Here is a 57,410-nt window from a genome sequence, read left to right as displayed (position 1 = left end):
GGGCGGCGGCAGCGGCGGCAGATCGGTCGCCACCGCCGCGGCGACGGCGTGAGCGATCGATCACGAGCGATGCGCCCTCCCGCGGCTCCGGCGGCGGTGGCGAGGGCCCCTCAGAGCTCGGCGGGGCCCGCCTTGAGGACGCCGACGCGCAGCGATTCGCCCTGAAGGCAGGCGAGCGGGATGCCCGGGGCGTCGAGGTTCCCCCCGAGGCTGGGCATCAGCGCGACGGCGCGGCACGACAGCGGCTCGGGGTCGACGAGCGGAAAGACGTAGGTGCGCATGCCGTCGCCGAACACCAGGTGCACGGGCGCGGCGTCGCCGTAGGGCAGGAGGAACACGGAGTAGCCGAGGAGGACGCCGGCGGCGGGCTGGGCGGTGATGCGGGCGTCGGGCAGCTTCTCGCGGGGGACGGTGACGGCGGTGTTGTCGGGCTTGCCGGTGGTGCCGAGGAACGCGATGCCGACGCCTCGATCGGGGGTGACGGCGGCGACGGTGCGGGCGCCGAGGTTGCTGGAGATCGTGCTGAGGACCGCGGGCACGCCGGGCAGCAGGTCGATGTCCTCGCCCGGCTCGGAGACGAGGGCGGCGCCGGCGTCCGAGAGGGAGAGAATGCCGGTGAGGCGCTGACCGAGGCGCACGGAGATGCCGGCGCCGAGGCTGAGGTGTGGCAGGGAGAGCGCGGGGCCGAGTGCGTCGAGATCGAGCGGTTTCGCGGTCGGGACCCGCTCCGGCGGCGACCAGTTGCTGCGATCGCTGCTTCGTCGCACGTAGGCGATGCCGCGATCGCCGGGGTGAGGGATCTCGGCGTCGTCGGCGGCGATGAACTCCGCGAACAGGACGTCGCCGAGGAGGAAGGGCCGACCGAGCATGGTGAACTCGGCGTGGCCGAAGATGTCGGCCGACAGGTCGACGGCCGTCTGCAGGGGGCCGATGCCCGCCTCGGGGGCGATCGTGAAGTCGTGGGTGACGATGGCGTCGCCCGGCATGCCGCGGCGATAGGCGATGCGCACGACGCTGATGTCACTGCCGGGCGTCGGCGGCAGCGCGAGCGCGGCGATACCTGGCGCGAAGGCCATGGCCTCCGGGACATGTCCCTTGAGTGTAGTCTCGAGCAAGGGCGTCTCGGCCCAGGTGTCGGCATCCGCGCGGTAGAGGCGGAGCGTCGGGACGGGGCCGCGAGCGAGGACGCCGAGGAGGCTGTCAGAGCCGGCGCCGCTGACGAGCAGGGCGTCGCCGACATCGCGCGGGTCGGGCTCGAGCTCGGTCCAGACCCGCGGCAACTGGATCTCCGGCGCCGTGACGTTCATGGTCAGCTCGGCCGAAAACAGCGGGCCTTCGGGGGTGTGCGAGGCCATCTGCAGGGTGTGGGTGCCGAGCGCGAGGGCGCCGTGGAGGAAGATCCGCAGACGATCGCCGGTCAGTTCGCCGAGCGCGCTACCCGGGCCGAGCGTGCCGGCGGTCTGGCCGTCGATGATCAGCTGGGTGTTGCCCACGGTGATCTTCTGGACGACGATGTCCTTTGGGACATATTGCGTGCTGGAGACGATGAAGTCGCCGAGCGCCGGGTTGAGGAAGCCGGGGCTCGGGACGTCGCTGGCCTCGGTGTCGCTGCCGGTGCCGGTGTCGCTGCCGGTGTCGTCGTCGATCGGCGCGCCATCGGCCCGGCAGCCGAGCGCGAGGAGGCCGGCCGAGAGGGTCAGCACGACGGGACGCAGAGGCCCACGAGGGAGCACGCATCAGGCGTATCGCGTGCGCACGGGCTCGCCAAGGGGTGTCAGCCGGTCGTCGTGATGGTCCAGACCAGCACCGCGAGCGCGGCGTGGCCGGCTCCGAGAGCAAAGCCGGCCCAGCGCAGGCGCGCAGCACCCGCGAAGAAGAGCGGCAAGCACAGGGCCAGGCCGACGAGGAACAGGGGGAGGGCGTCCTGGGCGAGCGGGACCTGCAGGTCGAGGAGGGCCCGGCCGCCGAACCACAACAGGGCCAGGGCACCCCACCAGGCGCCGCGGAGCGCCAGCGCGCGCAGGATCGTGCGTCGCGCCCACAGGAAGGCTCCGACATGGCGAGCCAGGACAGCGCTGGCGACGCCAAATCGGCGAGCGCCGCGGCCCAGGGCGAGACCGGCGATCCGCGACAGGCGAGCGAGCTGGGCGAAGCCGCGCAGGCTCAGGTGCGAGAAGCGACGCAAGCAGCCCGCGCTCAGCTGGGACAGGCTGTTGAGGCCGCGTCCACTGGCGACGGCGGAGCGGCCGAGCTCGCTGGCGCCGCGGTCGAGGCCCTTGCCGACGCCGGCAAAGGCGCGCTGGGCCGCGGGTACGAGCGCCCGGCCCTGTTCGGCCACGAGCTGCCCGGCCCTGCGCCAGGCGATCCGGGTCTGCAGGCGAGCGGGCAGGCCGCGCACGACGAGCGCGCCGCGGCGGAGTTGGTTCACGAGCCAGCGCGTGTGTCGGCGAGCTGCCGCCTGGGCGGGAGGCCGGCGCCGCCGGTTGCCCTGGCCGGCGCGAACGGAAGGCCGGGGAGTCACGCGGCGAGTGTGCGACGTGGGCGGGCGAGGACCAAAAATTCGGCGCGAAGTGCTGATGCCGGGGCGCCCGCAGCGGGCGATGCGAGGTGCTAGGCTCGCGTTCGATGTCGTTCGTGGCGGCGATCTGGCTGACGCTCGCGCCCGCGGGGTGGCAACCCCGGCCGCCCGATCCGCCCACGGTCTGGGCTCAGGCGGGCAGCCGTCCGTGGAGTCAGTGCCGCGAGCTCGAGCGGACCGCGGAGATCGCCGTCGCCAAGCAGTTGGTCGGCGCGGATGGAACGAACTTGTGGGCGGAGCGGGCCCGGTTGTGTCCGGGGGCGCCGGCGGTGTTGGTGGCGGCGGCGATGCTGGAGCTGACGCAGGTGCCGGGTTTGCCGCCGCTGTCGAACCTGGCCAGCGAAGTCGAGGCGCTGGCGGAGGCGCAGCGACAGAGCCGCAAGCGGGCGGCGCAGTGGCTGGCGACGGCGCGGAGCGAGGCGAGCCGGCGCGGGCAAGCGCCGCCGCCGATGACGTGGGTGATGACGGCGATCGCGGCGATCGGCCTCGGCGAGCCGGCGCTGGCCCGGTCGGCGTTGGCGCAGGCGGAGGCACGGGCGGAGGTCGAGGGCTATCGCCTCGATCGGCTGGCGGCGGTCGCGGCGCTGCTGGCCGGAGATCTGGCCCAGGCGCTGGAGCTGTCGCATCGGGCCCGCGAGCGGGCGGCCTCGCGCGATCAGGTGCGCACGTCGCTGCTCCTGGCCCTGGTGTACGACCGCAGCGGCGCGGCCGATGCGGCGCAGCGCGAGCTGGGGTTGCTGAAGTCGTTGGCCTCGAGCGGCGAACGGATGGCGGTCGACGCGCTGCTGCCGCTGCACGAGCGGCTCTACCTCGCTGCGATCGAGCAGATCGCGTTCAAGAACCCCGCCAACGCGAGCTTGTTGTTCAAGAGCTATCTGGCGTGTCCGGAGCCCGAAGCGGCGGAGCGAAAGCTGGTCGAGCGGCGGATGGCCGAGCTGCGCCCGATGTGACGCCGGCGCCGTGGGGTCGGGTCGCGGGCGGAAGAGGCGGAGCGAAAGCTGGTCGAGCGGCGGATGGCCGAGCTGCGAATGGCCGAGCGGCGAATGGCCGAGCTGCGCTCGATGTGACGCCGGCGCCGTGGGGGGCATCGGGGTCAGGAAGAGGAACTTCGCTCCCGGCTCCTCGGGACGAGTTTTACGGGACATGTCGTAAGAGACATGTCTCAAGGGGCATGCATCGGTGCGCGTCCGTGGCCGCTTGCCATGGAGTTATTGAGCATGGCGAGAGAGACATGTCTCGAGGGGCGCGCATCCATGCCGGTCCGCGGCCGCTCGCGACGAGGCCCCTGAACATGGCGAAAGCGCCATGTCGCAGGGGCCATGTTTGGCGGCGGGACCGCTCAGCGCAGCTTGAGCCCGTCGGCGCTGCAGCTCCACGAGAACTGGCCGCCCAGGAGCAGCGGGGCGTGGACGTTGCAAAGCGACTCGATGTCGGTGCCGGGGACGGCGAAGGCGGGGATCGCCGCCGGGTCCTGATCGCGGCTGGGCACGCCCGAGAGCATGAACTGCGGGGTGCTGAGCAGCATGCCGGCGAACCGGCGCGCGCCGGCCTCGAGCTGACCGGTGTCGGCCTGGCTCATCGGCGTGTCGAGCGGGAGGCCGATGACGCCCTCGATGGCGGCGGCCTCGGCCGGGCCGGCGATGGTCGGCTCGGTGATCAGGCGGTCCTTGATCGCGGCCGCGATGTCACCCACGGTGGCGCCCGGGACCATGCTGGCCTCGACCAGCATGAGCTCGATCCATTCGTACGGCGCGCACGGCTGGCCGAGCGGGCCGGTGCAGCTGCCCTGCATCGACTGCTTGGTGCCGGCGGCGAGCTGGTTCTCCCACGACAGCAGGCCGTTGAAGTCGACGCCGTTGAAGCCGTTGATCGCGTCCTTGAGGAACACGCCCTGGTCGCGCAGGAAGTTGACGCTGGGGTAGTTCCACTCGTTGTCCTGGACCTGCTGCACCGGCAGCTCCCACCACATCGCCCGCATGGCCGACTCGACCAGCACCCACGCGCTGTAGCGCTGGATGCGGTCGCCGACGCCGTTGCCGCGCATGTTGGGGTCGGCGGCGGTGACCGAGAACGGGTCGAACACCGGCTTCATGTGGTACGAGTTCGAGGCGTCGCACAGGTCCGGCGCCTCCTGGTTGAAGTACGGGTGCGTGACGATCTCGACCAGGAGCGTCCGCAGCGAGTACTCGTCGGAGATGAAGGCGTCGGCGAGCTCGCCGAGGATGTCGCGCTGCTTCTCGTTGCGCGGGAAGCTGTGCGCGAGCGTCAGCGGGTAGCCGAGCATCTCCTTCCACACGCCGTTGGCGATGTTGACGGCGGTGAGGTACGCGAGCGCCTGGTCGGGGGCGACGGACAGGTTGCCGTCGACCATGAGGCCCTCGCTGGCGAGGGTGGCGAAGCCGGTCTTGAACAGCGGATCGATGTCGAACAGCTGGCCGCCCTCGGGCAGCGCGCCGCCGAGGTAGCCGGGGATGCCGAGGATGTCGCCCTGGTTGCCGGGGTTGAAGCGGCCGCAGCTGTTGCTCCACCCCCACGGCTCGACCGCGCCGTCGTTGTCGACGAAGCCGGTCCAGCGGAAGGCGGCGTACACTTCTTCCTCCGGCCGGCCCTTCGGGTCGCCGTAGATGGCGCCCTCGAAGTCTCCGGGGAGGGCCCAGAAGTGGTTGTACTTGGGGTCGGGGTTGTAGGTGACCGACTCGGTGCTGGTATGGCACTCGAGGCAGCCGCTGCGCCGGCCGAGGTAGCTCGACTCGAAGATCTCGCCGTAGTTGGAGCGGGCGTTGATCTCGAACTCTTCCTGCGTGATGTTGGCGCCGGACAGCGGCCGGGCCATGCGCGCGAACATGTCGGCGCGGTACATCGGGCTCAGGTCGTCGAGCCGCAGGGCGCTCATCATGACGTCGCCCATGGTGAACGGCGGGCCGAAGCTCGAGCCCTGGGCGTCGTTGTCGCGGATGTAGGCCGCGAGGTCGTCGTCGTCGGCGGCGCCGGTCATCTGCGAGTAGCAGCCGTAGTTCGACTTCATCTCGAACCGGTTGATCTTCAGCTGCTCCCAGAAGAAGGTGCGCCAGCGGTTGAGGTAGAGGTCGCCGGACGCGAGCCCGCGGGCGACGATCGCTCGCCCGTCCTGGCCCTTGGCGTCGAGCTGCTCGATCGCGCTGACGAGCAGCTGGACCTCGCGCATGCCCTCGGGCTTGCGCCCCTGCAGCAGCGGGATGACGCGCTTGACGAACGCCTCGTCGCCGGCGTCGCACGACTCTTCGCCGTCGCCCGCGGGCGGCGGCTCCTCGCCGGGGTCACCGGTGCCGTCGCTGGTGCCGTCGGTGGCCGCGGTGGTCGGGGTGTCGGTGGTGGTCGGGGCGGCGCTGTCGGTCGCGTCAGTCTCGGTCGAGTCGCCGCTGGTCTTGGTGTCGCCGCTGGTGGCGGTGTCGGAGTCGGTCTGGTCGTTGGGACATGCCGTGAGGGACATGCACGCAAAGACAGACGCGAGGAGAGGAGCGTTGGAGTGGTGAAGTCGAGTCATGGTCGCGCCTCCTCTCGTTCAGAGCTTGAGCCCCATGTAGACGTCGCGCAGCCGCTGGGCTGCCTCGGCCTGGTTCTTGACGCCGCCGGCCACGTCGCCGACGGCGAAGGTCTGCGAGCTGAACGGGTAGATGCCGAGGGCCATCATCACGAGCATGCGGTTCTCGGCCGGGCTGATGTAAGTGTCGGCGAAGCCGTCGGCCTCGGTGATGGCGCCGTAGATGCCGCGTTCGGCCTCGGTGATGGGGCCGCCGATGACGACGTTGACCATGCCCTGCGGCCAGTGGTTGAGGCCCGACTGGCCCTGCCGGTGCGGCGTGCGGCCGAACTCGGTGTTGATGACGATCATCGTCTCGTCGAGGTTGATCTTGCCGGGGTCGTTCTCGTTCGGCGCGTTGATGATGTCGGCCAGGCACTGCAGGGTGTGCGAGACGTTGCGCGAGGAGTCCTCGACGTGGCTGTCGTGGGTGTCGTGGCCGGCCGAGGGGTTGGGCTTGAGGCCGCCGTCGATCCAGTGGACGTAGCGGGCCTGATCCTGGGCGCGGGTCAGCAGGCTGGCGGCCATGCGGGCCTGCATGCGCGGCTTGTCGTTGCCGGACATGTCGTTGCACTGGGTGCCGGCGACGTCCTCGAACAGGTCGGCCGAGAGCACGCTCGACAGCTCGCCGGCGCCGCGGCGGGCGAAGTGGGCGAACTCGAAGTTGCTGCGCTCGGCCGAGCGGGTCAGCTGGCCCTTGCCACCGGGCCGGAAGCGCTGCTGGTAGGCGGCGAGGTAGTGGTCGACGGCGGCGTCGTAGTCGTCACGACCCTCACCGACGCTGGGGCGGGCGAGCAGCTGCGACAGCGACGAGTTGGGATCGACGGTGACGCTGAGCGGGCGCGCGGAGCCGGGGTGGAGGCCGATGGCGGAGGCGGCGAGCACGTTGTCGGTCGGGAACTCGACGCCGGGGTAGAGGACGTAGGCGTACGGGGTCGGGCGCAGGCCGCCGGGCTGCTCGAGGAAGTGGCGCTGGATCGACGCACCGACGCCGGCGAGGCGCGGCGAGCCGAGGCGGCTGCCGGTCAGCGCGTAGGGGTTGGCGCCCTCGTGCGGCAGGAGGTCGTGGCGCTGCACGAGCACCCGCATGCGCGCGACGATGTCGGGCCGGGCCCGCAGCGGCGAGACCCACGGGCCGAGGTGGACCAGAGTGCCCTTGGCGTCCTCGGCGAACGCCTCGGTCAGCTCGTTGCCGAAGCCGCACTGGCCGAAGCGCGTCTGGGTCTGGTTGTAGAACGCGTGGAGGAACCGCTCGTCGTTCTTCCCCCAGTCAGGCACCGCGTAGAAGGTGTCGAACGCGCTCATACCCCCGTAGAGGTAGAGCTCGAGCACGTTCTTGGCCTGACGCTCGACGGGGATCATGGCGTCGAGCTTGTCGGCCGGCCACTCGCCCCAGTACGCCTCCGCGCGCCGTGGATGACGAAGAATGCCGAAGGAGGCGCCGGCCGCCGTGGCGACGCCGAGGGACTTCATGAAGGTTCTGCGCTGCATGGTCCGTCTCGTGGGGGTCCTTTAAATCAGATCGGGGTCGGCCCAGACTTCGTAGCGGAGGACGACCCGCAGGTCGCCGTCCGGGAGGCCGAGGTCGAAACTCTGCTCGCGGGCGATGGTGAGGGTGGCGGGGCCGGGGGCGAGCTGGAGCAGCTCGGCGCTCGGGATGGTGAAGCTGCCGTCGTCGACGGCGTGAGCGGTGAGCATCTGGCCGTAGGTGTCGATGAGGCGGACGACGATCCGGTTCGGCTGGCCGCCGTTGGCGTCCCAGGTGAGCTTCAGGTCGGTGGCGCGGTCGTGGTCGAACAGCGAGACGCCGACGTCGGGCGCGGTGACGGTCAGCGCGGTCGGAGCCGTGACGGCCGCGGGCAGGACGATGTCGTCCTTGCCGTCGCCGCCGAAGGCGATCACGTCGTAGACGTCGCCAGCGACCCAGCGCGCGGGGTCGGGGGCGCACAGCGGGTCGAAGAACTCGGCGTCGTCGCTGAAGTAGACCGGGAAGGTGTCCTGCACCATCATGAGGCAGGCCAGCGACTCACCGGCGGCGCCGCGCAGCTTGAGCGCGTTGCCGCCGACGACCCACGTCTCGTCCTTGCCCCATTCGTAGGGCGCGGGGATCGCGTTGTTGGCGATGGTGTTGGGCTCGTCCGGCGCCGGCGGGAGGTGCATGCCCCAGGCCTGGACGGCGAAGAAGTCGTCGGTGGTGAGCGGCTCGGTGCGCCAGGCGCCTGCCATGCCCAGCTCGGCCGGGAGGCCGCCCGCGGTCTCGGGATAGAAGGTGAAGTTGAGCAGACCCTTGGCGCGGCCGACGTCGACGCCGGTGGTGCCCGAGGTGTCGGTCGCTCCGGTGGTGCCGGTGGTCGGCGTGTCGGTGCCGCCGGTGCTGTCGGTGCCGCCGGTGCCGTCGTCGGTGGTCTCGGCCACCGTGGTCGCTTCGCTGTCCCCGGTGCCGCCGTCGTCGGCCCCACAAGCCCACAAGGACATGGCACAGAGGACCTGCCCGAGAGGCCAGGTGCCGCGAAGCAGCGATGTCGCCCGCACATTCGTGCGAGAAGAACGTCGATCAGCCCTTCCCATCAAAGTCATCTTTTCCCAGCGAAGAAAATAAATCTCCGCGAAGACACGGCGGGAACTTCACACTTGGGTGATTTTTGTCACCGCTGTCCCGCGAAACAGCGCACCGCGAATCGCGAGCTCGTCGACCGCGAATTCATCGTCACAGCCGCGCGGACACGAGGTGTCCAGCTCATGAGGCGAGGCGTGCATCGCCCCGCACACATGTCATGCGCCGAGGCGCGAGCCGACGCCGGAGCACGGCGAGCAAATTCTTCATGGACCGCGACCTCGCTGCTCTGCGATATGCTTCGCGCGAGCACATATGACCCTCGGAGCCAAGCCCGCAGCAACCGGGGAGATCCCCGCGACGACGCGCCGCGTGACCGCGCCGGTGCTCCATCAATACAAGCGCCAAGGCCAGCGCATCGTCATGATCACGGCCTACGACGCGACCTTCGCTCGCCTCGTCGACGAGTCAGGCGCGGATGTGGTGCTGGTCGGGGACAGCCTGGGCATGGTGATGCAAGGCCATCCGCACACGCTCGAGGTCACTCTCGAGCACATGTGCTACCACGCCCGCTGCGTCCGCCGTGCGGTCCAGCGAGCGCATCTGGTCGTCGACCTGCCGTTCATGAGCTACCAGGTGAGCGCCGAGCAAGCGCTCCTGTCCGCGGGTCGGCTCGTGCAAGAAGGTGGCGCCGAGGCGGTCAAGCTCGAGGGCGGCGGCCGGGCGGATGCGGTGCGCAAGATCGTGCAGGCGGGTATCCCCGTGATGGGTCACCTCGGCCTCACGCCTCAGAGCGTCCACGAGTTCGGGGGCTTCCGCGTGCAGGGTCGCGAGGACGCGGCGGCGGAGCGCCTGCGACAGGACGCGCTGCAACTGCAAGAGGCCGGCGCTTATGCCGTGGTGCTCGAAGGCATCCCGGCGGCGCTGGCGCGGCAGATCTCGCAATCGCTGGCGATCCCGACGATCGGGATCGGGGCAGGGGTCGGCTGCGATGGCCAGGTGCTGGTGATGCAGGACCTGCTCGGGCTCGACGACCGCTTCAAGCCGCGCTTCGTCAAGCGCTTCGCGGAGCTCGCAGGCGTGGTGCGCGACGCGTTCGCCACCTACGGCCGCGAGGTCCGCGAGGGCAGCTTCCCGGGCGACGAGCACAGCTTCTCCGCCGGGCCCACGAGCCCGGGTGGGCCGCCCTCGGCGACGGAGTAGAGCATGCTGGTCGTTCGGACATGTTCGGAGATGCAGGCGTGGCGAGCCTCGCTCGGCCCCGCGACGCGCGTCGCGTTCGTGCCGACGATGGGCTATCTCCACGACGGCCACCTGTCGTTGCTGCGCGCGGCCAGGCAGCGCGGCGATCGCCTGGTGCTCTCGATCTTCGTCAACCCGACCCAGTTCGGCCCGAGCGAAGACCTCGCCCGCTACCCCCGCGACGAGGCCGGCGATCTGGCCAAGGCGCGCGAGTGCGGGGTCGACGTCGCGTTCTGCCCGACCGACCCGCGCGAGCTGTATCCGCACGGGACGAACACGTGGGTGGAGGTGCAGGGCCTCGACCAGCACCTGTGCGGCGCGTCGCGCCCGGGCCACTTCCGCGGGGTCTGTACGGTGGTGGCCAAGCTGTGGGGGCTGGTCCGCCCGGACGCGGCGCTGTTCGGCGAGAAAGACTTCCAGCAGCTGGCGATCCTCCGCCGCATGCACGCGGACCTGTTCCTCGGCGGCGAGGTGGTGGGCATGCCGATCGTGCGCGAGGCCGACGGTCTGGCGATGTCGAGCCGCAACACCAACCTGTCGCCGGAGGCACGCGCGCAGGCGCTGGCCATCGCGCGCTGGCTGGCCGAGGTCCGCTCGCGCTTCGCCGCGGGCGAGCGCGAGGCCGCGGCGCTGCTCGGCGATCCGGGCGCTGCCCTGGCGCCGGGCCGGGTCGACTACGCGTCGCTGGTCGACGCCGCGGACTTGCAACCGGTGACCGGGGTCGAGCGACCGGCCCTGTGCGCCGTGGCGGCGTTCTTCGGCGGGGTGCGCCTGATCGACAACACCGTGCTGCGGCCCTGACCACGTCGCGGGTCCCGGTGGCCGCGGTCGGCGAACCCGGGTTCGCCGAGTCAGTCACCGACTCACTGGATCACGTCGCGCCGGCCCCGCACCAGGACGACGCCGGCGGCGCCCAGGCGCTGTTCGTCACGGCGATCGCCGTACTTCTGCCAGCGCTCGTAGAGGCCGAGCAGGTCGCCGTCCGGACAACTGTCGGTGGCCTCCGAGATCGCCTCGGCCGCAGCCTCGAAGCTGACGGCGAGGGTGCGAAACACGGCCGGTTCGCCGATCTGGCGGTAGGCGCTGGCGCCGAGCGAGCGCACATAGCGCAGGTCGACGGGGGTGCGGTCGATGCTGTGCGGGACGACCCCGGCGATGAAGAGGGCCCGGTCGCCGACAGCCCGCAGCGCCTGGGTCCGGCGCGCCCCCTGTTGCTCGCGGGCGGCCAGGTACTGCAGCGCGAGCGGCCCGGCGGTGCGACCGGCGACGCTGGTCCGCCGCACGTGGTCGGCGAGCATGTGGACCACGTACGCCCCCACCTCGGTGGGCAACGAGCTGCCGGTCTTTCCCTGGGCCACGCGGTCGTAGAAGAAGGACTCGAGGGTTCCTGCAAAACGAAGTTCTGGCTCGGGCATGGGAGGTTTCCTATTTTCCCACGCTACCAGAGACGACCGGCCAGGCAAGCGAATTATGTGAGTTAACCGCACGAGTTCTGACCGTTGAACGTCCCGCGCGGAGGGGTTGACCGGGTACCGACTCGCTTTACACTCCGCGCCGCGTTAGCACTCCTACATGGGTGATTGCTAACGGAGCCCCCGCAAATTTTCACGGCGATTCCGCAGAGTTAAGCGGAGTCGCGCGGGAACGCTCGCAACCACGAACAGCATCTTTCCCCCCACGGGGCCTGCATTCGGAAATCAGGAGAGACCGCAGATGACAACGACGAAGGTTCGTCCCTTGAACGATCGCGTGCTGGTGAAGCGCATGTCCGAGGAGGAGAAGACCGCCGGTGGTCTCTTCATCCCCGACTCCGCCAAGGAGAAGCCCGCCAAGGGCGTGGTGATCTCGGCCGGCCCCGGCAAGGTCGACGACAACGGCAAGCGCACCCCGCTCGAGGTCAAGGCCGGCGACAAGGTCCTGTTCGGCAAGTACTCCGGCACCGAGATCAAGCTCGACGGTGAGGAGCACATGATCCTGCGCGAGGACGAGATCCTCGCGATCCTCGAGGCCTGAGCGGGCCTCTCGAAAACGGTTTTTTCCCCTCACACACGAGACACACATCATGGCAGCCAAAGAAGTTCGTTTCGAAGAGTCCGCTCGTCACGCCATCCTGCGCGGGGTCAACATCCTCGCCGACGCGGTCAAGGTCACCCTCGGGCCGCGCGGCCGTAACGTGGTGATCGAGAAGTCCTGGGGCTCCCCGACGGTCACCAAGGACGGCGTGACCGTGGCCAAGGAGATCGAGCTCGAGGACAAGTTCGAGAACATGGGCGCGCAGATGGTCAAGGAGGTCGCCTCGAAGACCTCCGACATCGCCGGCGACGGCACGACCACCGCGACCGTGCTCGCCCAGGCGATCTACCGCGAGGGCCTGAAGATGGTCGCCGCGGGTCACGACCCGATGGAGCTCAAGCGCGGCATCGACATCGCCGTCGAGGGCCTGATCAACTTCATCAAGGGCAACCTGTCGAAGGCCACCAGCAGCGACGAGGAAGTCGCGCAGGTCGGCACGATCTCCGCCAACGGCGACGAGGAGATCGGCAAGCTCATCAGCAAGGCGATGAGCAAGGTCGGCAAGGAGGGCGTGATCACCGTCGAGGAGAACAAGTCCTCGACGACCGACCTCGACGTGGTCGAGGGCATGCAGTTCGACCGCGGCTACCTCAGCCCGTACTTCATCACCGACCAGGAGCGCATGGTCGTCTCGCTGCAGGAGCCCTACATCCTCTGCTACGAGAAGAAGGTCTCGACGATGAAGGACCTGCTGCCGGTGCTCGAGCAGGTCGCCAAGCAGGGCCGCAGCCTCCTCATCATCGCCGAGGACGTCGACGGCGAGGCGCTGGCGACCCTCGTGGTCAACAAGATCCGCGGCGCGCTCCACGTCGCCGCCGTCAAGGCCCCGGGCTTCGGCGACCGTCGCAAGGAGATGCTCAAGGACATCGCCGTGCTCACCGGCGGCAAGGCGCTCACCGAGGACCTCGGCGAGAAGCTCGAGAACCTGACCCTGAAGGACCTCGGCACCGCCAAGCAGATCACGATCGACAAGGACAACACCACGATCGTCGACGGCGGCGGCAAGAAGGCCGACATCCAGGCCCGCGTCAAGCAGATCCGCGCCCAGATCGACGAGACCTCGTCGGACTACGACCGCGAGAAGCTGCAGGAGCGTCTCGCCAAGCTGGTCGGCGGCGTCGCCGTGATCAAGGTCGGCGCGGCGTCCGAGGTCGAGATGAAGGAGAAGAAGGCTCGCGTCGAGGACGCGCTCCACGCGACCCGCGCGGCCGTCGAGGAGGGCATCGTCCCCGGTGGCGGCGTCGCCCTCATCCGCGCCCAGAAGGAGCTCGAGAACGTCAAGGCCCCGACGCACGAGCAGAGCGTCGGCGTCAGCATCATCCGTCGCGCGATCGAGGAGCCCCTGCGCCAGATCGTGGCGAACGCCGGTGCCGAGCCGTCGGTCGTCATCAACGCGGTCCGCGGCGGCGAGGGTGCGTTCGGCTACAACGCCCGCACCGGTCAGTACGTCGACCTCGTCAAGGACGGCGTCATCGACCCGACGAAGGTCGTCCGCACCGCGCTTCAGCACGCTGCTTCGGTCGCCGGCATGATGCTGACCACCGAGGCGATGATCGCCGAGAAGCCCAAGAAGGAAGCCCCCGCGGCTGGCGGCGGCGGCCATCCGGGCGGCGGCATGGGCGGCATGGACATGTGAGCCCGGCCCGCGCTCGCTGACTGCGCGCGCGTACGAGCCCCGATCCACCAGGGTCGGGGCTCGGCCTTTTTGGTCGGTCGTCGCGGCGTCGCGGTCCCGCTGTGTCGGCTCGTTCGTGGAGCGGGCTCTTCGTTGGAAGTCACCGCCGTGCGCATCGACGTCGGCGAGGTCCGTCCTTTTTGGGCGGGGTTTTGCTAGCGTCGCCGCGTGGAGCTCAAGGACAGGGTCGCGCTCGTCACCGGGGCGTCGTCGGGCATCGGCCTGGCGACGGCCAAGTTGCTGCACAGGTCGGGCATGCGCGTCGTGATGGTCGCGCGCACGGCCGACAAGCTCGAGGCCGCGGCCGCCGAGCTGGGCGAGGGCGCCGTGGCGATCGCGTGCGACGTCGGCGACCTGTCCCGATTGCCATGGCTCATCGACCAGGTGGTCGCGCGCTTCGGCGGCCTCGACGTGCTGGTCAACAACGCCGGCCTGCATCACCGCGGCGACATGCTGCAACACCCGCCGGAGGCGCTGGCCGACATGGTCGCGGTCAACCTGACGGCGCCGGTGGTGCTGACGCGGATCGCCGCCGACCACATGCGCGCCGGCGGCTGCGTCGTCAACGTCGCCAGCCTGGCCGGCAAGCTCGGCGTGCCCGGCTCGGCGGTGTACTCGGGGACCAAGGCCGGCCTGCGCTTCTGGGCCCTCGCAGCCGCCGAGGACCTGGCGCGGCGCGACATCCGGATCGCCAACGTCAACCCCGGGCCGGTCGACAGCGGCTTCTTCGACGCCGACATCCACGGCGTCAGCGACCTTACCTTCTCGCAGCCGATGAGCAGCCCCGAGCAGTGCGCAGCGGCGGTGCTGGCGTGCATCCAGGATCCGCGCAGCCCGACGGAGATCGATCTGCCGTTCGCGTCGGGCAAGCTGGCGACGCTCGGCTACCTTTCGCCGCGCCTGCGCGCGTGGCTGCGACCGGCCCTCGAGCGGCGCGGGGCCAAGAACAAGGCGGCGTTCATGCGCCGTCGCGGGATGTCCTAGGGCGCGCGCGTGCGCGCCGCGTTTCGCCGTTGTAATCGCGGCGGCGGCGGACCATCCTCCGCCGCGTGGCGATGCTTCACGGCGGGCTGGTGGCGCTGCTGCTCGCGGGAGCGATGGGCCCGGCCGCAGCGGCGCCCGCGAGCCCGCGACCGGTCGTCGAGTTCCGCTGGGACGCGCCCACGACCTGCCCCGCCGAGGCCGAGGTCGTCGCCGAGCTCGAGCGCCTGCTCGGCGGGCCGCTGACGGAGCGCAAGGGCCCGCGGCTGACGGCGATCGCCCGCGTCCGCCAGGATCCCGGCGGCGAGTTCGACCTGCGGCTGTGGACGGTCAGCGACGAGGGCACCCTGCAGCGCTCGTTGACGCATGCGCAGTGCGACGCGCTCGCGCGCGCCGGGGCCCTGATCGCGGCGATGGCGATCGATCCGTCGGTCCTCGATCGCATGTCCGAAGAGACAGACGCCGCCGAGGTCGCGGCCGAGGCCAAAACGGTCGAGGAATTCGAACCACCGCTCGAACCCGAGCCGCCGCCGGAGCCGGTGGTGCAGCCGGAGCCGCCGCGGCCCGAGCCGCAGCCGCGGCCCGAGGTGAAGCAGAAGAAGGAGAGGCGCGTGCGCGGCGGCGTGCGGCTCGGCGCCGGCCTGAGCTTCGGCGACTTACCGGGCGTCGGCGCGCTCTTGCGGCTCACGCCGGCGCTGATCTGGCCGCGCGCGCGGCTCGAGTTCGAGGTCGGCTACGGGCCGCTGCGACGGGCCCGCTTCGACGACATCCCCGATCGCGGGGCCGACCTCCAGCTCGCGGTCGGCGCGGTGCGTGGGTGTCCGCTGCTGCACGCGCGCAAGTTCGAGTTCCCGCTGTGCGCCGGCCTCGAGCTCGGCGCCATGTATGGCCGCGGGGTCGGCTACACGATCACCAGCGAGGCGCGCCAGCTGTTCGTGGCCCTCCATCTGGCCCCGGGCGTGTTCTACGCGGCCCACCCGCGCGTCGCCGTCGGCGCGATCGTCGAGGGCGCCGTCCACGTCGTGAGGCCCCGGTTCGTCGTGGCGAATCTGGGGGAGATTTACCGTGGCGCCCTGGCGAGCTTTCGCGCCCTGCTCGCGGTCGAAGTCCGATTTCCGTGATGACCCGTGATGATAAATCGCGGAGCCGGTCACAAACCCCCGATCCGATGACCGCCGCCGCTCAAGCCGCCGCCCCGCCCAGCCCCGCGCTGGTGGCGGCCTATCGCGAGCACTTCCAGTTCGTGTGGCGCAGCGCCCGGCGGCTCGGCGCGCCCGCGCCCGCGCTCGACGACGTCGTCCAGGACGTGTTCCTGATCGTCGCTCGCCGGCTGGCCGAGTTCCGCGGCGAGGCCTCGATGCGGACCTGGCTGTTCGCCATCACCATGCGCGTGGTCCAGGTCCATCGGCGCAGCGCCTCGCGGCACCTGCGGCGGGTCGAGGCGTTCGCCGAGGCTCACGCCGAGGGCGGCGGCTCCGACCCTTACGCGCGCAAGGACGCGACCGACACATTATTAAAATTGCTCGACCAGCTCGACGACGAGCGGCGGGCGGTGTTCGTGCTGGCCGAGCTCGAGGGCATGACGGCGCAGGAGATCGCCGTCGGGCTCGGGCTCAACGTCAACACCGTGTACTCGCGGCTGCGCGCGGCTCGGCAGCAGCTCGAGCGTGCGTTGTTTGTGGCGGCGGCCAAGGAGGTGCGCTGATGCAGTCCGACCGGCTCGAAGACCTGCTCCGCGGCGAGCGCGAGGCCGTGCCCGAGGCGGGCGCGGAGGACCGGATCTGGGCCGCCGTCGAGCATCGCCTGGCCCATGGGCCAGCTCCGCCCGGCGGCGCCGACGTGGACCCCGGTGCGCTCGGAGGCGCCACCGGGGGCGGCGGCGTGGTCTTGAAGGTCATCGCCGGGGTCGCGCTGATCGCCGCCGCGGTCGGCCTGTGGAGCGCGCGCGATCGGCCCGAGGCGCCGCAGGTGGTGTCCGTGGCCGCGATCGAAGCTGTCCCCGAGGCCAGGCCGAACATCGCCACGCCTGCGCCGCTCGCACCCGCGCCGGAGCCGGTCGTGACGCCGAGCGTCACGCCCGCGCCTGCGGTCGTGGAAGCGCCCGAGCCTGCGCCCGAGGAGCCGACCGAGGCGCGCAAGAAGTCGCGTCCCAGGCCTCGCATCGACGCCCCGCCTGTGGAGGAAGAGCCCGCGGACTTCGCCGCCGAGCTCAAGCTCATCGCCGAGATCCGCGGCGCGCTCAAGCGCAACGACAGCGCCCGCGCGCTGGCCGGGGTGGACGAGCACGCGCGGCGGTTCGCGGGCGGGCAGCTGGTGCAGGAGCGGATCGCCTATCACGTCGAGGCGCTGTGCGCCGCCGGTCGCGTCGCCGACGCGCGGCGGGTGGCTCGCGACATGCTGGCGAAGTGGCCCGACTCGACGCACGCGCCGCGGGTCAAGAGCAGCTGCGCCGGTGCGTGAAGAACGCCCTGATGTCCTGTGAGACATGTATGATGGTACATGTCCGTTTAACCATGTCCTGAGATGGAATTCGCGGACATGAGTCCGCCTGCGCCGGTATTCATCGGCTCACGCCGCCCGCCGATTGAGGAACCTCGCGGGTCTGGGCCGCTGAAAAATCGCCGCGACGGTAACGAATAGACGGAACGAGAGAACGACGCCAATGACGATCACTACCACCTTGAAGCTCCGCTCGATCTTCGCCGCCCTGTGCCTCGCGGCCTGCAACGCCTCGCTCGGCGACGGCACCGACACCGCGGACGAGACCGACAGCGCCGCGTCCCAGGGCGACCCCACGGGCAACCCCTCGGGTAACCCCACCGACGGCGGCGGTGAGCCGGGCCCGTGCAGCTCGTCCAACCCGTGCCCGGACGGCCAGTTCTGCTGGAACGGCATCTGCGCGATCGGCTGCACCAGCAACGGTGACTGCGCGGAGGATCAGTTCTGCGCGACCGACACCGACATGCTGTGCCACAACAAGGAGGTCACCACCTGCCCCGAGGTGCCGTGCGAGGAGGGCCAGGTGTGCAAGAGCGGCTTCTGCAGCACCCCGCCGCCGCCGACCCAGTGCACGCCCTCGCCGGTCGACGACGGCTGCGAGTCGAACGCGGTCTGCTTCCAGGAGACGGAGGACAAGGCGAGCTGCTACACGCTGCCGTACTGCTCGCAGGACGGCACCTGCCCGACCGGCACCGAGGGCGCGGTGTGCAACAACGGCCTCCTGCCCGACAAGGACAAGATCTGCCTGATCGGTGTGTGCACCGAGGCGTCGAACTGCCCGACCGACTGGAAGTGCATCAAGGACCAGCCCAACGCGGTGGTCGGCTATTGCAGCGACGGCGGCACGTTCGCGCCGTGCAACAGCAACGCCGACTGCCTGAGCAACGCCTGCGACCAGCCGTTCCCGGGCCAGGCTGGCTTCTGCCAGTGAGCCGCGCTCACGAGCGCCAGCGCAGGCCGATCACGCCGTAGGCGGCGGCCGCGAAGAACAGGGTCGAGATCCACGGGATCCCGATCGGCGACGTGGCCGGCAGTCCGAGGCCGAGGGCGTACGTGCCGCAGGCGATGCAAGTGATCGTCAGCGCGGCGCGTACGCCCTGGTTCATGCGGCGCTCGGAGGCCTTGTCGAGCGCCGCCAACGACGCCGGCGCGAGGCCGACGGCGAGCCGGCCCTCGTGGATGTCCTCGAGCAGCGCCGGCAGCCGCTGCGGCAGGCTGTGGGCCGCGCGTGACAGCAGGTGAAAGTCGGAGAGCAGGGTCTGCTTGATCCGTTCGCTGCTGTAGCGGTCCTGGATCATCTGCGAGATGAACGGGCGCGCCTGCTCGAGCGGGTCGACGTCGGGGGCGATCGAGCGGGCCAGGCCCTCGGTGGTGAGGATCGCCTTGAACATCATCGTGAAGTCGGTCGGCATGCGCACGCGGTGGCGCGTGGCGCCGGCCACCAGCTCGCCGAACAGCTCGCCGATCTGCAGCTCGGACAGCGGCATGCCGCCGAGGTAGCGCTCGGCGATCTCGACCACGTCGGCCTCGAACGCGGCGTAGTCGACCTTGCCGGCGGTCGGGATCGCCAGGGCGTAGAACGAGCGCGCCAGCGCCTCCATGTCCTCTGACATCACCGCCCACAGGATGTCGATCAGCTTGTCCTTCATCGACGGCGACAGCCGGCCGACCATGCCGCAGTCGATGATCGCCAGGCGCCCGCCCTCCTGCACGAGCACGTTGCCGGGGTGCAGGTCGCCGTGGAAGAAGCCGTCGATGAACAGCATCTTGTAGGCGGTCTTGAAGTAGACCTCGACCAGCGGCCGGGTGTCCTCGCCCGACTGCAGCACCTCGCTGAACTTGCGGCCCTCGATGAACTCCATGCACAGCACCTCCTCGGTGCTGAGGGCGTCGTAGACCGCGGGCACGCGGACGTTGTCGTCGCTGGCGAAGTTGCGGTGGAAGCGGGCGATGTTGCGCGCCTCGACGCAGAAGTCGAGCTCCTGCGCCAGCGACTTGGCGAACCCGCGGATGACGCCGACGAGGTCCATCGCCGCGGCCTCGGGGAAGGCCTCCTCGACGTAGCCGGCGGTCGCCAGCAAGATGTTGAGGTCGCTGACGATCTTCGGCCGCAGCCCGGGCCGCTGGACCTTGAGGGCCACGCGCTCGCCGGTCGTGAGGGTGGCGCGGTGGACCTGGGCGATGCTGGCCGAGGCCAGCGGGGCCTCGTCGATCTCGCTGAACTGCTCGCGCCACTTGGGCCCGAGGTTGCTGCGCAGCTGGCCCTCGATCTGCTCGAAGGGCAGCGGCGACACCTGGTCTTGCAGACAGGTCAGCTCGGCGATGACGGCGTCGGACAGCAGGTCGGGGCGGGTCGAGAGGATCTGGCCGAGCTTGACGAAGGTCGGGCCGAGCTGCGTAAACGCGGCCACGAGGCGCTTGCCGGAGTCGGCGTTGCCGACGGCGGCGCGGGTCAGCTCGCCGCCCGAGAGCTCGATCTGCAGCTCGCGGCGCAGCTTGAGCTGGGCGACCCACCAGCCGAAGCCGTGACGGACGAAGACGGTGGCGATCTCGCGGAAGCGGGCGACGTCCTTGGCGCCCGTGACGAGGGCGCGCGAGGAGCTGACGATCGTGCGCAGGACGGACACGCGCGCGCAGTATACGAGACCGGCGTCAGGCAGCGGCGACGGATCTGCTAGACTGGAGGCGTGCGAAGTCGGCTGTGGACATGGCTCCTGGTCGGAGCGGGCCTGTGCGGCTGCGACGGGTCCGAGAGCCGCACGCGGGCCGCGGAGATGGCCGAGATGGCCGGCTCGCGGACCGCGGAGGCGGCGCGGGCGGCCCGCGCGTGGGCGGGGCAGCTGAACCTCGGCGAGCTGTCGGAGGCGGCCAGGGGCTGGCTGCGGCAGGGCGCCAGCGCGTCGTCGTCGGGCATCGAGGCGGTGCTGGCGAAGGGCGAGCAGGTGGTGCCGGTGGCGGTGGAGATCGGGCGAGCGCTCGGCGGCGCGGTCGACACCAGCACGCAATTCGAGCCGATCTACCAGGAGGTCCCGGGCGGCTCGACGGAGCTGGCGGTGCGGCGAGCCGAGGCCGACGCGGCGATCCAGGACATGCCGCGCGTCGAGCTCATCGACGGCCTGTCGGTCGGCTTCAAGCAGCTGTCGAGCCTCGACGCCGGCCGCTCGACCTCCGAGTCGGCGTACCTGGTGATGTGGCGCCAGCATGACCGGCTGATCGGCTTCGTGTTCCGCTCGCGCCGCGACGTCGCGCTGACCGAGCTCGTGCGCGAGGCGCCGCGGCTGGTCGCGCTCGTGCGCTCGGTCCTGTGAACCGGCGGTTGCTGCGCCGCGCCCGCCCTGGTATGCCGGCCGGGCCTGGCGAGCCCCCAGCAGACGCTCCTGCGGCCGCTCCGCGGCGCGAATCGGCGCCCCGCACGGCGTCGAACGCCGGCGAGCGGGCCGAGGGCCGGCGCTGGGACCTGCTCGTAAGGTCATGAAGGAGAGGACATGCTGCAACGGACATGGCTCTTGGGACTGGTCATCGCGGCGGCGCCGCTCGGCTGCAACAAGTCGTCGGGCATCTGCATGACCCCGGGCTGCGAGGCCTCGGTGCCGGTGGCGGTGGTCGACGACGGCGGGCCCGGCGGGCGCCTGCGGCCCGGGGCGTACACGTTCCGCGTCGTCACCGACTACGCCGAGAAGTCGTGGAGCTGCGCGCTGCCGGCGGATGACTGCGCGCTCGATTTCTTCACTGACTTCGCTGACGGCGAGGACGACGGCACGCTGTCGGTGCTGGCCCGGGCCGGCGAGACCGGGCTCGAGCTCGAGGTGCTGGAGACGCGCGGCAACATCTGGAGCGGCCCGGCGAAGTTCGTGGTCGCGGTCGAGCGCGACGGCGTGACGGTGGTCGAGGAGACCTTCGAGCCGCGCTACGAGGAGCCGCTGGTGCCCGACGCGTGCGCCGTGTGCCTGAAGCGCAAGGGCGCCGACCTGGTGGTCCACGTGCCGGCCGAGTGAGCGGCCCGCGGGCGGGCCGGGCGTCCCGCGGGCTGGCCGGGCCCGCAGGGAGGCGGCGCGAGAGCGTTGAGGAATTCGCGGCGGCGCGGCGTGCATGGCGAGGCCGGTGTGCGCCTCGCCCGTCGACCCCGTCCTCGACCTCCTGCAACGCCGGCCCGAGCTGCTGATCGTCGCCCTGCACCGGCTGCTCGGCTGGGAGCTCGAGCAGCCGGCCCGCGCCGAGGCGGTCGACGTCGGCGACACCCAGCTCTACGCGTACGGCCACGAGTGGGCGGCCGACCTGGCGTTCGCGCTGCGCCGGGTCGGCGGGCCCTCGACGTGGCTGGCGATCGTGGCCCCGCAGGCGCGCGAGGAGCAGGCGCGGGCGTACCTGTGGCCGTGCTACGCCGCCCTGCTGGGGCTGCGCCGCGGCGGGCCGGCGGGGCTGCTGGCGATCGTCGGCGACGAGGACGTGGGCTGGGCCCGGCAGACGATCGCGTGCGGCTTCGGGGCGCTGACGTTCACGCCGCTGGTGGTCACCCGCGCCGCGTTGCTGGCGCTGGCGGAGGATGGCGGATGGGACATGTCCGTTCGGACATGAGGCGCGCGGCCGCGGGGCTACGGCTTGCGCCTGTCCTTGAGGACAGGGAAGCGCTCGCGCGCGTCGCGGACCACCTCGGGGCGGACGTCGGCGAGCACCATGGTCTCGCCGCCGGCGGCGGATGCGAGCACCTCGCCCCAGGGGTCGACGATCCGGCTGTCGCCGCTGTAGTCGAGGCCGTTGCCCTGACCGACGCGGTTGACGCCGACGACGTAGGCCTGGTTCTCGATCGCGCGGGCCTGCAGCAGGGTGGTCCAGTGGTGGCGCCGGCGCTCGGGCCAGTTGGCGACCACGATGTACGCGTCGGTCTGCTCGGCGCGGCCCCAGAACTCGTCCGCGAAGCGGAGGTCGTAGCAGACGAACAGGGTGCAGCGCAGGCCGTCGACGTCGACGGTGACGTGGTCGCTGCCGGCGCCGTAGTGCTCGTCCTCCCTGGCGAACGAGAACGGGTGGATCTTGCGGTAGCGGACGACCTGGCCGTGCGGGCTGGCGAGCACCAGGGTGTTGTAGGGCTTGGCCTCGTCGTGCGGGACCTCGGGCACGCTGCCGCAGATCCACAGGCCGTGCTGGCGCGCCTGGTGCTCGAGGAAGCGGGTCGAGGGCCCGCCCGGCGGCTCGGCGATCTTGGCGGTGGTCATCGAGAAGCCGCAGGCGAACATCTCCGGCAGCACTACCAGCCCGGCGCCGGCGGCGGCCGCCGCGGCCACCCACGGGCGCAAGCGGGTGAAGTTGGCCTCCGGGTCCTCCCACGCGATGTCGCTCTGGATCGCCGCGATCTTCATGCTCCGGTCTCCCTGCGTGCTGTCCTTCGGGTCATGTCTGATAGGTCATCCGGCGGCGCCGACCAGCGGCGGGCGACGCGGCAGCTTCTGCAGCCGGCGCAGGCCCTCGTCGAGCACGTCGTCGGTCTTGCAGAAGGCCCAGCGCACCAGGTGACGGCCGGCGGCCGGGTGCTCGTAGAACGACGACGGCGGGATGGCGGCGACGCCGACCTGCTCCGGCAACATGCGGCAGAACTCGACGTCGTCGGCGTAACCGAGCGGGCGGATGTCGGTCATGACGAAGTAGGCGCCGGCCGGCGCGAGCACGCCGAAGCCGAGCTCGCGCAGGCCCTGGCACAGGCGATCGCGGCGCGCGCGGTACTCGGCGACGAGGCCGGTGAAGAAGGCGTCATCGGCGACGAAGGCCTTGGCGAGCGCGTGCTGAAACGGCGTGGCCGTGCAGAAGGTCACGAATTGGTGCGCACAGCGAATCGCAGCGCTGAGCGCCGGGGGCGCGCAGGTATGCCCGACCTTCCAGCCGGTGAAGCTGAAGGTCTTGCCCGACGAGGAGATCAGCACGGTGCGCTCTCGCATCCCCGGCAGCGTCGCCAGCGGCACGTGCGAGCCCTCATACACGAGGTGCTCGTAGACTTCGTCGGTGATGGCGATGAGGTCGAAGCGCTTGCAGAGGCTCGCGACATGCTCGAGCTCGCCGCGCGTGAAAACCTTCCCCGTGGGGTTGTGCGGGGTATTCAGGAGAATTGCCCGGGTCTTGGGGGTAATGGCGGCTTCGAGCTCTTCGGGGCGGTACGCGAAGTCGGGCGCGTGCAGCGTGACGACCTTCGGGACCGCGCCGGCCATGGTGACGCTGGCGCGATAGGAGTCGTAGAAGGGCTCGAACAACACGACCTCGTCGCCGGTGTCGCACAGCGCTTGCAGCGTCGCGCAGATGGCCTCGGTCGCGCCCGAGTACACGGTGACCTCGCTGTCGGGATCGTAAGAGAGGTCGTAGAAGCGCTGCTGATGCGCCGCGATCGCGCGATTCAGCTCGGGCAGCCCGCTCATGCGGCAGTACTGGTTGGCGCCGGCGCGGATCGCAGCGATCGCGGCCTCTTTGATGAAGTCGGGCCCATCAAAGTTGGGGAAGCCCTGGCCGAGGTTGACTGCGCCGAATTGAATCGCAAGGCGCGTCATCTCGGTGAAGATCGTGGTGCCGAATCCTTGGAGGCGAGCTGTGAGGTGCGGCTGGCGAGCGCTGCTCATGGGGCGCAGGAGTGTGGCATAGTTGTGGCGATGCAGGACGTCCAGAGCGCGCAGACCGACCTCACCGCCCACGCCAACGCCGCGGGCCCCGACCCGGCCGCCCGGCTGTCGACGATGGCCGGGGCGCTGGTCGGCTCGGAGATCCTCAAGATCGCGGCCGAGATCCGGGCGCTGATGGGTCAGGGCGTGCCGGTCTGCAACCTCACGGTCGGCGACTTCAGCCCCAAGCAGTTCCCGATCCCCGAGGTGCTGCAAAAGGCGATCCTCCGGGCGCTCGAGCGCAGCGAGACCAACTACCCGGCGGCCAACGGCCAGGTCGAGCTGCGCGAGGCGATCCAGCGGTTCTACGAGCGCGAGCTGGGGCTGCGCTACCCGCTCGACAGCTTCCTGGTCGCCGGCGGCGCGCGCCCGGTGATCTACGGCCTCTACCGCACGGTGGTCGACGCCGGCGACACCGTGATCTATCCGGTGCCGAGCTGGAACAACAACCACTACGTGCACATGTGCGGCGCCCGTGGGGTGCCGGTGGTGTGCGGGCCCGAGACCCGATTCCTGCCGACCGGCGAGGCGCTGCTGTCCGAGCTGCCGTCGGCGCGCCTGGTGTGCCTCAACTCGCCGCTCAACCCGACCGGCACGGCGATCACCCCTGACGCGCTGCGCGGCATCTGCGACGCGATCCTCGAGGAGAACCGCAAGCGCGAGCAACGCGGCGAGCGGCCGGTCTACCTGATGTACGACCACATCTACTGGATGCTGCGCTTCGGCGACACCAAGCACGTGACGCCGCCAGGGCTGCGGCCGGAGATGGCCCGCTACACCGTGTTCGTCGACGGCATCAGCAAGGCGTTCGCGGCCACCGGCCTGCGCGTCGGCTGGGCGGTCGGCCCGGTCGACATCATCAAGCAGATGTCGGCCGTGCTCGGCCACGTCGGCGCCTGGGCGCCGCGGCCCGAGCAGATGGCGACCGTCGACCTGCTCAACGACACCGCGGCGATCCACACCTACGCGGACCATTTCCTGCACGGCCTCGACCGCCGGCTCGAGCTGCTCCACACCGGCTTCCAGGGCCTCAAGAAGGACGGCCTGCAGGTCGACAGCATCCCGCCGATGGGCGCGATCTATCTGACGGTGCGCATCAACCCGTTCGGCCGCCGCACGCCCGCCGGCCAGGTGCTGCAGACGAACGAGGATGTCCGCAAGTACCTGCTGACCGACGCCGGCATCGGCATCGTCCCGTTCCAGGCGTTCGGCGTGCCGGGTGACGAGGGCTGGTTCCGCCTCAGCGTCGGCGCGGTCTCGGAGGACGAGATCAAGGCGGCGCTGCCCCGCCTCGCCCGCGCGATGCAGGCGCTGAGCTGAGCTGGCCGAAAGGGCAGGTCTCGGGCGGCGCCGCTTCGTTCGCGCGGTGCCGGCCGCAGTGTGGCCAGGCGGTAGGTCGGAGGCCGGCTCTCGTTCGTGCGGTGCTGGCCACAGCGCCGATGGGGCAAGGCGGTAGGTAGGAGGCCGACTCGTTCGTGCGGCGCCGGCCGCAGCGTCGATGGGGCGGTGGGTAGGAGGCCGCTTCGTTCGCGCGGTGCCGGCCGCAGTGTGGCCAGGCGGTAGACCGGAGGCCGCCTCTCGTTCGGGCGGTGCCGGCCGCAGCGTCGATCGGGCAAGGCGGTAGGTAGGAGGCCGGCTCGTTCGTGCGGTGCCGGCCGCAGCGTCGATGGGGCGGTGGGTAGGAGGCCGGCCTCGTCGCGTTCGCCAGTTCGGTGGGATGACCAAACAGCAATGTCCTCGAGGATATGTCTGGAGAGACATGCCCTCAGGGACATGCGCCGAATCACCGCGGGACGAGGCTCAGGCGGTGCGGATGCCGTGGCGGGCCAGGACCTCGACGAAGGCGGCCACGTGCGAGCGGCGCTTGCGGAAGGACGAGGGCGCGGGCGAGGGGTTGCTGGTCGGGTAGACGACCGGGGCGCCGGCCAGCGCCTCGCCGAGCTCGGGGCGGATGTCGCGGGGCACCGCGCCGCGCAGGTCGACGCGCGCGAGCACGGCGCGCATCGCAGGCCCGTGGTAGGCCGAGAGCACCAGCGCGTCGGTGATCTCCTTGAGCAGCGACATGTTGCCGCCCTGCCACATGCCGCCGCGGTAGTAGGCGGTCCACGAGAACAGGCCCTGGCCGGCTTCGGTCGCGGTCAGGCCGCGCAGGCCGGGCAAGGCCCGCAGGCGCGCGAGCGCCAGCGAATGGTTGTAGGAGCGCCACTTCGGGGTGGTGAAGGTGTCGCCCAGGGCGCCGACCCAGAAGATGGCGCGCCGCTCGAAGCGAGCGGCGAGCTGGCGCAGCTCGGCGACCCACCGCACGTGATCGAGGCCGATCCGGCAGGCGTTGACGGCGATCTCGCTGTCCAGCAGCGAGGCGTCGTGATCGACGAGCTCGACGACGTCGATCGCCAGCCGGTTGTCCTTGACGAACTGCTGCACGAGCGGGAAGTTTGGCCGGGCGCTGACGGCGATGACCGGGTTCTGCCACGGCAGCAGCAGCAGGTTGAGGCTGTCGCGCCCGCCGCACAGGACGAGGTTGGTGAGGCCCGGCTGCCGCGCCTCGATGCGGGCGAGGTCGCTGCGCAGGGCGGCGGCGATGGCGGCGATGAACTCGCGCGGGTCCGCCAGCTCGAGGGTCGAGAGCTCGGGGCAACCGACGCGACGGACGCGGCGATCGATGGTGGCGTTGGTGGCGAGGTAGCGGACGGACGAGCCGACCTGGCGAGCGAACTCCGCGTCGAGCTCGAGCGCGCCGTGGCGGGCGATGAGCGGCAGCGGCGAGGTGGCGTAGAGGTCACCGCTGCGATAGACGGGGTAGAACATCGGCGGCGGGCCGCGGAAGCGCTCGGCCTGCCACACGACGGGCCCCGGCGTCTGCCACAGGTCGTCCTCGTCGATCTCGGGCTGCCGCCGCAGCTCCCACGCGTCCCGGGTGGTGAGGTCGGGCAGGATCATCGCGGGTCCTCGATTCGGCCGCAGGCGGGCCCAGAAGTGACGCGGGGCCGCGGGTGGCAGGCGGGCCCGGTCGTGCGGGCGGGCCGGTGCGTGGGGGGCTGGTGCGGGCCGCAGGCGCGCTCGGTGGAGCGATCGGGCAGGAGCATCGCGGGTCCTGGCGCGATACCAGAGGCGGACGAGGGCTGCGTGCCGAGAGCCTCGCGGGAGGGCGTGCGGCAAGTCATGGCTGCACCGGCCGGTTGACACCCTCGCGCGCCGGAGCGTACGTTCGCGGCCGTTCGCTCGGCATGTCGAACTCGCCGATTGTCGGCTTTGTGCGCCACGAATTTCTGCCGCCGTCGGAGACGTTCATCTACACGTCGATGCGGTCGCTGCGGCGCTACGCGGTGCGCGTGTTCGCGGTCGAGCGGCTGTCGCGGGAGAAGTTCCCCGAGGGCGAGGTGACGGCGCTGCGCGACCTGCCGCTGGGCGCGCTCGAGGCGCTGCTGTACCGCGCGACCACGCTGTCGCCGCGGCTGTCGCGGTGGGCCCGCGGGGTGTCGCTGATCCACGCGCACCTCGGGCAGACGGGGGCGCACGCGCTGCTGACAGCGGCCCGCTGCGGGCTGCCGCTGGTGACCAGCTTCTACGGCAAGGACGTGACGGTCCGCGGCTCGCGGCTGCGGCTGTTGCCGGCCTACTGGCACTTCGCCGCGCTGGCGCCGGCGCTGTTCCGCCGCGGCGACCGCTTCCTCGCGCTGTCGCAGCACATGCGCGACCAACTGGTGGCCCAGGGCTGCCCCGCGAGCAAGATCCGCGTGGTGCCGCTCGGCGTCGACCTGTCGCGGTTCCAGCCGGCGCCGCGGGCCACGCGGGCGCGCACGCGGGTGCTGATGGTCGGGCGCGAGGTCGAGAAGAAGGGTTTTGATGATGGCTTGCGAGCGTGCGCCGCAGCGCGTGCGGCTGGGGCTGACCTCGAGGTCATGCTCCTTGGGACAGGTTCGGCGGGGGCCGGGCCGCTGCGCGCGCTGGCCGAGTCGCTGCGGCTCGACGTGACGTGGGCGGCGCCGGCGACGGCGGTGCCTGCGGCCATGCAGGACGCGGACGTGCTGCTGGTGCCGAGCCGGACGGCCCGCGACGGCGACCAGGAGGGCACGCCGACGGTGATCTGCGAGGGCTCGGCGGCGGAGTTGCCGATCGTGGCGACGCGGCACGCGGGGATCCCGGAGCAGGTCGAGCACGAGGTCACGGGGCTGCTCGCGGGCGAGCGCGACGTCGCCGGGCTGGCGGGGCACCTGGTGCGCCTGTCCCGAAGTACAGACGAGCGGCGCGCCCTCGGCGAGGCCGGGCGGCGCAAGATGCAGGCAGAATACAGCGTGGAGGCCCACCGCGAGCGCCTCCAGGCGGTTTACGACGAGGTCCTGGGGAGGTCGCGATGAAGGTCGTCATCCTGTGCGGGGGCAAGGGGACCCGCTTCAAAGAGCAGACGGAGCTGCGTCCCAAGCCGATGATCGAGGTCGCGGGGCGACCGATCCTCTGGCACATCATGAGCTACTACGCGTCGCACGGGTTCGACGACTTCGTGCTGTGCCTCGGCTACCGGGCCGAGGTGATCAAGCGCTACTTCCTCGACTTCGCGGCGCTGTCGGGCGACTTCACGGTCGACCTCGGGCAGGGCGGCAAGCTGACGCTGCACAACCCGCCCGAGGCGCGCTGGCGAGTGACCTGCGTCGACACCGGCGAGGAGGCGATGACCGGGGCGCGGCTGCACCGGGTCGGCCGCCACCTCGGCGAGGACGACTTCATGCTGACGTACGGCGACGGGCTGTGCGACGTCGACCTCAAGGCGCTGCTGGCGTACCACCGCAGCCACGGCAAGATCGGGACGGTCACCGGGGTGCGGCCGCAGAGCCGCTTCGGCGAGCTGCTGACCGACGGCGAGCGCGTCGACAGCTTCAGCGAGAAGCCGGCGGTCACCGAGGGGTGGATCAACGGCGGCTTCTTCGTGTTCCGCAAGGCGATGCTCGAGTACGTGCGCGACGACGACGCCTGCACGCTCGAGCGCGAGCCGCTCGAGCGGCTGGCCGCCGACGACCAACTGCGCGTGCACCGGCACGAGGGCTTCTGGCAGTGCATGGACACCTATCGCGACCTGCAGCTGCTCGAGCGCGCGTGGGCCGGCGGCGCGGCGCCGTGGAGGAATTGGTAATATGTCCTTTTGGACAGACAAGAACGTGCTCGTCACCGGGGCGACCGGGCTGCTCGGCAGCCACATGGTCGAGGAGCTGCTGGCCCGCGGGGCGGCGCCGGTGTGCCTGGTCCGCGACGGGGTCCCGCGCAGCCTGTTCCACGGGCGCGGGCTCGACCGCCGCTGCGTCAGCGTGCAGGGCCAGCTCGAGGACTACCCGCTGCTCGAGCGGGTGATCAACGAGCACGAGATCGAGGCGGTGTTCCACCTCGGGGCGCAGACGATCGTCGGCACCGCCGGGCGCAACCCGCTCTCGACGTGGGAGGCCAACGTGCGCGGCTCGTACAACCTGCTCGAGGCGTGCCGACGCAACGAGCGCAAGGTCCGGCGGGTCGTGGTCGCCAGCTCGGACAAGGCCTACGGCGACCAGCCGGTGCTGCCGTACACCGAGGCGTCGCCGCTCGAGGGCCGGTTCCCGTACGACTGCTCGAAGAGCTGCACCGACCTGATCGCGCGCTGCTACTTCGACAGCTACCAGCTGCCGGTGTGCGTGACCCGCTGCGGCAACCTGTTCGGCCCGGGTGACCTCAACTGGAACCGCATCATCCCGGGCACGGTGCGCTCGGTGGTCCGCGGCGAGCGGCCGGTGGTGCGCAGCGACGGGACGTTCGTACGCGACTACGTGTACGTCGGCGACGCGGTGGCGGCGTACCTCGAGCTGGCCGAGCAGATGGACCGGCCCGAGGTGGTCGGCGAGGCGTTCAACTTCTCCGACGAGCGGCCGCAGAGCGTGCTCGAGATCGTCGACCGCGTGCTCGGCCACATGGACGCACGCGCGCTGGCGCCGGTGATCCTCGGCGAGGCGTCGCGGGAGATCCGCGAGCAATTCCTGGCGTCCGAGAAGGCGCGGCGGGTGCTCGGCTGGCGCCCCCGCCACGGGCTCGACGAAGGTCTGCAGCGCACGATCGCCTGGTATCGCGAGCTGCTGGGGGCGGCGTGACGGTCACCGCCGTGGCGATCGGCGGCGGCGGGGGCTTCATCGGCCGCGCCGCGGCGGACGCGTTGGCGGCGGCGCCGGTGGTCGCGTTCGGCCGCGAGGGCCTGGCGGAACGGACATGTCCTGAAGTTCATGCGCTGATCTGGGCCGGCGGCGGCCGCGAGGGCGGCGAGGCGGCGTTGACTGAAGCGCACGTGGCGGCGCCGCTGCGGGCGCTGGCGATCGCGGCGGCCCGCGGGGCCCGGCGGGTGGTCTACGTCAGCTCGGGCGAGGTGTACGGGCTGCAGCCGGTGCCGTTCGTCGAGGACGCGCAGCGGCTCGGCGACACGCCGTACGCGCGGGCGAAGATCCGCGGCGAGGACGAGGTGCGCGCGGCGGCGGCGAGGCTGGGGATCGAGGCGGTGATCGTGCGGCCCGGGGTGGTCTACGGGCCCGGTCAGCGGCCAGGGATGCTGATCCCGTCGCTGCTGGCGGCGCTGCGGGCCGGCGAGCGGTTCGCGTGCACGCCCGGCGAGCAGACCCGCGATTTCGTGCACGTGCGCGACGTGGCCCGCCTGCTGGCGCGCTGCACCGAGGCCGACGCGCCGGTCGGGGTCTACAACGCGGGCACGGGGATCGAGTCGGCGGTGGCGATGGTGGTGCGCGCGCTGGCGTGGCGCGTCGGTCGCACCGAGCTGGTCGACCTCGGTGCGCTGCCGTACCGCGGCAGCGAGGTGATGCGCTACGTGCTCGACCCGACCCGCGCGAAGGAGCGGCTCGGCTTCGTCGCCGAGATCGCGCTGGCCGGCGGGCTCGAGTCGGTGGCGAGCTGGCCCGAGGAGCAGGTCCGTGCTTGAGGTCGAGGCGCGGTGGCTGCGGGCGCGGCTGCAGGAGCTGGGCGACGCGGAGCTGACGCCGCTGCTCAACCTCGGCAGCAGTGACCTGCACTTCAGGACAGCCGTGCAGCCGTGGATCGACCGCGAGGTGTTCGCGCCGCTGCGGGCCCGCGGGGCCGAGGTGGTGCACAGCGACCTGAAGCAGCTGCCAGGGGTCGACATCGCCGCGGACGCGCTGAGCCCGGAGGGGCACGCGCGGCTGCAGGCGGTCGGGGCGCGGGCGATCCTGTGCTGCAACATGCTCGAGCACGTGACCGACCGCGCGGCGCTGGCCCGCGGGCTGGCGGCGCTGGTGCCCGCCGGCGGGCTGCTGATCGTCACGGTGCCGTTCAGCTACCCGTACCACCCGGACCCGATCGACACGTACTATCGACCTGACCCCGAGGACATGTCACGCGAGCTGTTCCCGCAGCTGCGCCGGGTCCGCGCCGAGGTCGTCGACGGGCCGAGCTACGCGCCCGAGCTGCTGCGCCGGCCGTGGCTGCTGGTCCGCGACCTCCGCAAGCTGGCTGGCCTTCGGGACAGCCCGAGCGGGACCGCGGGCTCGCGGCTGCGCTGGCTGACGCGCCCGTACCAGGTCAGCTGCGCGGTGCTGCGGCGGGAGTGAGGATGTCGGAGCGCGAGGAGCAGGTCCGCGTCAACCAGAGCCTGGCGTGGGTCGGCACGGCCACGGCGCTGATGGGCGTGGGCGACGTGGCGACCAAGGCGGTGCTGCTGGCGATCTGGATCACCCCCGAGGAGTACGGGGTGGCCACGCTGGCGCTGGCGGCGATCCCGATCCTCGACCTGGCGACCGAGCTGGGGCTGCCGGGGGCGCTGGTGCAGCAGGGCGACCACACGCCGGCGCGCCTCTCGACGGTGTTCTGGCTCAACCTGCTGCTGTCGCTCACGATCGTGGCGGCGATCTTCTTCGTCGTGGCGCCGCTGCTCGCCAGCCACTACCAGGCGCCGATCGTCGGCTGGATGCTGCAGGCGCACTGCGTCAAGCTGCTGCTGCAGAACCTCTACATGGTGCCGGGGGCGCTGATGATCCGCGAGCTGCGGTTCCGCGAGTTCTCGCTGATCCGCTTCCTCGCCAGCGTGGCCGAGAACGTGGCCCTGCTGGTGGCGGCGCCGCTGGTCGGGATCTGGTGCTTCATCGCCGGGGCGATCGGGCGCACGCTGGTGACGACGGCGGGGGTGCAGTACTTCCAGCCGTGGCTGCCGCGGCTGCTGTTCGACTGGGCGGCGACCCGCGAGGCGGTGCTGTTCGGGCTCAAGACCTCGTTCAGCCGGATCCTGTTCTTCGTCTACACCGGCCTCGATTTCTACATCGTCGGCCACTTCTTCGGCCGCACGGCGCTCGGGCTCTACAAGGCGGCGGCCGACCTGGCGCTCGACCCGGCGCGCATCATCAGCACGGTGGTGGTGTCGGTGGCGTTCCCGGCGTTCTCGCGCGCGCGGGGCCGGCCGGCGGTGCTGGCGGAGCAGTTCTTGAAGCTGTCGCGGCTCAGCTTCATCGTCGTCGCCGGCTTCCTGGTGATCGTGGTCCCGGCGGCGCCCGACCTGCTGCTGCTGCTCGACGCGCAGTGGGTCGGCGCGGCGGTGGCGGTGCGGGTGCTGGCGATCGCGGCGCTGCTGCGGGCGCTCAGCGCGGTGGTGCCCCCGCTGCTCGACGGGGTCGGCCGCCCGAGCCTGACGCTGACGTACATGGCGGTGGCGGCGGTGACGATGCCGCTGTGGTTCGCGATCGCGGCGGTGCTGCTCGGCGACCGGCTGGGCTACGCGTCGGTGGCGTGGGCGTGGGTGATCGGCTACCCGATCGCGTTCTGGGTGCTGCTGCGGTTCGCCCTGCGTCACCTCGAGATCGGCGCCGGTCGCTACGCGGCGGCGATGCTGCGCCTGGCCTTGTGGACAGGTCTGGCGATCGCCGCGGGCACGGTGGCGCGGGCGCTGGTGGCCGGGGTCGAGCTGCCGGTGGTGCGCGCGCTGGCGGCCGCGGGGGCGGCGATGGCGACGTTCGTGGCGCTGCTGGTGGTGGCCGAGGGGATCACGCCGCGCTCGCTGTCGGCGGCCCTGAAGCCGCCGCCGCGTGACGCGGAGCCGGCGATCGAGTAGTGATCGTCGCGTGGGACCCGAGCCCGGCGAAGACGACCTCTCGCTCCTCCACGCGTGGCAAGCCGGGACGATCGCGGCCGGGCGGGCGCTGATCGCCCGCCACTACGCGAGCGTGTACCGGTTCTTCTTCTCGAAGGTCAGCGGCGACGCCTGCGAGGACCTGACCCAGGGGACCTTCGAGGCGCTGTGCCGCCGCCGCGACGCGTTCCGCGGCGGGACGGCGTCGTTCAAGGGGTTCGTGTTCGGCATCGCCCGCAACAAGCTGCTCGAGCACATCCGCCACCGCTCGCGCCGCGGGCCGACGTTCGACCCGGCCGAGGAGAGCGTGATCGATCCGGCGACGGAGGGGTCGCTGTCGTCGCTGCTGGCCGACCGGCAGATCGAGCACGTGGTGTCGCAGGCGCTGCGCGGGCTGAGCCTCGACGACCGGATCGTGCTCGAGCTGAAGGAGTACGAGCAGCTGACGGCGCGCGAGCTGGCCGAGCTGTTCGCGGTGCCAGGCGGGACGATGGCCGGTCGGATCGCGCGGGCGCGGGAGCGGCTGCGCGAGGCGACGGAATTGCTGCTGGCCCAACCTGACCTGAGGGACAGCCAGGTGCGCGACCTCGACAGCGCGATGCGCAGCATCGGCGACAAGATCGACGGCTACCTGCGCGCTCGCAAGTGAGCGAGATCGCGCGCGCCAAAGTCGGCGTTTTTCACCGATCAAACTCGCGACAACCAGCACTCGCCTGGCGATGCGTCCCGAACTCCCGCCGCCACCTCTGCCCGACCCAGCCACCCTCGCGCGCGCACAGGCCCGCCTGCTCGCAGGGCTGTCCCAGCTCGGCCTCGAGACGCTGGGCAGCGAGGCGCCCGGGCCCGCACCCGAGCCCGCGCCGCCGGCGACGCGCGAGCCGAAGCGCAGCGAGCCGGTGAGCGAGCGCTACCGCTTCGGGCCGGTGTTCGCCCGCGGCGGGCTCGGGGCGGTCCGCCGCGCCGAGGACCTCAAGCTCGGGCGCACGGTGGCGGTCAAGGAGCTGCTGCGCTTCGACGAGCGCTCGGTCGACCGGTTCGTGCGCGAGGCGGCGATCACGTCGCGCCTGCAACACCCGGGCATCGTGCCGCTGTACGACCTCGGGCGGGCCGACGACGGGCGGCCGTTCCTTTGCATGAAGCTGGTCGAGGGGGCCTCGCTCGAGCAGCGGATCGCCGGCTGCGCCGAGGTGCAGGCGCGGCTCGGGCTGGTGCAGCACGTGATCGCGGCGGCGGAGGCGATGGCGTACGCGCACCGCCAGGGGGTGATCCACCGCGACCTCAAGCCGGCCAACATCCTGGTCGGGGAATTCGGCGAGGCGGTGGTGATCGACTGGGGGCTGGCGAAGTACCTGTCCCAAGAGACAGAGACGTTGCCGACCACGGACCCGGAGGACTTCGCGGTGTCCGACCTGACGGCGGAGGGCTCGCTGCTGGGGACGGTCCGCTACATGCCGCCGGAGCAGGCCCGCGGCGACGGGGTCGACGCGCGCAGCGACATCTACGCGCTCGGGGCGGTGCTCTACCACGTGATCGCCGGGGTGCCGCCGTTCCACGACCGCCGCGCGGCGCAGCTGCTTCACGACGTGCTGGCGGGCGAGCCGCGGCCGCTGGCGCGGCTGGTGCCCGAGGCGCCGCCGGCCCTGATCGCGGTGGTCGAGAAAGCCATGGCCAAGCAACCAGGGCGCCGCTACGCCGACGCGGAGGCGTTCGCCGACGATCTGCGGCGCTACCAGGCGGGGCGGCTGGTCGGGGCGCACGCGTACTCGCTGACGGAGGTCGGGCGGCTGTGGCTGCGGCGGCACCGGGCGGCGGTGTCGGTGGCGGCGGCGTCGGTGGCGGCGCTGGCGGCGATCGGGGTGGTCGCGGTCGGACGGATCCGCGAGGCCCGCGACGTCGCCGAGGAGCAGCGCGCGGCGGCCGAGTCGGCGCAGGAGGTGGCCGAGGTGCGCGCGAGCGAGGCCGAGGCGGCGCGCGTGACCGCGGACCGGCGCGCGGATGAGTTGGTGCTGACGCAGGCGCGGCTGGCGATCGAGGCCGACCCGTCGCAGGTGGTCCCGCTGCTGGCGCAGCTGCGCCCCGACCCGGCGCGCGACGGGGCGGTGCGGGCGCTGGCGCTGGCGGCGTGGCAGCCCGGGATGGTGGGGCCGGCGCTGACGGGGCCGACGGACGCGCTGATCGACGGGGTCAACCTGGCCGATGGGACGTGGATCGGGGTGGGCCTCGATGCGCTGTGGCGCTGGCGGCCGGGGGCGGTCGAGGCCGAGAAGCTGGGCGGTGGCGGGCGGCTGGCGGTGACGCCCGATCGCACGCATTGGGCGTACGTCAGCGCGGAGGACGGCAAGCACTTCACGGCGGCGGTGTACGGCCCGGACGGCGGGGTGCTGCGGACGTTCGCTGGCGAGACCGAGAAGCCGGTGACGTTCTATCACTGGGCGCTGAGCCCCGACGGAGCGTCGTTGTGGGCCTGGCCGATGCTCGCGGTGCCGGCGCTCGAGTTCTCGGTGGCGACGGGCGCGCGACGCGAGCTGGCAGGTGCGGACGCGCCGGCGGCGGTGCGCGGGCTCTCGCTGCACGGGACGCTCGACGGGCGGCGGCTCGCGGGGGTGCGGGGCGATACGCTGGTGGTGTGGGACCGCGAGACAGGGGTGGTCGACGTCTCGCGTCATCCGTGCCAGCCGCGGCTCTACACGGGTGAATGGACGCCGGACGGGCGCGCGCTGGTGGTGCCGTGCGCGGAGGCGCAGCGGGCGAGCGGGATGTCGGGGATCGGGCATCAGCTGGTGTGGCAGGTCGACGGGCCGTCGCGTGTGGTCGAGGCGGCCTGGTCGGCGCCGGGCCGCGACGCGCTGGTGTTCATCGCCCACCGCGACGGCTGGACGAGCGCGTGGGCGGAGAGCCCGGCGGGGGATCGGCTGTGGACGCGAGCTGTCCGAACGGACAGGTCCGATGATTTCGTGGTGGCGCCGCACACCAGCCGCGACGGGGCGCTGGTGGAGTGGGGCTTCGGGGTGACGATCGACGTGCTCGAGGTGGCGAGCGGGACCTCGATCGTGGCGGGGGCGGGGCTCGACGGGGCGATCCTCGGCGACGGCGAGCTGCTGCTGGCAGGGCCCGATGGTCACCGGCGCGTGCGCCCGCAGGACGCGGCGTGGCAGTCGCTGTGGCCGGCGCCGCGAGAGCCGCTGCCGCAGGCCCAGCTGGCGGAGGGAGGCGGCTGGGCGGTGCAGGTGGGCAAGCAGGGCCCGGCCCGTCTCGACCTGCGCACGGGCGCGACGGAGGCGGTGGGGGCGGCGTGCGGGTGGTGGCCGGACAGAGCTTTTCTGCGGGCGGTGGCCGACGACGGCCGGGTGCTGGTGGACCTCGACAATGGCACGGCATGCCTCTGGGGACATGGCCGCGGGGACATCTTCGAGGTGCCGCGGCACCCGTGGACGGACGTGGCGTTCACGGCGGGCCGGTTTGCGATCGGGTTCGCCGACGGTGAGGTCCGCGAGTGGACGTCGCCGGGGTCGCCGTCGCGGCGGCTGCCGTTGCGCGACCACCTGTTCGGGCTGCGCTACTCGCCGGACGGCGAGGTGCTGGCGGCCCTGGCCCACGACGGCGGGGTGATGGTGGTCGAGCGCGACGGGGCGGCGCGGCTGGCCGTCGAGCCGGTGACGGAAGAGGGCTCGGGGCACACGAGCCTGGCGTTCGCGCCCGCGGGGGCGACGCTGGCGGTCTATCGCCGCGGGCAGCCGGAGATCGAGGTGGTCGACCTGCAGCAGGATGCGCGCTGGCAGCTCGCGGGGGCGACGAGGAGCCCGACGTCCGGCTCGTACGTGGTCTTGCGGTTCAGCCCGTCGGGGCAACGATTCGCGGTGATCGACGGCGACCTGCTGCAGGCGTGGGCGCTGGCGCAGCCCGAGGCGCCGCTGCGGGCCCAGGGGAGCTCGCGCTGGACCGACTTCGCGTTCATGGACGAGCAGACGGTGGCGCTGGCGGCGATCGACGGCCGGGTCGATGTCGTCGATCTGGGGACCGGGCTGGTGGCGCCGATGCGGGCGCCCACCGGCGGACGCGTGCGGTCGCAGCTGGCGGCGGTGGACGGCGGACTGGCGCTGCTGGCGGGCACCGGCGAGGTGCTGCGCTTCACCGATCGCCTGCCGGCCGCAGGGGCGCCGCTTCAGGCGTGGCTGCGCGAGGCGGGCGGTGGCGCGAGGCACTGATGATGTTTCTCGGGACATGTCGCGAAGGACATGTACTTTGGGAGGTGGAGACGTGGGTGTCGGTCCGAATCACATGTCGCATGGGACATGTGATTCGCGACGTCGGGCGCGTCGCCAACGTCCCAGGTCGCAAGGGGCATGGGGTGCGCGGGGTGAGGAGGGGGTAGGATGACATGTCCTTCGAGACATGGTCTCGGGGACATGTGTATGGTAGGGCGAGGGATAATTCTTCGAGTCATCGCCCCGACTGCGCGGGAGATGATGTGTCTCGAGGGACATGGCCTTCGGGCCTCGCCCGGGCGAGCGGGGCGAGGGCGCGCGGGGGCTCGCCGGCGCGCAGGACGGGGCTCGGAGGGCTCGCCGGGGCGGTGGCGGGCCCAGACAGGCCCGCCGGCGGTCGTGCTAGGATGCGGCGCCGATGCCTGCACCGATCCTCGTCGTCGCCGCCGCGCTCATCGTCGGGGCCGGGCTGTCCTTTGCGCTGTCGAACGACGCCCGCACGCGGCGCACGCTGAAGCGGCGGCCCTTGACGCCGATCCGCGGGCTGCGCGAGGGCGAGGTGGCGCGGGTGAGCGGGCGGGTGGTGGCCGGCGAGCGCGTGCTGCAGGCGCCGCTGTCCGGCCGCGCGAGCGTGTACTACCTGGCGACGGTGGACCAGGAGACGGGGCGCAACTACTGGCGCGAGGTGGCCCGCGAGGAGCGCTACGTCGATTTTTCGATCGACGACGGGACCGGCAGGCTGCAGGTGGTGACGAGCGTGCCGCGGGTGGCGGTGGTCCGCGACCTGCACACGCGCTCGGGCACATTCGACGACGCGAGCGAGATCGAGGAGGCGTTCCTGCGCCGCCACGAGCTGAAGAGCGTCAACATGATCGGGCTCAACATCGCCATTCGCTACGAGGAGGGGGTGATCGAGCCGGGCGAAGAGGTGACGGTGCTCGGGCTGGTGCGCGCGGAGATCCGCGACGGTCGGCGGGTGCTGGTGATCGACGCGCCCGAAGAGGGGCCGCTGCTGATGAGCGACGACCCACGCGCAGTCCACGGCTGAGACGAGCGCGCACGGGTGAGCCCGTTTGGAACCTCGGCGCGCCGTTGCGGCGCTCCGGGTGAGGGGCGCCGCGGGGTTCACGGCGTGGTGCGTGCGGGCAAAAGCGATCGCCTCCTTGCGATGGGACGCGAGGCGCGTGGCACCTGCTTCAGCGCTGCCACGGGAGGCCGCGGTGGCGCCAGAGATAGTGGGCCAGCGCGGCCAGCAGGAGCCCGTTATAAAATGCGACGATGGAGAGGATCGAGACGGTGGAGAATGCGACCAACATGCGCGTCACCTCGGACGTGCATGAAGATGGTCGGTCGCCGCCGCGGTGGCGCGCGAAGGATTTTCGCCGGGGCACGTGACGTCGCGTGATGTGCTAAGGCGTACGGGTGCAGCTCACGAGCGCGACCCCTCCTCGAGCGATCTGGATCTTCGGCGCCGGTGCAGTCGGCCTGCACCTGGCGGCGCGGCTGAGCGAGGTGGCCGCGGTGACGCTGGTCGCTCGCGGGCCGCGGGTGGTGACGCTGAACAGCGAGGGGTTCGCGCTGACAGGGGCGGAGGAGCGGCAGGCGCGGGTGCCGGTGGTCGATTTCGCGGGGGCGTGGACGGTGCCGGCGGAGGCGATCGTGCTGGTCGCGGTCAAGGCGACGCAGCTGGGCGAGACGCTCGATGCTTTGCGGTCGCGGGTGAGGCCGGGGCAGGCGATCGGGCTGTGTCAGAACGGGCTCGGGATCGCGGGGCTCGCCCGCGAGCGGCTGGCCGGGGCGGCGCTGGTGCGGGTAGCCTGCTGGCTCGGGGCGGGGCTGACGGGGCCGACGACGGTGCGCGTGGCCGGGGTGTTCCAGCTCGAGCTGGCGGCCGACGACGAACCTGCCTGTTCGCACATGTCCGAAATGCAAGGCCTGCTGGCGGGCGCGGGTTACCCGGTGACGGTGGCGACGTCGATCGCGGCGTGCGAGTGGCGCAAGTCGCTGTGGAACCTGGCGGTCAGCGGGCCGTGTGCGCTGCTCGGCGCGGCCAACGGGGCGATCCTCGACGTGCCCGAGCTGCGGGCGCTGGCCGGGACGTTGCTGGCGGAGGCGCGGGTGGTGGCGGCCGCGGAGGGGGTGACGCTGCGCGACGAGGACCTGGGGCGCGTGTTCACGTCGACCGAGAAGACGCGCGCGAACGACAACGCGATGCTGCAAGACCTGCGGCGCGGGGCGGCGACGGAGATGGCCTTTTTAAATGGGGCGGTGGCCCGGCTGGCGGAGCGGCACGGGCTGTCCGCGCCGACGCACGCGGCGGTGGCACGATTGGTGGCGGCGCGCGAGCAGCTCGGGCGTGGAGCGGAACGATGAGACATCGGTGGTGATCATCAGCCGTTCGCGTGAAGCCGAGGTGGCGCGTGAGGCCCGGTGACACTGCGATGGTGGTGATCGATCTGCCGTTCGCGTGAAGTCGAGGCCGCGCGAGGTGGCGCGTGAGGCTCGGTGACACTGCGACGGCGTCGACCGGACGTTGCAGGCGCTCCGCCTATCTGGGCGGTCGCTCGCGCGCGAGGCCATCCTTGAACCCGGGTCGAACAGGCCGAGCCTGCTCGGCAGGCACGGATCAATTTTTGCGGTCGGTCGCTGGCGGGTACGGAGGAACCTCCTCATCGTTGGACTGCCGTCGACCATGCTGCGATGGCTGCGAAATCACAGGAGGTAGATCCGATGTTGTTCGTTTCCAGTATCCAGGCGGCGCTGCTGAGCGCCGTCGCCGCTTTTGTCGAGCCCGAGACCGAGGCGGCTCAGCCCGACGAGTTCGCCCAGCCACAACCCGAGGGCAGCGAGACGGAGCTCCCGCGGGCCCGAGCTTGCTCGGCGTCGTCCGACGCCAGTCCGACGCGCCGGCAATGGGCGACCGTCTGGCCCTCTTCCCGCGAGCCCTGGAAGTGCCTGCGCAGCCACGACGGCGGCGTCGCGCCGGCGGGCTTTCCGGACTGCTGGAAGGTCGCGCGCGACGTCTACGGGTGCAGCGAAGTCGTCGACGTCGATTGACGCCCGGTCGAGCGCGCCGGCTGCGGCCCCGCTGTCACGACGGTCATCGTCGTGATGGCGGCGCGCCCGGAGGCGGCGATCGTGATGCCCGCGTGGCGGGCATCGAGGCCCGACGTCGGCGCGTCGTCGTCAGTCGCGCTTGCGCGGGCGGGCGAGGATCATCGTCCACGGGAACACGCCGGGGGCGGCGAGGACCTCGAAGTCGCGGGCGACGAAGCGGTGGAAGCCGGCGCGGCCCCAGTGGTTGACGTGCTCGGGGTCGTTGCCGAGGCGCACGAGGTTCTTGCCGCGCATGAAGTTGAGGGCGCAGAAGAACGGCTCGCGCGGGACGCTGAGCAGCACGTGCTGGCGGGCCAGGCGGCGCAACACCGGCAGCATCTGCGCCGGCGCGGGGATGTGCTCGAGGACCTCGAGCATCATCACCAGGTCGAAGCTGCGGCCGTCGTCGACGAGCTGGCGCGCGTCCATGACTTCGAGGTTGGCGCGCCCGCCGATGCGCGCGCGGGCGTCGGCGATCGCGCCGTGGGACAGGTCGATGCCGGTGAACTCGGCGGCGATGCCGGCCTGCAGCAGGGCCTCGATCATGAAGCCCTCGCCGCAGCCGAGGTCGAGGATCGTGCGCGGGGCGGCCTGCCGCACCAGCGCCGCGGCCTCGCGCTTGAAGCGGGCGATGAGGGCGCGCTGGACCGGGTTCTTGCTCTCGTGCTTCTGCTTGTTGCCGCTGGTCATGCGGGTCCCGGAGTCAGCGGCGCGCGGGCGGGTTCGGCTTGCCCGGGACAGTGACGGTCTGCGCCTCTTCGCTGATGACCTCGGCGGCCGAGACGGGCAGCTGACGGCCGGCCAGCGGCGGGGCCGAGGGGCCGAGCTGCGGGCTCGGCTGGGCGTAGATGGCGGCGCGGGTGGCCGCGGGCGCCTCGCGCTCGTCGCGGATCGAGAAGACCTCTTGCGAGCGGATGGTGGTGCGCACCAGCAGCTCGCCGAGCAGGCCGACGCCGACGAACTGCATGGCCACGATCGTGAGCAGGACGCCGAGCGTGAGCAGCGGGCGCTCGCCGATCGCGTAGCCGAACAGCCACAGGAAGCTGAGGTAGACCAGGATCAGCACGCCGAGTCCGCCGAGGACCAGGCCGGGGATGCCGAAGAAATGCAGCGGCCGGGTGCGGTAGCGGGTGACCAGCAGGACCGTCAGCAGGTCGAGCAGGCCGTCGAACATGCGCATGAAGCCGTACTTGCTCTTGCCGTGCTTGCGCGCGCGATGGTTGACGATCAGCTCCTCGACGCGGAAGCCGCGGTGGTGGGCGAGGACCGGGAGGAACCGGTGAAAGCCGCCGTAGACGGCCAGCTCGCGCACGCAGTCGGCCCGGTAGGCCTTGAAGCCGCAGTTGAAGTCGTGCAGCCGCACGCCCGACAGCCGGCTGACGACGGCGTTGAAGAATCGCGAGGGCAAGGTCTTGTCGAGCGGGTCGTGGCGCCGCTTCTTCCACCCCGACACCAAATCGGCGCCGGCCTCGATGCGCTTGACGAAGTCGTCGATCATGGCCGGGTCGTCCTGCAGGTCGGCGTCCATGGTGATGACGATCTGCCCGCGCACCCGCTCGAAGCCGGCGGCCAGCGCCGACGACTTGCCGAAGTTGCGGCGGAAATGGACCACGCGCGAGCGTGGGTCGCGCGCGGCGAGGTCGTCGAGCGCGTGCGCCGAGCCGTCGCGGCTGCCGTCGTCGATCCACAAGATCTCGTAGGTGCGACCGAGCCGGGTGCAGGCGTCGGTGACCTGCGCGTGCATCTCGGGGATCGATCGCAGCTCGTCGAGCAGCGGGATGAGGATCGAGATGTAAGGCTGGTGGCTCAAGGGGATCCTAGCGGTCGCCCTCGGGCGCGATCATGGCCTCGGGGCGGACGTAGCGGTCGAAGTCCTCGGCCGTCAGCAGGCCGAGCGCGACGGCGGCCTCCTTGAGCGAGGAGCCGTCCTTGTGGGCCTTCTTGGCGATCTTGGCGGCGTTGTCGTAGCCGATGTACGGGTTCAGCGCGGTGACGTTCATCAGGCTCTGCTCGAGGTTGTGCGCCAGCTTCTCGCGGACCGGCTCGATGCCCTCGGCGCAGAACTCGCGGAAGTTGCGGCAGGCGTCGCCGAGCAGGCGGGTCGAGTGCAAGGTGTTGTGGATGATGAGCGGCTTGTAGACGTTGAGCTCGAAGTTGCCGCTCATGCCGCCGATGTTGACGGCGACGTCGTTGCCGAGCACCTGGGCGCACACCATCGTCATGGCCTCGCACTGGGTCGGGTTGACCTTGCCGGGCATGATCGAGGAGCCGGGCTCGTTCTCGGGGATGGTGAGCTCGCCGAAGCCGCAGCGCGGGCCGGAGGCGAGCCAGCGGATGTCGTTGGCGATCTTGGTCAGGGCGCAGGCGAGGGTCTTGAGCGCGCCGTGGAGGCCGACGAGCGCCTCGTGGCCGGCGAGGGCGGCGAACTTGTTGGGCGCGGTGACAAAGGGCAGACCGGTCAGCGCGGCGATCTGCCGGGCGCTGGTGACGGCGTAGTCCTTGTGGGTGTTGAGGCCGGTGCCGACGGCGGTGCCGCCGAGCGCGAGCTCGTAGACCCGCGGCAAGGTGGCCTCGAGGGCGCGGCGGGCGTCGTCGAGCTGCTGGACGTAGCCCGAGAACTCCTGGCCGAGGGTGATCGGGGTGGCGTCCTGCAGGTGGGTGCGGCCGACCTTGACGATGTCGGCGAAGGCGGCGCTCTTGGCCGCGAGCACGTCGCGCAGGGCGCCCAGCCGCGGCAGCAGGTGATGCACGATCTGCTCGGCGGCGGCGATGTGCATGGCCGTCGGGAAGGTGTCGTTCGACGACTGGCCGCGGTTGACGTCGTCGTTGGGGTGGACCGGCTTCTTGCTGCCCATCACGCCGCCGGCGAGCTCGATCGCGCGGTTGCCGATGACCTCGTTGGCGTTCATGTTGGTCTGCGTGCCGCTGCCCGTCTGCCACACGCGCAGCGGGAAGTGAGCGTCGAGGTCGCCGGCGATGACCTCGTCGGCGGCGCGCACGATCAGGTCGACCTTGTCCTTGGCGAGGGTGCCGAGCTCGCCGTTGGCCAGCGCGGCGGCCTTCTTGAGGACGCCGAGCGCGCGGATCATCGGCCGCGAGAAGCGATCGTCGCCGATGTCGAAGTGATGCAGCGAACGCTCGGTCTGGGCCCCCCAGTAGCGGTCCTTGGCCACTTCGATCGGGCCCATGCTGTCGGTCTCGGTGCGGCTGTCGCCCTTTGCGCCTGCGGTCATGCGCGGGGCAAGCTAGCACCATCGGCGTCACAGGGGTGGGCCTTTGTCGCTACAAGTTCACGACTTGACCGCACGCGCGCTCCCGGGCGAGGGTCGGCGCATGCGCATGCGCAAGGTTGTGATCGCGGCCGCGGGCGGACATGAGCGGCTGACGCTGGTCGAGACGGAGGCGCCCCGACCCGGGCCCGGCGAGGTCCGGATCGCGGTGCAGGCGATCGGGGTCAACTACGCCGATTGCGTGGTCCGCATGGGGCTCTACAAGTCGGCGCAGGATTTCGTCGGCTGGCCGATCACGCCGGGCTTCGAGGTCGCGGGGGTGATCGACGCCGTCGGCGAGGGCGTGACGGGGCTGACGATCGGGGCGGAGGTGGTGGCGGTGACTCGCTTCGGCGGCTACGCGACGGCGGTCTGCGTGCCGGAGCATCAGGTGTTCGCGGTGCCGGCCGGGCTGTCGCTGGCCGAGGCCGCGGCGGTGCCGGCGGTGTACTTGACGGCCTGGTACGCGCTGCACGCGCTGGCGCACGCGCGGGCGGGCGAGTCGGTGCTGGTCCATTCGGCCGCAGGCGGGGTCGGCGGGGCGCTGTGTCAGTTCGGACGCCGCGCCGGCTGCCGCGTGATCGGGGTGGTCGGCGGCCCGCACAAGGTCGCGGCGGCGCGGGCCGCCGGGGCCGAGGTGGTGATCGACAAGTCGAGCACACCGCTGTGGCCGGCCGTGGAGGCTGCGGCGCCCGGGGGCGTCGACGTGGCCTGCGACGCCAACGGGCCGGAGACGCTGCGCAGCAGCTACAAGCACCTGGCGGGGGGCGGGCGGCTGATCGTGTATGGCTTTCACACCATGCTCCCGAGGACAGGTGGCAAGCCCAACCTGCTCAAGCTGGCGTTCGGGTTCGTGCGCACGCCGTGGTTCTCGCCGCTGGCGCTGACCAACGAGAACCGCGGGGTGCTCGGGTTCAACCTGTCGTACATGTTCCATCGCGCGCCGCTGCTGATCGAGGGGATGGCGGCGATCGCCGGCGGGCTGGCAGCCGAGGAGCTGCGCCCGCCGCCGATCACGACCTATCCTTTGGAGCAGGTGGCGCAGGCGCACCGCGACCTCGAGTCGGGGCGCACGATCGGGAAGTTGGTGCTGCTGACCTGAACGGTCAGCCGCGCGGATTGCCGCTCAGATCTTGCAGCCGCACTTGCACTCTTCGGGCTGGTCGGGGTCGTCGGCGACGCACAGGTTCCAGCCGGCTGGCTTGGGCCCGCAGATGGTGGTGACCTCGACGATGCCGTCGACCTCGCGCCAATAGACGGGGTCGGTCCAGCCCATGCAATAGCCCTGGTCGACGTAGGGCAGGCTGATCGGGTCGCAGGTCTTGGTGCCGAGGTCCGTGCCCGGGAGGCAGACCTTCTGCCACGGCGGGTCGTCGCAGGCGTTGTCGAGCGGGCCCTCCTGGGAGACGGTGAACCACCCGCAGGCGAACTGGCCGCCGGCGGCGGCGTTGCTGCAGCTGTTCTCGCTGGTGATCGCGCCGCAGAACTCGCCGAGCCGCTCGGGACAGTCGAGGGTGGCGGAGGTGCAGAGGCAGGCGAGCGGGCTGTCGCAGTCGCAGGTGTTCCACTCGGGGCCGAGATCGGTGGGGGTGAACGGGAACTGCACGACCTCGATGTCGCCGCCGTCGTCGCGCCACACGCTGGTGAGGCCGCCCGAGGCGTCGACGGGCACGCAGAAGTCGCGGATGGCGCCCTGACAGCCCTGGGTGCCGTGGGTGTAACCGACGACCTGCGTCCATTCGCAGCCGTTCTGGCCGCACGCCATGGCGTTGGCGTACTGCGAACAGTTGGCCGGCGGCGGGCCGGTGGTGGTGTCGTCGGTGGTGCTCGCCGTGTCGTCGGTGGTGGTCGGGGTGCCGGTCGTGCTGGTGCTCGTGGGCTCGCCCGTGGTCGTCGTGGTGGTGGTGACGGGCGTGGTCGTGGGGCCGTCGGTCTCGGTGCTCGGGGTGGCCGTGGTGGTCTGGCCGTTGTCGCCGCACGCGACGACGAGCAGGAGGGCGCACGAGAGTAGGCGATAGGGCGAGGTCATGCGGCCACTATACGCCAGCGAGCCGGGCCGACGCGAGGGCGCGAGGGTGCCTGTGCGGGTGACGGCGGCGTCAGGAAGCGGCGGCGCCGGCGGGCCGGGCGCTGGCGCTGGAGGGCTCGGAGGGCCGCTTCGAGCCGCTCGCGCCCGCGTGCGTGGACCCGGGCGAACCCGCGCCGAGCTGTCTCAAGGGGCAGGTCGTGCGTGGGCCTGCGGAGCGCGGCGGCGACGATGATGATGCGAACGGTCGGTCGGGCCGACCGCCGTGGGGACGGGGTCGAGCGAGCGCGCCGTTGTACGCGCAACCGTCGGCGGGGCGACGTCCTCGCAATCGACGGTCAGGCGTGGACGCGGCCGACGGCGACGAGGCCGGCTTCGGGGATGGTGAGGATGAGCGGTCCGCGGACGGCGAGCAGGAGCTGGGTCTCGTCGAGCTTTGCCTCGCAGTCGTCGGCGCGCACGCTCGCGGTCCCGCGCGTGCCGACGATCAGGGTCGGCTCGGCGAGCGCGCGCCGGTGTTCCCCCGGACCGAGCAGCTCGAGCTCGACATGGGTCCCGCGCAAATGTGGCGAGGCGTCGCCGGGGCGCCACACCTGAGGTCGGGCGGCGACGTCCAGCGTCGCCAGCGCCGCCTCGACGTGCAGCGGTCGACCGCTGTCGTAGTCGTAAAGACGATACGTGCAGTCCGATGGTTGCTGGATCTCCGCCAGCAGGATCCCGGCGCCGATCGCGTGGACCGTGCCTGCGGGGACGAGCACCACCAGGCCCGGGGTGACGACATGTTCTTCGAGACAGGCGACGATCGTGCCGTCGGCCGCGGCGCGGGCGAGGTCGTCGCGGCTGACGCCGGGGCGGACACCGGCCCACAGTCGGGCGTCGGGGTCGGCGGCGAGCACGATCCACGCCTCTTCCTTGCCAGGCAGGATCGCGCCGGGGCGTGCGGGATCGGGGCGATCTTCGGGGTGGACCTGAACGCTGAGCGGCAGCGCGGTGTCGATGAGTTTGGCGAGGAAGGGCAGCGGCCTGCCGAGGACGTCGCCGAGGCCGCGGCCGCCGAGGGCCAGGCTCTCGCTGCCGGGCAGGGTCGAGAACTGCCACAGCTCGCCGATGCTGCGCCCGGCGAACGCGCCGCGCGTGGTCGGTTCGTCGCTCAGCCGCGCGGCGAGGCGGTGGCCGCCCCAGCGGGTGTCCTTGATCGTCGCGGGGGCGAGCTCGGGGCGGAGCAGCGCGGGGACGGCGGCGGGCATGCGCGCAGGGTAGCGTGGGTCGCGGCCGGTCGGGTATCCTGCGGGGGCCGCCGTGGGCGGCAGGAGGCCCATGTCGAGCCGAGAACGCGGTCACGGAGCGGAGCACGAAGCTGAATCTCGGGACATGTCCTCTGGGTCAGGAGGGGAGCCGGACGCCGGCCGTCGCGGGGTGTTGAAGCTGGGGATCGGGGCATTGGGGTTGGGGCTGGCGGCGGTGCCGGTGGTGCCGGCGGTCGGTTATCTGCTGTTCCCGACCGGGTCGAAGGGCGGCGAGGGGGCGTTCTTGCCAGCGGGCAAGCGCTCGGCGTTCGCCGGTTCGGTGCCGGTGCGGGTCGAGCTCCACGCCGACAAGGTCGACGCGTGGAACAAGACGCCCGACGTGAAGCTGGGCTCGTGCTGGGTGCTCGAGCGCGACGGGGCGCTGCAGGCGTTCTCGACGGTGTGCCCGCACCTCGGCTGCGCGGTCGACTACGACCCCGAGGCGCAGAAGTTCAAGTGCCCGTGCCACCGCTCGGCGTTCGCGCTCGACGGCGCGGTCGAGGCCGGGCCGTCGCCGCGGCCGCTCGACGCGCTCGAGGTGCAGGAGGAGAACGGGCTGGTGGCGATCAAGCTGGTGCGATACCGCCAGGGTGTGGCCCAGAAGGAGCCGGTCTGATGGCGCTGCTCGACTGGCTCGACGAACGCACCGGGATCCGCTCGGCCACCCGCCTCATGCTCGAGGAGGACGTGCCGGGCGGCGCGCGGCTGCGCTACGTGTTCGGCTCGGTGCTGGTGTTCCTGTTCATGCAACAGGTGGTGCTCGGCATCCTGCTGGCGTTTTATTACAGCCCCTCGGCGACCGACGCGTGGGCCAGCACGGCGTACCTCAACGATCAGGTCACGTACGGGTGGTTCCTCCGCGGCCTGCATCACCACGGCTCGTCGGCGATGGTGGTGGTCGTGGTGCTGCACCTCTTGCAGGTGGTGTTCGCCGGGGCCTATCGCAAGCCGCGCGAGGTCAACTGGTGGACCGGCCTGTTGATGGGCGCGATCGTGCTGGCGTTCGCGCTCACCGGCTATCTGCTGCCGTGGGATCAGAAGGGTTACTGGGCCACGCAGGTGGCGACCGGGATCATGGGGTCGGTGCCCGGGGGCGAGCCCATGCAGCAATTCGTGCAGGGCGGTTCCGAGTACGGCAACCTGACGCTGACGCGGTTCTTCGCGCTGCACGTGTTCGTGCTGCCGATCGCGCTCGCGGGGCTGCTCGGGGTCCACCTGCTGCTGTTCCGCAAGCACGGGGTGACGCCGCCGGACCTGCCGGAGCCGGAGCTGCGGCGCAAGACCCAGCCGTTCTGGCCCAACCAGCTGTTCCTCGACGTGCTGGCGATGGCGGTGTGCGCGGCGGTGTTGGTCGGCCTCACGGTCCAGACCCACGGCGCCGAGCTGTTCGCGCCCGCCGACCCTGCGAGCAATTTCGTGGCCCGGCCGGAGTGGTACTTCCTGTTCCTGTTCCAGCTGCTGAAGTACTTCCAGGGGCCGCTGCAGATCGTGGCGACGGTGCTGTTGCCGGGCGCGGCGGCGGCGTATCTGTTCGCGCTGCCGTTCGTCGACCGGTCGAAGTCGCGAGCGGTGCGCTCGCGCTGGTCGGTGCTGTCGGGGGTCGGCCTCCTCATGGCCGGGGTGACGGCGCTGACGGCGGTGGCGATCGTCGAGGACGGGGGCAACGAGTCGTTCCAGCACGGCGTCGAGCAGGCCCACGCCGAGGCCGCGCGGGCGCGCGAGCTCGCGCGAGAGGGCGTGGCGCCGGTCGGCGGCGTCGCCGTGTTCGACAACGATCCGGAGCAGAAGACCCGCAACCTGTTCAAGGAGCAGTGCGCGACCTGCCATACGCTCGAGGGCAAGGGCAGCGAAGAGGCGCCGACCCTCGACGGCTTCACCAGCCGCGAGTGGCTGGCGGCCCTGGTCCGCAGCCCGCGAGACCGCCGCTTCTACGGCGCGACCAAGCACAATACGATGGAGCCGCTGACCGCCGAACAGGCCAGCGACGAGGAGCTGGCGGCGGTGGTGGAGTACCTGGTCAGCCTGTCGGGGGCGAGCGCGGCGGCGAGCGTCGACGCGGCGACCGTCGCTCGCGGCAAGGAGCTGTGGGACAAGAAGCTCGAGTGCTCGTCGTGCCACGAGCTCGAGGCGGGCAAGGAGGGCGCCGGCCCGACGCTGGCCGGCCGCGGCTCGCCGGCGTGGATCGCCCGCATCATCCGCGACAGCAGCCAGAAGGACCTGTACGGCGATACCGCGGAGATGCCGAAATTCGCCGACAAGCTGTCGACGGAGCAGATCGAGGCGCTCGCGCAATTCGTGGCGTCACGCAAGGCTCCCTGATCGCGGGTGGTAGCGACGGCAGGGGCTCGCGTCGGTGAGGGACGCGAGCCCCTGCGCGTCTTCGCGGGGCTGTATGGACATTCGTTAGCGACGCGTGGTCGGGTGATTTCGAGCCGCAAACGCGTCGCCAGCGGGCGCGCCGGGTGAATCGCGCGCCGCGACCGCCGACGCTGCCGTCGCGGCTGCCGCGCAGATCGACGACGCCACAGACAGCTCATGTGATTGCGTCGATGTTGCGAGTGCATGAAATGTCAATCGTGTCGGGCCCGGCGGTCGCAGCGACCACCCGTCGGGTCGCCCGCGCCGCCGAGGATTCATCGCGACCCAAGTACGCTGATGGGCGAGAGGGAACTCAGCATGCGGATGTATCGGCATATACAAGCGATGACGGTCGTGATGACCGTTTGTGGTGGTGGCTGCGAAGACGTCGCGTTCGAGGACGTCGGCGGGGGCGAGGAGACGCGGCTGCGGGCGCTCCACGACAACGGGGTCGAGCTGAACGGGACTCGATTCAATGGAACCCGTTTCAACGGGACCTGGTTCAACGGCGTGAAGCTGGTCGGCGCGAGCATCGGTCAGGGGGCGGCCAAGTCGTCGCTGACCGGCTGGTCGCTGGTGCCGGGCACGAGCGAGCTGCAGGCGGTCGGCAACAAGGGGGTGCTGTACCGCGGCGAGGCCCTCGAGGGCGCGCGACTGCACTGGCTGGCCGACGACGGCGGCAAGGAGCTCGTCGATGTGCAGCTCAAGATCGTGGCGGTGACGCAGAGCGCGGACCGACCTGATATTTATTTTACGGACATCGACTTCCGCATGAATGACGGTAAGTGGGAGTCCGTGTGCACCGACGGCGAGGGCGAGCCGACTTCGGCGATCGTGGTGCCGGGATACTTCGATACGGCCACCGCCGACTGGCTGCCGGGCGAGCACGGCGAATTGGCGTTCGCCTGTCGCGGGACGGCCTCGGCCAAGTGCCTAGAATGGGGTTACCGTATGTGGGCGAAGCACGGCGGGATATCGCTCGCCGACCACTATCGCGCCTGTACTCGCATGGTCCGCGCCGACTACTGCGGCACCAACGTCGCCCACACGGAGAACGGCACGCCGATCGACGTGTCGGACCGGCTGTCGCCGGCGATCCTCGAGCCGGAGACGGATTGGGCGGTCGAGGCCGAGTGGGGGCCGCACGGGGCGGTGTGCCTCAATCAGCCGCGCAAGCTGACCCATTCGCGCGCCGCGGTGGTCGCCGAGTGCCAGGCCGCCGGCCGCGGTGTGCTGCCCACCTGTGACGCGCCCGGCGTGCACGGGCTGCTGAAGTCTCAGGCCGCGCCGAGTTGAGCGCCGACATGTCGTCGCGAGCCGGTGCGCCGGCTCGCGGTCGCCTGCCCACATTCGGGGAAATACGTAGAGGAAATACCGAGAGTCGCGCGGTCGACTAACGGGCGGAGAGCTTCGGCTCGGTCGCCCCGCCGTGCGCGCGCGTGGCCAGCCACTCGCGGGCGACGTGGCGCCGGTGCGCGTCGCCCAGCACGATCGCGTCGTGCTCGGCCGCGTGGGCCAGCACGAGCGCCCACGAGCGCTCCTCGGGCGCGTGGTCCCACAGCGCCTGCGCGAGCGACAGGCGGGTGCGGTAGCGGGCCGCCGAGTGGCCGCGCCGCTCGCCCAGCTCGCGGGCTTGTCGCAGCTTGCCGAGGCCGCCGACGACGTCGCCGCCGCGGATGGCGAGCAGCCCGGCCACGCATTGCGGCTCGGCGGTGCTGGGGTTGTCGAGGCCGACGATGGCGATCCAGGCGTCGAGCGAGTCGGCCAGCGACTCGGCGGCCAGCTCGTATTCGCCGCTGTCGAATTGCACGAGCGCGAGGTTGGCCAGCGACTGCAAGGTGTAGGGGTGCTGCTCGCCGACGGCGTCGCTGAAGACGTCCATCGATTCGCGGAGGAGCGCCGCGGCCTCGGCGAAGCGGCGCCGCTCCTGCAGGTCGACCCCGAGGTTGCAGAGGGTCATGGCGATCTCGGGATCGTGGGTCGGGAGGATCGCCCGGCGAAACTGAAGGTTCTCCTGATGGAGCGCCTCGGACTCGTCGCGGCGGCCTTGCTGAAACCGCAAGACGGCCAGGTTGTTGCGCAGCTCGCCGACGAGGCGGCTGCGCGGGGCGATCCGGTCGAGCAGGGCGCCGGCCTGTTCGGCCATGCGGTCGGCGGCCGCGAACGAGTCGGCGGCGTGGGCCAATACGAACACCTCCTTGACCATCGCCCGCGCCAGCACCTCCTCGTGGTCGCTGCGGGTGGCGGTGACGATGGCGCGCCGCAGCTCGGACTCGGCCGCCAGGACGTCGCTCGATTCGGCCAGCAGCGAGCCCCGCTGCAGTTGGGCCTCGGCCAGCAGGGTGCGGTGGTCGAGCGCCTGGGCGTCGCGCACCGCCTCCTCGGCGAGGGCCAGGCCGCGCGGGAGCTGGCCGGCGCGCCCGAGGGCGACGATGTGGGCCAGCTTGAGGCGCAGCGTCTGCACCCGCGCCGCCTCGGTCGGCGCGCGCAGGCCGTCGATCCGCTGCCACTCGTCGGAGAGCTGGGCCGGGTCGTTGCAGACGGTCACCGGGGTCAGCGAGCGGACCGCGTCGACGGCGTGGATCACCGTCGAGCCCTCGGCCTCGGCCAGCACGTCGACGCGCGCGCCCAGCTCGGTCAGCCGCCGCTGCAGGCACGTCATGCGCAGGTCGAGCACCGCGTCCGACTGCTCGCCGCGGTGGTGCTCCAGGCACGCCTCCTTGTGCGTGGTCTTCCAGTCGCGGGCGTATTCGTCGAGCGCCTCGCGGGCCAGGTTCGAGGTCCGGGCGGCGAACGGGAGCTCGGTGGCGAGGAAGGCCTCGTGCAGCGCGAGGCTGCGGCGTTCGTCCCACACGCCGGCGAGCTTGTCGTCGCTGCCCTGGCACACGGGGGCGGTCCGCGTGAACGCGAAGGCGGCGCCGAGGCCGAGGGCGAGCACGCCGGCGGCGATCAGGCGCCTGCGCCCGCGCACGCGGTCGAGCTCGGCGAGGAGCGCGTCCATCGAAGGGAAGCGGCGGGTCGGGTCGCGGGCCAGGCCGCGCATCGTCAGGTCCTGCAACCACTGCGGCACCATCGTCAGCACCGGCGGCGGCAGCACCTTGCCGAGCAGGACGCTGTGGCGCAGGTCGTCGACGGTCTCGCCGACGAACGGTCGCCGATCGAACAGCGCCTCGTAGAGGGCGACGCAGAACGCGAACTGGTCGCTGCGCGCGTCGGCCGGGATGCGCATGAACTGCTCCGGCGCCATGTACTTGGGCGTGCCGACCAGCGAGCCCATCGCCGTCAGGCGAGCCAGCGAGGTGCTCGAGCGCGACGCCACCGACTGCTCCGGCAGCGGCGAATCGACCGAGCGCGCCAGGCCGAAGTCGGCGACGAACACCCGGCCCTGGCCGTCGATCAGCACGTTCTCCGGCTTGAAGTCGCGGTGCACCATGCCCGCCGCGTGGGCCGCCGCCAGCCCGCGGCCCGCCTGCGCGAACACTTGAAGGATCTCCGGCCAGCTCCGCGTCTGCTCCGACTGCCACGCGCGCAGCGTCTGGCCCTGCACGAACTCGAGGGCGATGAAGTCGAGGCCGCCCCACTCGCCGACGTCGTAGACCTGGACCACGTTGGGATGCGACAGCTGGGCCAGCGCCTTGGCCTCGCGCAGCAGTCGAGCCCGCGCCTGGCTGTGATCGGCCCCCGGGGCGCGCAGCAGCTTGAGCGCGACCTTGCGGTCGAGCGCCTCGTCGTAGGCGCGATACACCACCCCCATCGCGCCGGCGCCTTCGCGGCCGAGCACGACGTACCGCCCGATCCTCACGACCTCACTGGGGTCGGTGATGTCGGGGGAGGAGTCTGCGTTCGTCGTGGACAGCAGCACCGACGACCCAAGGCTAGGATCGGAATGCGAAGATACGCAAGCTACGGGTCGGAAACGGCTCTGGACACAGGAACACGGGTAACCCCGCGTGGGGTCGTCGGCCCGCCGAGGTGTGGGCCGAACACCGCCATAAGGTCGGTGTCCATTGCGTATGCAGCCGGGTGACGGGTGTCGCACGTCACCGGTATGATGATTCGCCGGCGACGGCAGGTCCGCGCATTCTCGGCGAACGGCGAGCGGTGATCTTTGCCGGTTCGGGCGAGGAACGGCGACCCGGGCGAGCCGACTCGCGGCGCCCGTCGGCCGCCACGAGGTCGCCCGTGGGCGCCCGAGGGCGCCCGGCTCGCGGGCGGGCCCGGGCGAATCGAAGGAGTGGGCGGGCCATGATTTCGGGCCGGGGATTCGTGCCAGTCGCGGGGCTGCGATGCCCGACCCGGGGGCCGATGGACGGCGCGGACGTGATCTGGTCCGAGAGACATGTCGAAGACCAGCGGGCGACCACGTCTCGGCCGGCGCGGAGGCGGCGCTGCGGGGGGCGGCGCGGGCGATCGCTTGCGCGCGGCCGCCCTTGTTGATATTGCCGCAGACATGGCTTTGCTTGCGCCGCGCCTGTGCGCCCTGATCTCCCTGGTGATAGCGACCTCTGCCTGCACCGACCGCGACCCGCTCGACAGCGCGACGCTGGGCGGCACCGGCGAGGCGAGCGGGTCGACCGGTGGGTCGACCGTGGATCCGCCCGTGGATCCGCCCGTGGATCCGCCGCCCGCTCCGGGCACGACCTCGACCTCGACCTCGACGACTTCGCTGCCGACCTCGACGACGGCGCTCGACACCGGCGACCCGACGCTCCCGGACACGACCACGGACGACCTGCCGGAGCAGTCGGGGCGGTACTTGCTGGCGGTGTCGACCATCATCTCTCCCGAGCTGCCGGTCCAGTTCCTCGCCTCCAACACCTGGACCGGTCAGGGCGGCCAGCTGCTGCTGCGCACCGAGCTGCAGCCGCTGGCGCTGGATCAGGGCCAGGTGACGAAGCCGCGCACGCCGGTCGGCGAGGCGCTGGTGTTCGAGGCGGTCGTGGTCGAGGACGGGGTGTTCGTGCTCGACCTCGGCGAGGTGTTCGTCTCCGGCGCGGCCAACCCGATCACCGGGGGCGACATCGTCGCCGCGCTCACCATGACCAGCGCCGTCTTCACAGACGATTTTTACTGCGGGGCGATCACGGGCGACCTGCTGAGCCCGCTCATGTCGTCCCTCGACGGGTCGACGTTCGCGGCGGTCCGCGTCGACGACCCGAACGACCTGCCGCTCGAGGTCACGATCAACTGCGCCGGCGACACGGTCACCGGCCCGTGACCGCTCACCCGTGCGGGGTGATGTCGATCTCGGGGGCGCTGCTGAAGAAGTTGTTGCGCTGCGGGTCCTGGTAGCGGTCGTAGTCGATGGCCCACGGGACGGCCTCGACGAGGCCGTCCTTGCTGGTGACGGTGAGCGCCATCGGCCGGACGTCGCGGTAGTTGCTGTCCTGCGGCAGGTCGTCGTTGTTGACGCCGCCGGCGGAGAACAGGGTGAACAGGCGGATGTCGGCGTCGCCGTAGTGGTTCTTGAAGCCGGCGTTGACCTTCTCGTGGCCGCGCACCAGCACGTTGCAGCCGATCCGCTGCATGAACTTGCGGAACTGCAGGCGGCCGAAGGCGAACCGGGCGGAGGCCTTTTGCAGCTCGTCGGGGACCATGTCGGCCCTGCTCGGGTCGCTCCACAGCATCTGGAAGCGAATGTCCTCGCGGTTCAGCGACGCCAGGTCGGTCCACTTCTCGGCCACCAGGCTGTCACGCGGGATGCCGGCGTGCACGAACAGCATCTGGTCGAACAGCAGCATGTTCGGCATGGCGTCGAAGAAGTCGAGGAAGCGGCCGAACACGTCGGCGCCGAGGTGCGGGGTGAGGGTGTTGATCGCCTCGGCCGGGCGCACGCCGCCGTACACCTTGCCCTGGTACTCGATGTAGTACTCGTGGTTGCCGCGCAGCACGAACACGTGGTCGGGTGCGGCGAGGAACAGGTTCAAGATCGTGCGCAGGACGCCGTTGTAGCTGAAGCGTCCGCGGTCGATGTAGTCGCCGAGCAGGACCAGGCGGACGTCGGGGTTGTTTTCGGGGTCGGCCTTGAAGCGGCGGACCTTCTCGAAGAAGTTGCTCTGGTGGACGGCGGCCTTGAGGCACGAGTAGCAGCCGTGCAGGTCGCCGAGCACGATGAGCTCGTAGTGGCGGCCGGGTTTGGCCGGGAGGACGTAGACGTGCTCGTCGAGGAACTCGTCGCCTCCGGCGAAGTCGGCCACGCTGGCGTGACCCTCGAGCCGGCCGCGGCCGCGGACGCGGTACTCCTCCCACTTCTCCTCGACCTTGTCGAGCAGCGCGAGGTCGACGGCGAACTGCCGCTGCAGCTGACTCGGGTCGGCGGAGTAGTGGTACTCGAACTTGGCGAAGAACGGGTGGTTGTCCTGCGCCGGCACGCTCAGCTGGATCGGGTCCTTGACTTCGATGCTGACGCTCTCGAGCGCGCTGTCGTCGAGGATCAGCTCGGCGCCGAGCAGCTCGGCGAGGTCGTTGCGGAACGAGGCCTCGTCCGGGTGGACCTGGCCGTCGGCCTCGATGAAGCGGTCGACGACCTCGAGCAGGTGCTGCCGGCCCGCCTCGTCGAGCCCCTGGAACATCTCGAAGCAGCGCAGCTTGAGCTGCGAGACGACGAACCGCTGCGGGTCCTCGCCGTCGGCGACGGCCTCGGTCAGCAGGCTCTTGATCTCGCGATCGATCTCCTGGAACCGCTGGAGGTAGTGCTCGTGCTGGTTCTCGATCCGCTCGAACCGCAGCTCGGCGTCGAGCGGGCCGCCCTCGTCGATGCGCGCCGTCACCAGCTCGCGCAGGAAGGCCCGCACGAACGCCTTCTCGCGGATGTCGAACTCGGTGTCGATGTAGCCGAGGGTCGTGAGGTAGAAGATCAGGGCCTCGATCTGCTGCTCGGCGATGGCGGGATCGGAGTGGAGCTGGATCATGTGGCGAGGAGCGGAGGATATCGCGGGGCCGCCCCCGACGCGGGCCCGGGTGCTCCCGGGTACGCACGGGCCCTCGCCGCGCGATTCCGCGCAAATTGTCACGGAGGCCCGCAGAGGGGCGTGGCGGCGGCTCGCGGGGCAGGGGCGGGGAGGAGTGACTTTTCGCCCCGGTGCCGCCGGCTGCACGGTGTCGCGGCGAACGATCGCGCGCGAGCGCGCCGGCGGGCCCGGGGATCTGGCGTTTGGGACATGTGCCTCGGGACAGGCGGTGCGCTCCGGGGTCGCGTCGCGGGGCGGCACGAGGCAGGAGTGCGGTCAGATGGCAGAATGGACATGTCGTGAAGGACATGTCGTCGATGCTGCGGAAGTCTTAAAAAACATGGCGAATGGGACATGTCCCGAGAGCAAGATGCACGAGGCCGCGCGGGCGAGCCCATGTCTCGCGGGACGTGTGTCCCATTGCACGAGTGTGGCGGCCGCGGGTTCGGGGCATGTCCGTTCGGACAGGCGGGGCGGCGCCGCCGCGGTGGGGGGTGATGCGCGGATGTGCGATCTCCCGGGCTCGTTTTGACCGGCCGGATCCGTGGAATGGCGGCCGGAGCGAGGCGCGAGGGCTCGAGTCCCCGCGGGCCCGTAAGGCCGCTGCGAGGCCGGTGGCGGCGTTCGGCGGCAAAACCACGGCGAGCGACCGGGCCGCGGCCGGAGTTTTCTCGACCGGTCGGGGTCTCCTGCTGAGGTCGGGCGGCAAATCTGGTAGCGTCTGCGCCTTGCGCTGCCACGCGTACCTCATACGCAGCGAGCGCTACCTCGACATCGAGGACGTTCTGCTGCACCAGCTGGCCACGGCCAGCCGCGATCAGGTCCTGGACCTGATCGGCCGCGACTTTCGTCGCGTCGAGCTGCTGAGCGGTGAGTGGCGCCTGCTGTTCACCCAGCCGCGCGTGCTCGAGGCCTACCGACCGACGATCGGGAGCCCGCAGCGGCGAGTGGCGCGGATGATGGCCGCGCCCGATCAGCTGGCGCCGCTGGTCAACACGCTGTGGCAGCACGAGATCCGCGACCGCTGGCGGGCCATCTCGTTCGGGCTGCAGCACCTGACCTGCGCCCTGCCGCTGGCCTCCGGCCTGGTCGGGGCGGTGTTCGTCGAGGAGCCCGACGCGTGGCTGTCGGCCGAGCCGACGCACGAGATCCTGGCGATCCACCCGGAGGTGTTCGGGCTGATCGGGGCGCAGATCCGGCGGCTCGCGGAGGAGGGTGACTGGGCCCAGATGGCGCGCCTGGCCGCCGACCACTGCGACTCGTCGGTCGAGTTCACGAGCGACAAGTGGCAGGGCCTGCGCGAGCAGAGCGCCGCCCGGGCGCCGGC

Annotated in this window: 48 protein-coding genes (1 of these 48 only partly in view); 31 read left to right on the top strand and 17 right to left on the bottom strand. The window is 71.4% G+C overall.

Features of this window, described 5'->3' with window-relative positions:
* Positions 1-110 precede the first annotated feature (110 nt).
* Both POL25_RS08980 and POL25_RS08975 read right to left on the bottom strand, forming a co-directional pair.
* Positions 111-1,703 (bottom strand): hypothetical protein, encoded by a 1,593-nt coding sequence (locus tag POL25_RS08980; RefSeq protein ID WP_272085508.1) that lies wholly within the window; start codon positions 1,701-1,703, stop codon positions 111-113.
* Between the two features lie 71 nt (positions 1,704-1,774).
* Positions 1,775-2,428: a hypothetical protein gene (locus tag POL25_RS08975; protein WP_272085507.1), complete on the bottom strand. Its 654-nt coding sequence runs from the start codon at positions 2,426-2,428 to the stop codon at positions 1,775-1,777.
* A 197-nt stretch (positions 2,429-2,625) separates the two neighbouring features.
* Between POL25_RS08975 and POL25_RS08970 the strand changes: the two genes are divergently transcribed.
* Positions 2,626-3,528: a hypothetical protein gene (locus tag POL25_RS08970; RefSeq protein WP_272085506.1), complete on the top strand. Its 903-nt coding sequence runs from the start codon at positions 2,626-2,628 to the stop codon at positions 3,526-3,528.
* Positions 3,529-3,917: 389 nt separating this feature from the next.
* Here POL25_RS08970 and POL25_RS08965 read toward each other — a convergent pair whose 3' ends face one another.
* The 3 genes from POL25_RS08965 to POL25_RS08955 form a co-directional block, all read right to left on the bottom strand.
* Positions 3,918-6,047, bottom strand: coding sequence for a hypothetical protein (locus tag POL25_RS08965; protein WP_272085505.1), 2,130 nt, complete (start codon positions 6,045-6,047; stop codon positions 3,918-3,920).
* Between the two features lie 72 nt (positions 6,048-6,119).
* Positions 6,120-7,628, bottom strand: coding sequence for a DUF1501 domain-containing protein (locus POL25_RS08960; RefSeq protein ID WP_272085504.1), 1,509 nt, complete (start codon positions 7,626-7,628; stop codon positions 6,120-6,122).
* A gap of 21 nt (positions 7,629-7,649) precedes the next feature.
* Positions 7,650-8,612 (bottom strand): hypothetical protein, encoded by a 963-nt coding sequence (locus tag POL25_RS08955; protein WP_272085503.1) that lies wholly within the window; start codon positions 8,610-8,612, stop codon positions 7,650-7,652.
* Positions 8,613-9,006: 394 nt separating this feature from the next.
* Between POL25_RS08955 and panB the strand changes: the two genes are divergently transcribed.
* Complete coding sequence (panB, locus tag POL25_RS08950; protein WP_272085502.1) at positions 9,007-9,894, top strand: 3-methyl-2-oxobutanoate hydroxymethyltransferase; 888 nt, start codon at positions 9,007-9,009, stop codon at positions 9,892-9,894.
* A 3-nt stretch (positions 9,895-9,897) separates the two neighbouring features.
* The gene (gene panC, locus POL25_RS08945; RefSeq protein ID WP_272085501.1) at positions 9,898-10,734 is read left to right on the top strand and encodes a pantoate--beta-alanine ligase; all 837 of its coding nucleotides are present in this window, start codon (positions 9,898-9,900) and stop codon (positions 10,732-10,734) included.
* 62 nt (positions 10,735-10,796) lie between these two features.
* Here panC and POL25_RS08940 read toward each other — a convergent pair whose 3' ends face one another.
* Complete coding sequence (locus POL25_RS08940) at positions 10,797-11,348, bottom strand: hypothetical protein (RefSeq protein ID WP_272085500.1); 552 nt, start codon at positions 11,346-11,348, stop codon at positions 10,797-10,799.
* Between the two features lie 298 nt (positions 11,349-11,646).
* Here POL25_RS08940 and groES point away from each other — a divergent pair, with 298 nt between their 5' ends.
* The 7 genes from groES to POL25_RS08905 all read left to right on the top strand — a co-directional run bounded on the left by groES (position 11,647) and on the right by POL25_RS08905 (position 18,092).
* Complete coding sequence (groES, locus tag POL25_RS08935) at positions 11,647-11,946, top strand: co-chaperone GroES (protein ID WP_096330647.1); 300 nt, start codon at positions 11,647-11,649, stop codon at positions 11,944-11,946.
* Positions 11,947-11,995: 49 nt separating this feature from the next.
* The gene (gene groL / locus POL25_RS08930) at positions 11,996-13,642 is read left to right on the top strand and encodes a chaperonin GroEL (RefSeq protein ID WP_272085499.1); all 1,647 of its coding nucleotides are present in this window, start codon (positions 11,996-11,998) and stop codon (positions 13,640-13,642) included.
* 207 nt (positions 13,643-13,849) lie between these two features.
* On the top strand, positions 13,850-14,665 hold the full coding sequence (locus POL25_RS08925) for an SDR family NAD(P)-dependent oxidoreductase (RefSeq protein ID WP_272085498.1): 816 nt from the start codon (positions 13,850-13,852) through the stop codon (positions 14,663-14,665).
* 65 nt (positions 14,666-14,730) lie between these two features.
* Positions 14,731-15,783, top strand: coding sequence for a hypothetical protein (locus tag POL25_RS08920; RefSeq protein ID WP_272085497.1), 1,053 nt, complete (start codon positions 14,731-14,733; stop codon positions 15,781-15,783).
* A gap of 47 nt (positions 15,784-15,830) precedes the next feature.
* Positions 15,831-16,367 carry an RNA polymerase sigma factor gene (locus POL25_RS08915; RefSeq protein ID WP_272085496.1) on the top strand — a complete coding sequence of 179 codons (537 nt, stop codon included), beginning with the start codon at positions 15,831-15,833 and terminating at the stop codon, positions 16,365-16,367.
* Positions 16,367-17,122, top strand: a complete 756-nt coding sequence (locus POL25_RS08910) for a hypothetical protein (RefSeq protein WP_272085495.1) — start codon at positions 16,367-16,369, stop codon at positions 17,120-17,122. The genes POL25_RS08915 and POL25_RS08910 overlap by 1 nt, the downstream gene beginning before the upstream one ends.
* 220 nt (positions 17,123-17,342) lie before the next feature.
* The gene (locus POL25_RS08905) at positions 17,343-18,092 is read left to right on the top strand and encodes a hypothetical protein (protein ID WP_272085494.1); all 750 of its coding nucleotides are present in this window, start codon (positions 17,343-17,345) and stop codon (positions 18,090-18,092) included.
* A gap of 7 nt (positions 18,093-18,099) precedes the next feature.
* Here the strand turns inward: POL25_RS08905 and POL25_RS08900 are convergent, their stop codons facing one another.
* On the bottom strand, positions 18,100-19,788 hold the full coding sequence (locus POL25_RS08900) for an ABC1 kinase family protein (protein ID WP_272085493.1): 1,689 nt from the start codon (positions 19,786-19,788) through the stop codon (positions 18,100-18,102).
* 60 nt (positions 19,789-19,848) lie between these two features.
* Between POL25_RS08900 and POL25_RS08895 the strand changes: the two genes are divergently transcribed.
* The 3 genes from POL25_RS08895 to POL25_RS08885 all read left to right on the top strand — a co-directional run bounded on the left by POL25_RS08895 (position 19,849) and on the right by POL25_RS08885 (position 21,736).
* Positions 19,849-20,469, top strand: coding sequence for a hypothetical protein (locus tag POL25_RS08895; RefSeq protein ID WP_272085492.1), 621 nt, complete (start codon positions 19,849-19,851; stop codon positions 20,467-20,469).
* Positions 20,470-20,646: 177 nt separating this feature from the next.
* The gene (locus POL25_RS08890; RefSeq protein ID WP_272085491.1) at positions 20,647-21,156 is read left to right on the top strand and encodes a hypothetical protein; all 510 of its coding nucleotides are present in this window, start codon (positions 20,647-20,649) and stop codon (positions 21,154-21,156) included.
* A 106-nt stretch (positions 21,157-21,262) separates the two neighbouring features.
* Complete coding sequence (locus tag POL25_RS08885) at positions 21,263-21,736, top strand: hypothetical protein (RefSeq protein WP_272085490.1); 474 nt, start codon at positions 21,263-21,265, stop codon at positions 21,734-21,736.
* Positions 21,737-21,753: 17 nt separating this feature from the next.
* On the opposite strand, the gene POL25_RS08880 is transcribed toward POL25_RS08885, so the two are convergent.
* Together POL25_RS08880 and POL25_RS08875 are read right to left on the bottom strand one after the other, a co-directional pair.
* Positions 21,754-22,518: a carbon-nitrogen family hydrolase gene (locus POL25_RS08880; RefSeq protein ID WP_272085489.1), complete on the bottom strand. Its 765-nt coding sequence runs from the start codon at positions 22,516-22,518 to the stop codon at positions 21,754-21,756.
* A 45-nt stretch (positions 22,519-22,563) separates the two neighbouring features.
* Positions 22,564-23,760 carry a methionine aminotransferase gene (locus POL25_RS08875; RefSeq protein ID WP_272085488.1) on the bottom strand — a complete coding sequence of 399 codons (1,197 nt, stop codon included), beginning with the start codon at positions 23,758-23,760 and terminating at the stop codon, positions 22,564-22,566.
* Between the two features lie 30 nt (positions 23,761-23,790).
* On the opposite strand from POL25_RS08875, the gene POL25_RS08870 reads away from it, so the two are divergent.
* Entirely contained in the window at positions 23,791-25,119 is a 1,329-nt protein-coding gene (locus tag POL25_RS08870) for a pyridoxal phosphate-dependent aminotransferase (RefSeq protein ID WP_276593717.1), read from the top strand.
* Between the two features lie 480 nt (positions 25,120-25,599).
* Here POL25_RS08870 and POL25_RS08865 read toward each other — a convergent pair whose 3' ends face one another.
* Complete coding sequence (locus POL25_RS08865; protein ID WP_272085487.1) at positions 25,600-26,739, bottom strand: hypothetical protein; 1,140 nt, start codon at positions 26,737-26,739, stop codon at positions 25,600-25,602.
* Between the two features lie 314 nt (positions 26,740-27,053).
* On the opposite strand from POL25_RS08865, the gene POL25_RS08860 reads away from it, so the two are divergent.
* The 11 genes from POL25_RS08860 to POL25_RS08810 all read left to right on the top strand — a co-directional run bounded on the left by POL25_RS08860 (position 27,054) and on the right by POL25_RS08810 (position 40,155).
* Complete coding sequence (locus POL25_RS08860) at positions 27,054-28,157, top strand: glycosyltransferase (protein WP_272085486.1); 1,104 nt, start codon at positions 27,054-27,056, stop codon at positions 28,155-28,157.
* Positions 28,154-28,927: a glucose-1-phosphate cytidylyltransferase gene (gene rfbF / locus POL25_RS08855; protein WP_272085485.1), complete on the top strand. Its 774-nt coding sequence runs from the start codon at positions 28,154-28,156 to the stop codon at positions 28,925-28,927. The genes POL25_RS08860 and rfbF overlap by 4 nt, the downstream gene beginning before the upstream one ends.
* Before the next feature lies 1 nt (position 28,928).
* A complete protein-coding gene (locus POL25_RS08850) occupies positions 28,929-29,906 on the top strand; it encodes an NAD-dependent epimerase/dehydratase family protein (RefSeq protein WP_272085484.1) in 978 nt (325 codons plus the stop codon).
* Positions 29,903-30,739 carry an NAD-dependent epimerase/dehydratase family protein gene (locus tag POL25_RS08845; protein ID WP_272085483.1) on the top strand — a complete coding sequence of 279 codons (837 nt, stop codon included), beginning with the start codon at positions 29,903-29,905 and terminating at the stop codon, positions 30,737-30,739. Before POL25_RS08850 ends, POL25_RS08845 begins: the two co-directional genes overlap by 4 nt.
* Positions 30,732-31,385, top strand: a complete 654-nt coding sequence (locus tag POL25_RS08840) for a class I SAM-dependent methyltransferase (protein WP_272085482.1) — start codon at positions 30,732-30,734, stop codon at positions 31,383-31,385. The genes POL25_RS08845 and POL25_RS08840 overlap by 8 nt, the downstream gene beginning before the upstream one ends.
* A 2-nt stretch (positions 31,386-31,387) precedes the next feature.
* On the top strand, positions 31,388-32,875 hold the full coding sequence (locus tag POL25_RS08835; RefSeq protein ID WP_272085481.1) for an oligosaccharide flippase family protein: 1,488 nt from the start codon (positions 31,388-31,390) through the stop codon (positions 32,873-32,875).
* A gap of 10 nt (positions 32,876-32,885) precedes the next feature.
* Entirely contained in the window at positions 32,886-33,542 is a 657-nt protein-coding gene (locus POL25_RS08830; RefSeq protein ID WP_272085480.1) for an RNA polymerase sigma factor, read from the top strand.
* Between the two features lie 70 nt (positions 33,543-33,612).
* The gene (locus POL25_RS08825) at positions 33,613-37,098 is read left to right on the top strand and encodes a WD40 repeat domain-containing serine/threonine protein kinase (RefSeq protein ID WP_272085479.1); all 3,486 of its coding nucleotides are present in this window, start codon (positions 33,613-33,615) and stop codon (positions 37,096-37,098) included.
* 418 nt (positions 37,099-37,516) lie between these two features.
* Positions 37,517-38,146: a GIDE domain-containing protein gene (locus POL25_RS08820; protein WP_272085478.1), complete on the top strand. Its 630-nt coding sequence runs from the start codon at positions 37,517-37,519 to the stop codon at positions 38,144-38,146.
* 374 nt (positions 38,147-38,520) lie between these two features.
* The gene (locus tag POL25_RS08815; RefSeq protein WP_272085477.1) at positions 38,521-39,471 is read left to right on the top strand and encodes a ketopantoate reductase family protein; all 951 of its coding nucleotides are present in this window, start codon (positions 38,521-38,523) and stop codon (positions 39,469-39,471) included.
* Positions 39,472-39,828: 357 nt separating this feature from the next.
* Positions 39,829-40,155 (top strand): hypothetical protein, encoded by a 327-nt coding sequence (locus POL25_RS08810; protein ID WP_272085476.1) that lies wholly within the window; start codon positions 39,829-39,831, stop codon positions 40,153-40,155.
* 129 nt (positions 40,156-40,284) lie between these two features.
* Here the strand turns inward: POL25_RS08810 and POL25_RS08805 are convergent, their stop codons facing one another.
* The 3 genes from POL25_RS08805 to fumC are packed head-to-tail and all read right to left on the bottom strand — an operon-like array spanning position 40,285 to position 43,427.
* A complete protein-coding gene (locus POL25_RS08805; RefSeq protein WP_272085475.1) occupies positions 40,285-40,884 on the bottom strand; it encodes a class I SAM-dependent methyltransferase in 600 nt (199 codons plus the stop codon).
* 13 nt (positions 40,885-40,897) lie between these two features.
* Entirely contained in the window at positions 40,898-42,004 is a 1,107-nt protein-coding gene (locus tag POL25_RS08800) for a glycosyltransferase family 2 protein (RefSeq protein ID WP_272085474.1), read from the bottom strand.
* A gap of 7 nt (positions 42,005-42,011) precedes the next feature.
* Positions 42,012-43,427 carry a class II fumarate hydratase gene (gene fumC, locus POL25_RS08795; protein ID WP_272085473.1) on the bottom strand — a complete coding sequence of 472 codons (1,416 nt, stop codon included), beginning with the start codon at positions 43,425-43,427 and terminating at the stop codon, positions 42,012-42,014.
* 64 nt (positions 43,428-43,491) lie between these two features.
* On the opposite strand from fumC, the gene POL25_RS08790 reads away from it, so the two are divergent.
* Positions 43,492-44,565, top strand: a complete 1,074-nt coding sequence (locus tag POL25_RS08790; RefSeq protein WP_276593715.1) for a zinc-binding dehydrogenase — start codon at positions 43,492-43,494, stop codon at positions 44,563-44,565.
* A gap of 24 nt (positions 44,566-44,589) precedes the next feature.
* On the opposite strand, the gene POL25_RS08785 is transcribed toward POL25_RS08790, so the two are convergent.
* Entirely contained in the window at positions 44,590-45,492 is a 903-nt protein-coding gene (locus POL25_RS08785) for a hypothetical protein (RefSeq protein WP_272085472.1), read from the bottom strand.
* 335 nt (positions 45,493-45,827) lie between these two features.
* Complete coding sequence (locus POL25_RS08780; protein ID WP_272085471.1) at positions 45,828-46,736, bottom strand: class I mannose-6-phosphate isomerase; 909 nt, start codon at positions 46,734-46,736, stop codon at positions 45,828-45,830.
* Between the two features lie 124 nt (positions 46,737-46,860).
* Between POL25_RS08780 and POL25_RS08775 the strand changes: the two genes are divergently transcribed.
* The 3 genes from POL25_RS08775 (at position 46,861) to POL25_RS08765 (ending at position 50,429) form a co-directional block, all read left to right on the top strand.
* Complete coding sequence (locus tag POL25_RS08775; RefSeq protein ID WP_272085470.1) at positions 46,861-47,391, top strand: QcrA and Rieske domain-containing protein; 531 nt, start codon at positions 46,861-46,863, stop codon at positions 47,389-47,391.
* Positions 47,391-49,094 (top strand): cytochrome b N-terminal domain-containing protein, encoded by a 1,704-nt coding sequence (locus POL25_RS08770; protein WP_272085469.1) that lies wholly within the window; start codon positions 47,391-47,393, stop codon positions 49,092-49,094. The genes POL25_RS08775 and POL25_RS08770 overlap by 1 nt, the downstream gene beginning before the upstream one ends.
* Before the next feature lie 384 nt (positions 49,095-49,478).
* The gene (locus POL25_RS08765) at positions 49,479-50,429 is read left to right on the top strand and encodes an ADYC domain-containing protein (RefSeq protein ID WP_272085468.1); all 951 of its coding nucleotides are present in this window, start codon (positions 49,479-49,481) and stop codon (positions 50,427-50,429) included.
* Between the two features lie 97 nt (positions 50,430-50,526).
* Here POL25_RS08765 and POL25_RS08760 read toward each other — a convergent pair whose 3' ends face one another.
* Complete coding sequence (locus POL25_RS08760) at positions 50,527-52,935, bottom strand: serine/threonine-protein kinase (protein WP_272085467.1); 2,409 nt, start codon at positions 52,933-52,935, stop codon at positions 50,527-50,529.
* A 648-nt stretch (positions 52,936-53,583) separates the two neighbouring features.
* On the opposite strand from POL25_RS08760, the gene POL25_RS08755 reads away from it, so the two are divergent.
* Complete coding sequence (locus tag POL25_RS08755; RefSeq protein WP_272085466.1) at positions 53,584-54,351, top strand: hypothetical protein; 768 nt, start codon at positions 53,584-53,586, stop codon at positions 54,349-54,351.
* A gap of 4 nt (positions 54,352-54,355) precedes the next feature.
* Here POL25_RS08755 and POL25_RS08750 read toward each other — a convergent pair whose 3' ends face one another.
* Entirely contained in the window at positions 54,356-56,044 is a 1,689-nt protein-coding gene (locus POL25_RS08750) for a metallophosphoesterase family protein (protein WP_272085465.1), read from the bottom strand.
* Positions 56,045-56,811: 767 nt separating this feature from the next.
* On the opposite strand from POL25_RS08750, the gene POL25_RS08745 reads away from it, so the two are divergent.
* Positions 56,812-57,410 carry the 5' portion of a hypothetical protein gene (locus POL25_RS08745; RefSeq protein ID WP_272085464.1) on the top strand. 214 nt of this gene lie beyond the right edge of the window, so only the first 599 of its 813 coding nucleotides appear in the window; it begins with the start codon at positions 56,812-56,814; the stop codon falls past the right edge of the window.

The organism is Nannocystis bainbridge, assembly GCF_028368995.1.
GTDB lineage: Bacteria > Myxococcota_A > Polyangia > Nannocystales > Nannocystaceae > Nannocystis > Nannocystis bainbridge.
The sequence above is the reverse complement of the archived record's forward strand: the minus strand, read 5'-3'. Positions and strand labels throughout refer to the sequence as shown.

Excerpts from the sequence above, each read along its gene's own strand:
- POL25_RS08970 (WP_272085506.1), top strand. The coding sequence starts at position 2,626 with ATGTCGTTCGTGGCGGCGATCTGGCTGACGCTCGCGCCCGCGGGGTGG.
- POL25_RS08965 (WP_272085505.1), bottom strand. The coding sequence starts at position 6,047 with ATGTCCCTCACGGCATGTCCCAACGACCAGACCGACTCCGACACCGCC.
- POL25_RS08960 (WP_272085504.1), bottom strand. The coding sequence starts at position 7,628 with ATGCAGCGCAGAACCTTCATGAAGTCCCTCGGCGTCGCCACGGCGGCC.
- POL25_RS08955 (WP_272085503.1), bottom strand. The coding sequence starts at position 8,612 with ATGTCCTTGTGGGCTTGTGGGGCCGACGACGGCGGCACCGGGGACAGC.
- panB (WP_272085502.1), top strand. The coding sequence starts at position 9,007 with ATGACCCTCGGAGCCAAGCCCGCAGCAACCGGGGAGATCCCCGCGACG.
- panC (WP_272085501.1), top strand. The coding sequence starts at position 9,898 with ATGCTGGTCGTTCGGACATGTTCGGAGATGCAGGCGTGGCGAGCCTCG.
- POL25_RS08940 (WP_272085500.1), bottom strand. The coding sequence starts at position 11,348 with ATGCCCGAGCCAGAACTTCGTTTTGCAGGAACCCTCGAGTCCTTCTTC.
- groES (WP_096330647.1), top strand. The coding sequence starts at position 11,647 with ATGACAACGACGAAGGTTCGTCCCTTGAACGATCGCGTGCTGGTGAAG.
- groL (WP_272085499.1), top strand. The coding sequence starts at position 11,996 with ATGGCAGCCAAAGAAGTTCGTTTCGAAGAGTCCGCTCGTCACGCCATC.
- POL25_RS08915 (WP_272085496.1), top strand. The coding sequence starts at position 15,831 with ATGACCGCCGCCGCTCAAGCCGCCGCCCCGCCCAGCCCCGCGCTGGTG.
- POL25_RS08910 (WP_272085495.1), top strand. The coding sequence starts at position 16,367 with ATGCAGTCCGACCGGCTCGAAGACCTGCTCCGCGGCGAGCGCGAGGCC.
- POL25_RS08890 (WP_272085491.1), top strand. The coding sequence starts at position 20,647 with ATGCTGCAACGGACATGGCTCTTGGGACTGGTCATCGCGGCGGCGCCG.
- POL25_RS08880 (WP_272085489.1), bottom strand. The coding sequence starts at position 22,518 with ATGAAGATCGCGGCGATCCAGAGCGACATCGCGTGGGAGGACCCGGAG.
- POL25_RS08875 (WP_272085488.1), bottom strand. The coding sequence starts at position 23,760 with ATGAGCAGCGCTCGCCAGCCGCACCTCACAGCTCGCCTCCAAGGATTC.
- POL25_RS08870 (WP_276593717.1), top strand. The coding sequence starts at position 23,791 with ATGCAGGACGTCCAGAGCGCGCAGACCGACCTCACCGCCCACGCCAAC.
- POL25_RS08865 (WP_272085487.1), bottom strand. The coding sequence starts at position 26,739 with ATGATCCTGCCCGACCTCACCACCCGGGACGCGTGGGAGCTGCGGCGG.
- rfbF (WP_272085485.1), top strand. The coding sequence starts at position 28,154 with ATGAAGGTCGTCATCCTGTGCGGGGGCAAGGGGACCCGCTTCAAAGAG.
- POL25_RS08850 (WP_272085484.1), top strand. The coding sequence starts at position 28,929 with ATGTCCTTTTGGACAGACAAGAACGTGCTCGTCACCGGGGCGACCGGG.
- POL25_RS08835 (WP_272085481.1), top strand. The coding sequence starts at position 31,388 with ATGTCGGAGCGCGAGGAGCAGGTCCGCGTCAACCAGAGCCTGGCGTGG.
- POL25_RS08825 (WP_272085479.1), top strand. The coding sequence starts at position 33,613 with ATGCGTCCCGAACTCCCGCCGCCACCTCTGCCCGACCCAGCCACCCTC.
- POL25_RS08820 (WP_272085478.1), top strand. The coding sequence starts at position 37,517 with ATGCCTGCACCGATCCTCGTCGTCGCCGCCGCGCTCATCGTCGGGGCC.
- POL25_RS08810 (WP_272085476.1), top strand. The coding sequence starts at position 39,829 with ATGTTGTTCGTTTCCAGTATCCAGGCGGCGCTGCTGAGCGCCGTCGCC.
- POL25_RS08805 (WP_272085475.1), bottom strand. The coding sequence starts at position 40,884 with ATGACCAGCGGCAACAAGCAGAAGCACGAGAGCAAGAACCCGGTCCAG.
- fumC (WP_272085473.1), bottom strand. The coding sequence starts at position 43,427 with ATGACCGCAGGCGCAAAGGGCGACAGCCGCACCGAGACCGACAGCATG.
- POL25_RS08785 (WP_272085472.1), bottom strand. The coding sequence starts at position 45,492 with ATGACCTCGCCCTATCGCCTACTCTCGTGCGCCCTCCTGCTCGTCGTC.
- POL25_RS08780 (WP_272085471.1), bottom strand. The coding sequence starts at position 46,736 with ATGCCCGCCGCCGTCCCCGCGCTGCTCCGCCCCGAGCTCGCCCCCGCG.
- POL25_RS08775 (WP_272085470.1), top strand. The coding sequence starts at position 46,861 with ATGTCCTCTGGGTCAGGAGGGGAGCCGGACGCCGGCCGTCGCGGGGTG.
- POL25_RS08770 (WP_272085469.1), top strand. The coding sequence starts at position 47,391 with ATGGCGCTGCTCGACTGGCTCGACGAACGCACCGGGATCCGCTCGGCC.
- POL25_RS08765 (WP_272085468.1), top strand. The coding sequence starts at position 49,479 with ATGACGGTCGTGATGACCGTTTGTGGTGGTGGCTGCGAAGACGTCGCG.
- POL25_RS08755 (WP_272085466.1), top strand. The coding sequence starts at position 53,584 with ATGGCTTTGCTTGCGCCGCGCCTGTGCGCCCTGATCTCCCTGGTGATA.
- POL25_RS08750 (WP_272085465.1), bottom strand. The coding sequence starts at position 56,044 with ATGATCCAGCTCCACTCCGATCCCGCCATCGCCGAGCAGCAGATCGAG.